The organism is Campylobacter sp. CFSAN093229, assembly GCF_011068225.1.
GTDB classification, from domain to species: Bacteria; Campylobacterota; Campylobacteria; order Campylobacterales; family Campylobacteraceae; genus Campylobacter_D; species Campylobacter_D jejuni.
This window is the reverse complement of sequence record NZ_JAAMXB010000002.1, coordinates 1-56,284: the sequence shown is the minus strand read 5'-3', so window position 1 is coordinate 56,284 and position 56,284 is coordinate 1. Positions and strand designations below refer to the sequence as shown.

Annotated in this window: 64 protein-coding genes (1 of these 64 cut by a window edge); 31 read left to right on the top strand and 33 right to left on the bottom strand. The window is 30.9% G+C overall.

What is annotated here, in order from left to right; all coding sequences use genetic code 11:
- Positions 1-449, top strand: partial view of a flagellar motor protein MotB gene (gene motB / locus FBE93_RS00630; protein ID WP_002934031.1) — the 3' portion only. 295 nt of this gene lie to the left of the window's left edge; 449 of the gene's 744 nt are visible here — the last part of the coding sequence; the start codon falls outside the window, past its left edge; the stop codon is at positions 447-449.
- Between the two features lie 5 nt (positions 450-454).
- Here the strand turns inward: motB and flhB are convergent, their stop codons facing one another.
- Positions 455-1,543, bottom strand: a complete 1,089-nt coding sequence (gene flhB / locus FBE93_RS00625) for a flagellar biosynthesis protein FlhB (protein WP_165434076.1) — start codon at positions 1,541-1,543, stop codon at positions 455-457.
- 118 nt (positions 1,544-1,661) lie between these two features.
- Positions 1,662-2,258 (bottom strand): peroxiredoxin, encoded by a 597-nt coding sequence (locus FBE93_RS00620; RefSeq protein ID WP_002854219.1) that lies wholly within the window; start codon positions 2,256-2,258, stop codon positions 1,662-1,664.
- A gap of 206 nt (positions 2,259-2,464) precedes the next feature.
- On the opposite strand from FBE93_RS00620, the gene FBE93_RS00615 reads away from it, so the two are divergent.
- The 6 genes from FBE93_RS00615 to FBE93_RS00590 all read left to right on the top strand — a co-directional run bounded on the left by FBE93_RS00615 (position 2,465) and on the right by FBE93_RS00590 (position 5,758).
- Positions 2,465-2,749 carry a 4Fe-4S dicluster domain-containing protein gene (locus FBE93_RS00615; protein WP_002854354.1) on the top strand — a complete coding sequence of 95 codons (285 nt, stop codon included), beginning with the start codon at positions 2,465-2,467 and terminating at the stop codon, positions 2,747-2,749.
- 112 nt (positions 2,750-2,861) lie between these two features.
- On the top strand, positions 2,862-3,275 hold the full coding sequence (gene ndk, locus FBE93_RS00610; protein WP_002854376.1) for a nucleoside-diphosphate kinase: 414 nt from the start codon (positions 2,862-2,864) through the stop codon (positions 3,273-3,275).
- The gene (locus tag FBE93_RS00605; RefSeq protein WP_002857618.1) at positions 3,276-3,629 is read left to right on the top strand and encodes a hypothetical protein; all 354 of its coding nucleotides are present in this window, start codon (positions 3,276-3,278) and stop codon (positions 3,627-3,629) included.
- A 23-nt stretch (positions 3,630-3,652) separates the two neighbouring features.
- On the top strand, positions 3,653-3,799 hold the full coding sequence (rpmF, locus tag FBE93_RS00600; RefSeq protein ID WP_002858674.1) for a 50S ribosomal protein L32: 147 nt from the start codon (positions 3,653-3,655) through the stop codon (positions 3,797-3,799).
- A gap of 5 nt (positions 3,800-3,804) precedes the next feature.
- Positions 3,805-4,791 (top strand): phosphate acyltransferase PlsX, encoded by a 987-nt coding sequence (gene plsX, locus FBE93_RS00595; protein ID WP_002934035.1) that lies wholly within the window; start codon positions 3,805-3,807, stop codon positions 4,789-4,791.
- Complete coding sequence (locus FBE93_RS00590) at positions 4,784-5,758, top strand: beta-ketoacyl-ACP synthase III (protein WP_002934036.1); 975 nt, start codon at positions 4,784-4,786, stop codon at positions 5,756-5,758. The genes plsX and FBE93_RS00590 overlap by 8 nt, the downstream gene beginning before the upstream one ends.
- On the opposite strand, the gene FBE93_RS00585 is transcribed toward FBE93_RS00590, so the two are convergent.
- From FBE93_RS00585 to FBE93_RS00505, 17 genes are all read right to left on the bottom strand, one after another.
- Positions 5,755-6,105 (bottom strand): RidA family protein, encoded by a 351-nt coding sequence (locus FBE93_RS00585; RefSeq protein ID WP_002854323.1) that lies wholly within the window; start codon positions 6,103-6,105, stop codon positions 5,755-5,757. The genes FBE93_RS00590 and FBE93_RS00585 overlap by 4 nt on opposite strands.
- Positions 6,102-7,178, bottom strand: coding sequence for a phosphoserine transaminase (serC, locus tag FBE93_RS00580; protein WP_059110891.1), 1,077 nt, complete (start codon positions 7,176-7,178; stop codon positions 6,102-6,104). Before serC ends, FBE93_RS00585 begins: the two co-directional genes overlap by 4 nt.
- Before the next feature lie 9 nt (positions 7,179-7,187).
- A complete protein-coding gene (xseA, locus tag FBE93_RS00575) occupies positions 7,188-8,351 on the bottom strand; it encodes an exodeoxyribonuclease VII large subunit (protein WP_002934039.1) in 1,164 nt (387 codons plus the stop codon).
- Positions 8,348-9,055, bottom strand: coding sequence for a bifunctional demethylmenaquinone methyltransferase/2-methoxy-6-polyprenyl-1,4-benzoquinol methylase UbiE (ubiE, locus tag FBE93_RS00570; protein ID WP_002934041.1), 708 nt, complete (start codon positions 9,053-9,055; stop codon positions 8,348-8,350). Before ubiE ends, xseA begins: the two co-directional genes overlap by 4 nt.
- A gap of 2 nt (positions 9,056-9,057) precedes the next feature.
- Entirely contained in the window at positions 9,058-10,254 is a 1,197-nt protein-coding gene (locus FBE93_RS00565) for a hypothetical protein (protein WP_165434075.1), read from the bottom strand.
- Positions 10,255-10,299: 45 nt separating this feature from the next.
- Entirely contained in the window at positions 10,300-10,710 is a 411-nt protein-coding gene (gene perR / locus FBE93_RS00560) for a peroxide-responsive transcriptional repressor PerR (RefSeq protein ID WP_002861102.1), read from the bottom strand.
- Positions 10,711-10,795: 85 nt separating this feature from the next.
- On the bottom strand, positions 10,796-12,643 hold the full coding sequence (dxs, locus tag FBE93_RS00555; protein ID WP_002934043.1) for a 1-deoxy-D-xylulose-5-phosphate synthase: 1,848 nt from the start codon (positions 12,641-12,643) through the stop codon (positions 10,796-10,798).
- A complete protein-coding gene (gene fliH, locus FBE93_RS00550) occupies positions 12,636-13,466 on the bottom strand; it encodes a flagellar assembly protein FliH (RefSeq protein WP_165434074.1) in 831 nt (276 codons plus the stop codon). Before fliH ends, dxs begins: the two co-directional genes overlap by 8 nt.
- 7 nt (positions 13,467-13,473) lie before the next feature.
- The gene (gene fliG, locus FBE93_RS00545; RefSeq protein WP_002854670.1) at positions 13,474-14,502 is read right to left on the bottom strand and encodes a flagellar motor switch protein FliG; all 1,029 of its coding nucleotides are present in this window, start codon (positions 14,500-14,502) and stop codon (positions 13,474-13,476) included.
- Positions 14,502-16,184, bottom strand: a complete 1,683-nt coding sequence (fliF, locus tag FBE93_RS00540) for a flagellar basal-body MS-ring/collar protein FliF (RefSeq protein ID WP_002857356.1) — start codon at positions 16,182-16,184, stop codon at positions 14,502-14,504. The genes fliG and fliF overlap by 1 nt, the downstream gene beginning before the upstream one ends.
- Positions 16,185-16,235: 51 nt before the next feature.
- Positions 16,236-17,330, bottom strand: coding sequence for a histidinol-phosphate transaminase (hisC, locus tag FBE93_RS00535; RefSeq protein WP_002934047.1), 1,095 nt, complete (start codon positions 17,328-17,330; stop codon positions 16,236-16,238).
- Positions 17,320-18,393: a prephenate dehydratase gene (pheA, locus tag FBE93_RS00530; RefSeq protein ID WP_002867749.1), complete on the bottom strand. Its 1,074-nt coding sequence runs from the start codon at positions 18,391-18,393 to the stop codon at positions 17,320-17,322. Before pheA ends, hisC begins: the two co-directional genes overlap by 11 nt.
- The gene (locus tag FBE93_RS00525; RefSeq protein WP_002867748.1) at positions 18,381-19,148 is read right to left on the bottom strand and encodes an HAD-IIA family hydrolase; all 768 of its coding nucleotides are present in this window, start codon (positions 19,146-19,148) and stop codon (positions 18,381-18,383) included. The genes pheA and FBE93_RS00525 overlap by 13 nt, the downstream gene beginning before the upstream one ends.
- A gap of 1 nt (position 19,149) precedes the next feature.
- On the bottom strand, positions 19,150-20,358 hold the full coding sequence (gene lysA / locus FBE93_RS00520) for a diaminopimelate decarboxylase (protein WP_165434073.1): 1,209 nt from the start codon (positions 20,356-20,358) through the stop codon (positions 19,150-19,152).
- Between the two features lie 43 nt (positions 20,359-20,401).
- Positions 20,402-21,460, bottom strand: a complete 1,059-nt coding sequence (locus FBE93_RS00515) for an LptF/LptG family permease (RefSeq protein WP_059110890.1) — start codon at positions 21,458-21,460, stop codon at positions 20,402-20,404.
- A 1-nt stretch (position 21,461) separates the two neighbouring features.
- Positions 21,462-22,007, bottom strand: a complete 546-nt coding sequence (gene pth / locus FBE93_RS00510) for an aminoacyl-tRNA hydrolase (protein WP_002857525.1) — start codon at positions 22,005-22,007, stop codon at positions 21,462-21,464.
- Positions 22,004-22,540 carry a 50S ribosomal protein L25/general stress protein Ctc gene (locus FBE93_RS00505; protein WP_002791314.1) on the bottom strand — a complete coding sequence of 179 codons (537 nt, stop codon included), beginning with the start codon at positions 22,538-22,540 and terminating at the stop codon, positions 22,004-22,006. The genes pth and FBE93_RS00505 overlap by 4 nt, the downstream gene beginning before the upstream one ends.
- Before the next feature lie 131 nt (positions 22,541-22,671).
- Here FBE93_RS00505 and FBE93_RS00500 point away from each other — a divergent pair, with 131 nt between their 5' ends.
- Genes FBE93_RS00500 through bioD form a run of 3 tightly spaced genes read left to right on the top strand, consistent with a single transcriptional unit; the run spans position 22,672 to position 23,942 of the window.
- Positions 22,672-23,010, top strand: coding sequence for a multidrug efflux SMR transporter (locus FBE93_RS00500; protein WP_002806996.1), 339 nt, complete (start codon positions 22,672-22,674; stop codon positions 23,008-23,010).
- A gap of 2 nt (positions 23,011-23,012) precedes the next feature.
- Positions 23,013-23,327, top strand: coding sequence for a multidrug efflux SMR transporter (locus FBE93_RS00495; protein ID WP_002934064.1), 315 nt, complete (start codon positions 23,013-23,015; stop codon positions 23,325-23,327).
- A 9-nt stretch (positions 23,328-23,336) separates the two neighbouring features.
- A complete protein-coding gene (bioD, locus tag FBE93_RS00490) occupies positions 23,337-23,942 on the top strand; it encodes an ATP-dependent dethiobiotin synthetase BioD (protein WP_002934069.1) in 606 nt (201 codons plus the stop codon).
- Here the strand turns inward: bioD and FBE93_RS00485 are convergent.
- Complete coding sequence (locus FBE93_RS00485; protein ID WP_002934070.1) at positions 23,929-25,212, bottom strand: adenosylmethionine--8-amino-7-oxononanoate transaminase; 1,284 nt, start codon at positions 25,210-25,212, stop codon at positions 23,929-23,931. The genes bioD and FBE93_RS00485 overlap by 14 nt on opposite strands.
- Before the next feature lie 67 nt (positions 25,213-25,279).
- On the opposite strand from FBE93_RS00485, the gene FBE93_RS00480 reads away from it, so the two are divergent.
- The 7 genes from FBE93_RS00480 to FBE93_RS00450 are packed head-to-tail and all read left to right on the top strand — an operon-like array spanning position 25,280 to position 30,456.
- A complete protein-coding gene (locus tag FBE93_RS00480) occupies positions 25,280-26,422 on the top strand; it encodes a pyridoxal phosphate-dependent aminotransferase family protein (protein ID WP_002934072.1) in 1,143 nt (380 codons plus the stop codon).
- Positions 26,419-27,030, top strand: coding sequence for a pimeloyl-ACP methyl esterase BioG family protein (locus FBE93_RS00475; protein WP_165434072.1), 612 nt, complete (start codon positions 26,419-26,421; stop codon positions 27,028-27,030). The genes FBE93_RS00480 and FBE93_RS00475 overlap by 4 nt, the downstream gene beginning before the upstream one ends.
- Positions 27,027-27,713: a malonyl-ACP O-methyltransferase BioC gene (gene bioC / locus FBE93_RS00470; protein ID WP_002934076.1), complete on the top strand. Its 687-nt coding sequence runs from the start codon at positions 27,027-27,029 to the stop codon at positions 27,711-27,713. Before FBE93_RS00475 ends, bioC begins: the two co-directional genes overlap by 4 nt.
- 50 nt (positions 27,714-27,763) lie before the next feature.
- Positions 27,764-28,513 (top strand): molybdate ABC transporter substrate-binding protein, encoded by a 750-nt coding sequence (gene modA / locus FBE93_RS00465; protein WP_002934077.1) that lies wholly within the window; start codon positions 27,764-27,766, stop codon positions 28,511-28,513.
- Positions 28,510-28,911, top strand: coding sequence for a molybdenum-pterin-binding protein (locus tag FBE93_RS00460; RefSeq protein WP_165434071.1), 402 nt, complete (start codon positions 28,510-28,512; stop codon positions 28,909-28,911). The genes modA and FBE93_RS00460 overlap by 4 nt, the downstream gene beginning before the upstream one ends.
- Positions 28,904-29,578, top strand: coding sequence for a molybdate ABC transporter permease subunit (gene modB, locus FBE93_RS00455; protein WP_002934079.1), 675 nt, complete (start codon positions 28,904-28,906; stop codon positions 29,576-29,578). Before FBE93_RS00460 ends, modB begins: the two co-directional genes overlap by 8 nt.
- Positions 29,575-30,456, top strand: coding sequence for a sulfate/molybdate ABC transporter ATP-binding protein (locus tag FBE93_RS00450; protein WP_002934080.1), 882 nt, complete (start codon positions 29,575-29,577; stop codon positions 30,454-30,456). Before modB ends, FBE93_RS00450 begins: the two co-directional genes overlap by 4 nt.
- Here the strand turns inward: FBE93_RS00450 and FBE93_RS00445 are convergent.
- Genes FBE93_RS00445 through surE form a run of 3 tightly spaced genes read right to left on the bottom strand, consistent with a single transcriptional unit; the run spans position 30,412 to position 32,613 of the window.
- A complete protein-coding gene (locus tag FBE93_RS00445; RefSeq protein WP_002934081.1) occupies positions 30,412-31,185 on the bottom strand; it encodes an OXA-184 family class D beta-lactamase OXA-447 in 774 nt (257 codons plus the stop codon). The two genes, FBE93_RS00450 and FBE93_RS00445, sit on opposite strands and share 45 nt — an antisense overlap.
- On the bottom strand, positions 31,182-31,847 hold the full coding sequence (locus FBE93_RS00440; RefSeq protein ID WP_072225853.1) for a ThiF family adenylyltransferase: 666 nt from the start codon (positions 31,845-31,847) through the stop codon (positions 31,182-31,184). Before FBE93_RS00440 ends, FBE93_RS00445 begins: the two co-directional genes overlap by 4 nt.
- Positions 31,837-32,613: a 5'/3'-nucleotidase SurE gene (gene surE, locus FBE93_RS00435; protein ID WP_002934083.1), complete on the bottom strand. Its 777-nt coding sequence runs from the start codon at positions 32,611-32,613 to the stop codon at positions 31,837-31,839. Before surE ends, FBE93_RS00440 begins: the two co-directional genes overlap by 11 nt.
- Before the next feature lie 178 nt (positions 32,614-32,791).
- Between surE and FBE93_RS00430 the strand changes: the two genes are divergently transcribed.
- From FBE93_RS00430 to FBE93_RS00385, 10 genes are all read left to right on the top strand, one after another.
- The gene (locus tag FBE93_RS00430; protein WP_002934084.1) at positions 32,792-34,162 is read left to right on the top strand and encodes an MFS transporter; all 1,371 of its coding nucleotides are present in this window, start codon (positions 32,792-32,794) and stop codon (positions 34,160-34,162) included.
- 141 nt (positions 34,163-34,303) lie between these two features.
- Complete coding sequence (gene peb3 / locus FBE93_RS00425) at positions 34,304-35,056, top strand: AcfC family glycoprotein adhesin PEB3 (protein ID WP_002934085.1); 753 nt, start codon at positions 34,304-34,306, stop codon at positions 35,054-35,056.
- Between the two features lie 96 nt (positions 35,057-35,152).
- Positions 35,153-36,247 carry a lipid-A-disaccharide synthase gene (gene lpxB / locus FBE93_RS00420; RefSeq protein WP_002934088.1) on the top strand — a complete coding sequence of 365 codons (1,095 nt, stop codon included), beginning with the start codon at positions 35,153-35,155 and terminating at the stop codon, positions 36,245-36,247.
- 11 nt (positions 36,248-36,258) lie between these two features.
- Positions 36,259-36,744 carry a transcription elongation factor GreA gene (greA, locus tag FBE93_RS00415; RefSeq protein WP_002868737.1) on the top strand — a complete coding sequence of 162 codons (486 nt, stop codon included), beginning with the start codon at positions 36,259-36,261 and terminating at the stop codon, positions 36,742-36,744.
- Between the two features lie 9 nt (positions 36,745-36,753).
- A complete protein-coding gene (locus FBE93_RS00410) occupies positions 36,754-37,512 on the top strand; it encodes a UDP-2,3-diacylglucosamine diphosphatase (protein ID WP_332933476.1) in 759 nt (252 codons plus the stop codon).
- Entirely contained in the window at positions 37,505-38,461 is a 957-nt protein-coding gene (locus tag FBE93_RS00405; RefSeq protein ID WP_002934096.1) for a chemotaxis protein, read from the top strand. The genes FBE93_RS00410 and FBE93_RS00405 overlap by 8 nt, the downstream gene beginning before the upstream one ends.
- A gap of 3 nt (positions 38,462-38,464) precedes the next feature.
- A complete protein-coding gene (locus FBE93_RS00400) occupies positions 38,465-40,774 on the top strand; it encodes a chemotaxis protein CheW (protein WP_002857311.1) in 2,310 nt (769 codons plus the stop codon).
- A 4-nt stretch (positions 40,775-40,778) separates the two neighbouring features.
- The gene (locus FBE93_RS00395; RefSeq protein ID WP_002826355.1) at positions 40,779-41,300 is read left to right on the top strand and encodes a chemotaxis protein CheW; all 522 of its coding nucleotides are present in this window, start codon (positions 40,779-40,781) and stop codon (positions 41,298-41,300) included.
- Complete coding sequence (gene serB, locus FBE93_RS00390) at positions 41,300-41,923, top strand: phosphoserine phosphatase SerB (protein WP_002880526.1); 624 nt, start codon at positions 41,300-41,302, stop codon at positions 41,921-41,923. Before FBE93_RS00395 ends, serB begins: the two co-directional genes overlap by 1 nt.
- Positions 41,923-42,900, top strand: coding sequence for a transaldolase (locus FBE93_RS00385; RefSeq protein ID WP_002934097.1), 978 nt, complete (start codon positions 41,923-41,925; stop codon positions 42,898-42,900). The genes serB and FBE93_RS00385 overlap by 1 nt, the downstream gene beginning before the upstream one ends.
- Here the strand turns inward: FBE93_RS00385 and FBE93_RS00380 are convergent, their stop codons facing one another.
- The 10 genes from FBE93_RS00380 to FBE93_RS00335 all read right to left on the bottom strand — a co-directional run bounded on the left by FBE93_RS00380 (position 42,901) and on the right by FBE93_RS00335 (position 52,932).
- Positions 42,901-43,323 carry a hypothetical protein gene (locus FBE93_RS00380; protein ID WP_002851686.1) on the bottom strand — a complete coding sequence of 141 codons (423 nt, stop codon included), beginning with the start codon at positions 43,321-43,323 and terminating at the stop codon, positions 42,901-42,903. It lies immediately after the preceding gene.
- Positions 43,320-46,589: a carbamoyl-phosphate synthase large subunit gene (gene carB, locus FBE93_RS00375; RefSeq protein WP_002934098.1), complete on the bottom strand. Its 3,270-nt coding sequence runs from the start codon at positions 46,587-46,589 to the stop codon at positions 43,320-43,322. Before carB ends, FBE93_RS00380 begins: the two co-directional genes overlap by 4 nt.
- A gap of 260 nt (positions 46,590-46,849) precedes the next feature.
- Complete coding sequence (gene mreC / locus FBE93_RS00370) at positions 46,850-47,599, bottom strand: rod shape-determining protein MreC (RefSeq protein WP_002877813.1); 750 nt, start codon at positions 47,597-47,599, stop codon at positions 46,850-46,852.
- Positions 47,589-48,629 (bottom strand): rod shape-determining protein, encoded by a 1,041-nt coding sequence (locus FBE93_RS00365; RefSeq protein ID WP_002851700.1) that lies wholly within the window; start codon positions 48,627-48,629, stop codon positions 47,589-47,591. Before FBE93_RS00365 ends, mreC begins: the two co-directional genes overlap by 11 nt.
- An 11-nt stretch (positions 48,630-48,640) precedes the next feature.
- Complete coding sequence (clpX, locus tag FBE93_RS00360) at positions 48,641-49,864, bottom strand: ATP-dependent Clp protease ATP-binding subunit ClpX (protein ID WP_165434070.1); 1,224 nt, start codon at positions 49,862-49,864, stop codon at positions 48,641-48,643.
- A complete protein-coding gene (gene lpxA / locus FBE93_RS00355; protein ID WP_002934100.1) occupies positions 49,857-50,648 on the bottom strand; it encodes an acyl-ACP--UDP-N-acetylglucosamine O-acyltransferase in 792 nt (263 codons plus the stop codon). Before lpxA ends, clpX begins: the two co-directional genes overlap by 8 nt.
- Positions 50,648-51,088: a 3-hydroxyacyl-ACP dehydratase FabZ gene (gene fabZ, locus FBE93_RS00350; protein ID WP_002851782.1), complete on the bottom strand. Its 441-nt coding sequence runs from the start codon at positions 51,086-51,088 to the stop codon at positions 50,648-50,650. The genes lpxA and fabZ overlap by 1 nt, the downstream gene beginning before the upstream one ends.
- Positions 51,089-51,182: 94 nt before the next feature.
- Positions 51,183-52,274, bottom strand: a complete 1,092-nt coding sequence (locus FBE93_RS00345) for an epoxyqueuosine reductase QueH (protein ID WP_002934102.1) — start codon at positions 52,272-52,274, stop codon at positions 51,183-51,185.
- Positions 52,274-52,729, bottom strand: coding sequence for a thioredoxin-dependent thiol peroxidase (bcp, locus tag FBE93_RS00340; RefSeq protein WP_165434069.1), 456 nt, complete (start codon positions 52,727-52,729; stop codon positions 52,274-52,276). The genes FBE93_RS00345 and bcp overlap by 1 nt, the downstream gene beginning before the upstream one ends.
- Entirely contained in the window at positions 52,726-52,932 is a 207-nt protein-coding gene (locus tag FBE93_RS00335; protein ID WP_002934111.1) for a 4-oxalocrotonate tautomerase family protein, read from the bottom strand. Before FBE93_RS00335 ends, bcp begins: the two co-directional genes overlap by 4 nt.
- A gap of 176 nt (positions 52,933-53,108) precedes the next feature.
- Between FBE93_RS00335 and ilvE the strand changes: the two genes are divergently transcribed.
- Genes ilvE through FBE93_RS00315 form a run of 4 tightly spaced genes read left to right on the top strand, consistent with a single transcriptional unit; the run spans position 53,109 to position 56,176 of the window.
- Positions 53,109-54,023, top strand: coding sequence for a branched-chain-amino-acid transaminase (gene ilvE, locus FBE93_RS00330; protein WP_002934112.1), 915 nt, complete (start codon positions 53,109-53,111; stop codon positions 54,021-54,023).
- A gap of 12 nt (positions 54,024-54,035) precedes the next feature.
- The gene (locus FBE93_RS00325; protein WP_002861052.1) at positions 54,036-55,124 is read left to right on the top strand and encodes a prohibitin family protein; all 1,089 of its coding nucleotides are present in this window, start codon (positions 54,036-54,038) and stop codon (positions 55,122-55,124) included.
- 12 nt (positions 55,125-55,136) lie between these two features.
- Positions 55,137-55,667 (top strand): DUF2393 domain-containing protein, encoded by a 531-nt coding sequence (locus FBE93_RS00320; protein ID WP_002934113.1) that lies wholly within the window; start codon positions 55,137-55,139, stop codon positions 55,665-55,667.
- Entirely contained in the window at positions 55,667-56,176 is a 510-nt protein-coding gene (locus FBE93_RS00315) for a DUF2393 family protein (protein WP_002934116.1), read from the top strand. The genes FBE93_RS00320 and FBE93_RS00315 overlap by 1 nt, the downstream gene beginning before the upstream one ends.
- Positions 56,177-56,284: the final 108 nt, after the last annotated feature.

The following is a 56,284-nucleotide window of genomic DNA, read 5'->3' as shown; positions in this document are numbered from 1 at the left end:
TCAAACGTCTTCAAGCGGCTCTAGATCAAAGCGACAATCAGGTTGCTCTTAACCTTCCATCCAAAGTTGAATTTGAAAGAGGTAGCGCTCAAATCGTTTCAGCTGATATACAAGATTATTTAAGACGTATGGCTGAACTAACAACATATTTGCCACCTCAAGCAAAAATAGAAATTAGAGGCTATACAGACAATAGCGACTCTATTATAAGAAGTTATGAACTCGCCTACCAAAGAGCAGAAAATGTATTAAAATATTTTATAGAAGGTGGAGCAAATTTGAAAAATATTAGCATTAAAAGCTACGGGCTTAATAATCCTATCAATGGAAATCCACAAGCCCTAGAAAATAATAGAGTAGAAATATATTTTAAAGTCGATACGGCAGATACAAGTACTCAAAAATCAGTTCTTGAACTTATCAATAAAATAGGAACTAAAGCACCTTAAAAGTTTTAGTTTCCTTGTTTTACTTGACCAGCTAAACGACTCTTATTATTTGTATTATAAACAAATCCTAGCACCTCAGCTACAGCTTTAAACATTTCCCTAGGAATAAGATCATTAACATCACAAGCTTTATAAAGCTCTCTTGCTAAAGGAGGATTTTCATAAACTACAACATTATTTTCATAGGCTACTTGTTTTATGCGAAGAGCGAGAAAATCCACTCCTTTGGCAACAACCCTAGGAGCTTGTTCTTTACTTGTATCATAACGAATAGCTACGGCATAATGCGTTGGGTTTGTGATCACCACATCCGCACCTGCAACATCTTGAACCATACGACGACGCGCAGCTTCCATTTGAAGTCTACGAATTCTACCTTTAACCTGAGGATCTCCTTCCATTTGTTTATACTCATCTTTTATTTCTTGTTTGCTCATACGCAAACCTTTAAAATACTGAAAACGCACCAAAAAAACATCTAAAACAGCAATAATTAAAAAAGCAACTATAACAATAGCTGCTAAAACAATAGCTCTGTCTCTTAGCCAAGTAAGCTGTGCAACCATAGTATAAAGCTCAACCCTTGGAAGCTCTTGCATAAATTTAAGTAAAACTATAAAAGCTATAGTAAAAACAATGCCCACTTTTAAAATAATTTTTATACTTTCAACAATTTTTTTCAATGAAAAAAGGTTTTTTAAACCTTTTAGAGGATTGATTTTTCCTAAATTTGGCATAATAGGTTTAGTTGTAAAAATAAAACCAAATTGCATAATATTTCCTAAAACCCCAGCAATCATAATACTTAAAACAATAGGTGCAAGAATAATTAAAACTTCAAAAATGCTTTTAATCATAATGGCTTGAATAATACGCAAATCAAATTCAACACCAATAAAACTTTGATAGTATCTATATAAATTTACAATTCTCTCGCCCATAAAACTCATCATAAATAAAGTTATAGTTACTCCAATTATCAAAGTTACAATAGCTGCCGCATCTTGAGACTTTGGAACATTACCTTCTTTACGCGCATCTTCTATCTTTTTGGACGTGGGTTCTTCTGTTTTTTCTTGATCTTCGCCTGCCATATTTTAGCCTAAGTAAAAATTTTAATATGTGTGTAAAATTATAGTAGAAAATTTATGAATTTCAATTAAAGAATAAAAATGAAGAAAAAGCCTCGTAAAGAGGCTTTATACTAAGAAATTAAAGTTTAGCTTCGTTTTTGCCAAGATATTCAGCCACGCCTTTAGGGTTAGCTTTCATACCTTCATCGCCCTTATTCCATCCTGCAGGACAAACTTCACCATGCTCATTTGTAAAAAGCATAGTATCAACCATTCTTAACATTTCATCTATATTTCTACCTAGTGGTAAATCATTAACCACAGCATGGCGAACTGTTCCATCAGCATCAAGCAAGAACGAACCACGAAGGGCAACTGCTTCTGCATAAAGTACATCAAAATTTCTAGCAATCTGCTTAGTTAAGTCAGCAACAAGCGGAAATTTAACCTGACCAATACCACCTTGATTTACTGGAGTATTTTTCCAAGCAAAATGTGAGAATTCATTATCTCCTGAAATTCCAATTACTTCAATGCCACGATTTTTAAATTCTTGATATCTTTTATCAAAAGCTATAATTTCTGAAGGACAAACAAAAGTAAAATCTTTTGGATAAAAGAATACTACCGCTCCTTTTGGACCTATGTTTTTATAAAGATTAAAATCTTGAACAATTTCATTGTTTCCCAATACTGCTGGAGCAGTAAAATCTAAAGCTTTTTTAGTAACTATCATATTTTCTCCTAAATAATAAATTTTATTGATAACGAAATTATATCGTTTAAATCTTTATTTTTTTTTAAATATCTAAAATAATATTAAAAATTTAAGAAAGTTATAATTATTATCAAATAATGTAAATTTTTGATTATCAAAATTTACCTTATTTAAGAATTTTATGCTAAAATCTTTTAAATCTTAAATATTAAAAAGGAGAAAAAATGGCTGTAAAAATTACAGATATATGTATTGCTTGTGGTTCTTGTATTGATGAGTGTCCAGTGAGTGCTATCGTTGATGATGCTAACAATCCAGAAGGTGAAGATAGATATTATGTTTATGCAAACAAATGCGTTGAATGCGTAGGACATAATGATCAACCCGCTTGTGCCAGTGCTTGCCCAACAGATGGATGTATAGTTTGGAGTGCTGTAGAATCAGGACAACCAAGTCGTGATAATATTGGCGCTGATATGAGAAGTGGGGACACTCCAGTTTTTGCATAATTTTAAAAAATTAAAAAGCTAGAGATTCCTAGCTTTTTCTTTTAATTTAACTTTCTTTAAACAAATTCAAGTATAATTTTAAGCTTTATTAAAATAAGGAGTTATTACAAAGATGGAAAAAACTTTATCTATAATTAAACCTGATGCTGTTAAAAAAGGTGTTATAGGAAAAATTTTAGATCGTTTTGAAAGCAATGGATTAAGAATCGCTGCAATGAAAAAAGTTCAACTTAGTAAAGAACAAGCTGAAAATTTTTATGCTGTTCATAAAGAAAGACCTTTTTTTAAAGACTTGGTTGAATTTATGATTAGCGGTCCTGTTGTTGTTTCTGTACTAGAAGGAGAAGGTGCTGTATTAAAAAATAGAGATTTAATGGGAGCGACAAATCCTAAAGAAGCTAAAGCAGGAACAATTAGAGCCGATTTTGCTGAGAGTATTGATGCTAATGCTGTTCATGGAAGTGACAGCTTGGAAAATGCAAAAATAGAAATTGATTTTTTCTTTAAACCAAATGAAATTTGCTAAATGAAAATCCCTTTTTCTAAGATTAATACAAAGGAATATCCTTTTAAACTTAATCTTGAAAATATGATTTTTGAGGGAAATTTAGTAAAAATAAATCCTAAGCTTGTTAAAATAAATGCTATTATGCAAGGTTTTATCTATAGACCTTGTGATAGTTGTGGAACTGAGTTAGAACTTGAAATTAAAGAAAATTTAGAACTTTTTGCAAGTGATGGTATTTTTAAAGATGAAGCAAACGAATTGAGCAATACTATAGAATTTTTCGATGGACATATTGATTTAATAGAAGTTGCTATCAGCGAGCTTGAAGCTTATTTAAGTGATTATTTTTATTGCATAAATTGCAATAATTAATTAAATTTTATAAAGGAGAAAAAATGGCAGTACCAAAGAGAAGAGTGAGCAAAACTCGCGCAGCTAAACGCAGAACTCACTATAAAGTTAGTCTTCCTATGCCTATAAAAGACAAAGATGGAAGCTACAAAATGCCTCACCGTGCGAATCCAACAACTAAGGAATATTAAAATCAATGATTAACATTGCCATTGATGCAATGGGTGGTGATTTTGGAGAAAAACCCATTATAGAAGGCGTTTTAAAGGCGCTAGAAGCAAAACCTTTTAACGCTATCTTAGTGGGAAATTCTAAAATTCTGAAACCTTTAATACCAAAAAAATTAGAACAATATATACAATACGAAGAAGCTAGTGAAATTTTTTCGATGAATGAAAATGCCACAGATGCTTTAAAAAATAAAGAAACAACCATATACAAAGCTATTAATTTATTAAAAGAAAAAAAAGTAGATGCTGTAGTTTCAGCGGGTCATAGTGGAGCAAGTATGTCTTTGGCTACCTTAAGGCTTGGAAGACTTAAAGGCATTTCAAGACCTGCTATTGCCACTTTAATGCCAAATATCGTTAACAAAACTTTACTTTTGGATGTTGGAGCTAATACAGATTGTAAAGCTGAAAATTTATTTCAATTTGCCATAATGGGTGAAGTTTATGCTAGAGCAATCATGCAAATTCAAAAACCACGCCTTGCTTTACTTTCTAATGGTGAAGAAGAATGTAAAGGTAATGAACTTACCAAAGAAAGTCATCAGCTTATGAAAAAAATTCCAAATTTTATAGGTAATGCTGAAGGTAGAGATATTTTCAATGGTGAAATAGATGTTTTAGTCTGCGATGGTTTTAATGGAAATGCTATCTTAAAGGCTTGCGAAGGTGTAGCAACAGCTATTTTTCAGCTTCTAAAAAACGAAGTAAAACAATCTTTTATTTCTAAAATAGGTGCTTTACTTATGAAACCATCTTTTAAAAAATTAAAAAAACACACGGATTGGCAAGAATATGGCGGAGCACCTCTTCTTGGAGTTAATGGTTGTGTGATTATAAGTCATGGAAAAAGCGATTCTAGGGCTATTAAAAATGCAATTTTTCAAGCTATAAATTTTAGCCAATCTCATATTAATGAACTTATAGAAAATGAACTTGGAAAATACAATGCTTAAAGCCAGTCTTAAAAGTATAGCTTCTTATATTCCAGAAAAAATTTTAAGCAATGCTGATCTTGAAAAGATGGTAGATACCACCGATGAATGGATCACTAGACGCACAGGTATTAAAGAAAGACGCATTGCCAATGAAAATGAAAATACCAGCGATTTGGGCACAAAAGCTGCATTAAAAGCCATAGAAAGAGCAAATTTAAAACCTGAAGATATTGATGCTATTCTCGTAGCCACTTTAAGTCCTGATTATTTTACTATGCCTTCAACAGCTTGTAAAATTGCTTCAAATTTAGGACTCGTAAATATTAGTGCTTTTGATATTTCAGCAGCTTGTTCTGGTTTTATCTATTTACTTGAACAAGCTAAAGCTTTGGTAGAAAGTGGTTTGAAAAAAAATGTTTTAATCATAGGAGCTGAAAAAACAAGTTCCATTATGGATTACAATGACAGAAGTATTTGCATACTCTTTGGAGACGGTGCGGGTGCTGGAGTTGTAAGCTTGGATAATAAAAATCACATCCTTGATGTACATACTGCAAGCAATGGTAATTATGGAGATCTTTTAATGACTCAAAGATCGCAAAAATCAAACCTATGTCAAACACTTTCTATGCAAATGAAAGGCAATGAAGTTTTTAAAATAGCAGTAAACACACTTAGCAATGATGTTGTAGAAATTTTAACCAAAAATAACATTTTAGCACAAGAAATTGATCTTTTTATTCCTCATCAAGCTAATCTACGCATCATTAAAGCCGTCCAAGAAAAACTCAATCTAAATGATGAAAAATGTGTGATCACTGTACAAAAATATGGCAATACTTCAGCTGCTTCTATACCTATGGCAATGAATGATGCCTATGAAGAAGGTCGGCTTAAAAAAGGAAATCTGATCTTACTAGATGCTTTTGGCGGTGGTTTTACTTGGGGATCTGCGCTTTTAAAATTTGGAGGAGAGAATTTTTAATTCTCTCTTAGCTTTCCAAAAGCTTGAATTTCTACCAAATAACCCTCTGCTAAAGCACTTCCTACACAAGCTCTAACAGGTTTAGGATAATTTTTAATCCAAGCATCATAAATTTCATTCATTGCATCAAAATCTTGCATATTAGCTAACCAGATTTGAATTTGAATCAAATCTCCTTTGTTTGCGCCTATTTTTTCAAACAAAGCATCAAGTTCTGCAAGCGCTTCTTTAGTTTGTTTTTTAATATCTCCGCTAGGTTCAAAAGCCACTTGTCCTGCAGTCTTAAAATATTTATCAAAAACAATAATTTGCGACATTCTATCGCACTCATCAAAACGCTTTATCATGCATATTTTCCTTCAAATTCTTTCATAAATTCACACAAGGTTTTTACCTGATCCAAATTAAGCGCATTATAAATACTTGCACGAATTCCTCCTAAAATTCTATGTCCTTTAAGTCCTATCATTCCAGCTTCTTCGGCTTCCTTTACAAAAAGAGGCTCTAAATCTTTATTTTTAGCAATATTAAAACTCACATTCATTAAAGATCTATCCTTTTTATCTGCATGTCCTTTATAAAATCCATTACTTAAATCAATACACTCATAAAGCATAGCAGCTTTTTGAGAATTTTTCTCATGTACTTTATCAAGTCCGCCTTGATTTAAAAGCCAATCCATTTCAAGATTAAACATATAAATAGCAAAGGTTGGAGGCGTATTAAACAAGGACTGATTCTCAGCATGAGTCAAATAATTTAACATGCTAGGAATTTGTTTATTTTTAGATCTTTCTAACATATCTTTACGGATAAAAATACAACTTAAACCCGAAATTCCAGCATTTTTTTGCACTCCGCCATAAAAAAGAGCAATATTTGAAAAATCTACTTTTCTAGAAAAAAAATCACTCGATGCATCCACAATCAAAGGAGTTTTAGTTTTAGGATAATTTTGATATTGAGTGCCGTAAATAGTATTGTTAGAACAAATATAAGCATAATCAGCATTATCACTAAATTCCACTCTAGGAATATGATTAAAATTACTTTCCTCGCTACTTGCTACGGTTTTAACATTGACACCTAAAATTTGCGCTTCTTTAATTGCTTTTTTTGTCCAAACTCCTGTATTTGCATATTCACAAACTCCATTTAAAGCCAAATTCATAGGAATCATAGCAAATTGCAAACTTGCTCCACCTTGTAAAAATAATACTTCATAATCATCATTTAACCCGTAAAGTTTTTTAGCTTTCTCTTGTGCTCCAAAATGCACTTCTTCAAATACTTTTGTGCGGTGGGAAATTTCCATTATAGAATAACCCCTACCCTGATAATCACAGAGTTCTTTTTGAGCTTGCTCTAAAATTTCTAAAGGTAAAGTCGATGGCCCTGCACTGAAATTGATTTTTCTCATAATCTATCCTTATAAAATTTTTGCTTCTTTTTGAGAAGTTTGAGAACTTAAAATAACGATATCATCACTCTTAAGATCTTCTAAATTTGCTATTTTACCATTTTTTCTGATACAAATAAACTTTTTGCTTTTATTAAAAAAATTCTCATGTTGCAAATAAGCATTTTGCAATTTATCTAATTTTAATTCATTATAACGCATTTGATTTGCCAGTAGATGATTTAATTGCTTTTCTATATTATGGCTTTGTTTTATTTTTTCATCTATTATTTTTGGCAAAGAATTAAATTTGAAAAATTTGCTTAAATTTAAAAGCAAATTTTCATAATTTTGTATTTTATGATTCCAAAGTTGCATTAATTTTTCTTCCATTAAATCCAAACTTTGCTCTATATCCAACTTAGAATAAAACAAAGTATCTATAGCAGCTGAGGGCGTTGGAGCTCTAAAATCTGCAACAAAATCACTAATAACATAATCAATCTCATGTCCTATGGCTGAAATGATAGGAGTTTTTGCTTTAAAAATCTCTCTTGCTAAATTTTCATCATTAAAACAAAAAAGATCTTCCCTGCTTCCTCCACCACGTGCTATAATAAGAACATCTAAATCCATATCATCGGCTTTTTTTAAAGCTTGTATAAGAGAAAAAGGAGCATTATTTCCTTGAGTTAAAGCATCAAAAATATAAATTTTTGCCAAAAAATATTCTTTTTGATGAATAAGTTTTAACATATCTTGCAAAGCAGCAGAAGTTTTTGAAGTGATAATACCTACTTTTTTAGGAAATTTTGGCAAAGATTTTTTAAAGCGTGGATCAAAAAGTCCTTCTTTTTGCAAACGCTCTTTTAAAGCCAAAAACTGTGCTTCCAAATCCCCAAAACCTGCTTTTTTCATACTAGTAGCGATAAATTGATAACGACCACTTTCAGGATATAAACTCACACTTCCACAAAGCTCTAAAAAATCCCCCACCACTGGTTTAAATCCGACTTTTAAATTAGCTCCTTTAAACATAGCACAAGCAATGCTTGATCTTTCATCTTTTAAATCAAAATACCAATGCCCTGAACCATGCAAAGTGATTTTTGAAATTTCTCCACTTAAAACTATATCCTCAAAATGTGTTTCTAATAAAGCCTTTGCTTTAAGATTTAATTCTGTTGGTGTCATAGTTTTTTTGCTATAAACATTGAACTCACGCCAAAGCTAAAACTTTTATAATCAAGCATTTCAAAACCAGCATTTTTAAGTTCTAAGATGAACTCTTCCTTACTTAAAAATCCTTCAATAGAGTTTGGCAAATACTCATAAGCACTTTTATTTTTACTGATTATCCCACCTATACTTGGTAAAATATTTTTAAGATAAAAATCTCTACAAGCTGCTATAAATCCACCCTTTTCTCTTTTTGTAAATTCCAAAACTACCAAAATACCACCTTTTTGAAGTACTCTAGCAAATTCGCTTAAGGCTTTTTGTCTTTCTACAACATTGCGAATGCCATAACTAATGCTTAAAATATCTAAACTTTGACTTTCTAAAGGCAAATTTTGCGCCCCTGCTTCTATAAATTCGACATTCGGAAATTTTTCTTTTGCAACATTTAGCATACCACTACTTGGATCAATACCTTTAATATTTAAAATGTTTTTTTCCATTTTTAAAGCACTCTCTTGCCAAATCTCTATCATATCCCCTGTGCCACAGGCAATATCAGCGATTTTTAAATCTTTTTTTAAATATAAACTCATCACTCTTTGACAAGCTTTTTTGCGCCACACTATATCAGCTCCAAAGCTTAAAATTCTATTCGCCTTATCATAAGTAGGTGCAATTTGATTAAACATTTCTATAATTTTTTCTTGTTTTTGCATTTTTATCCTTTGTAAATTTTCAAATTTTTACTTGATTTTTTAAGCAATTTGCAAAATTTATTTTTATTATTGATTATTTTCGAAAAAATATTTTTATCTCTATCTTTGCAATATTTTTCATAAAGTTTGTTTAAATTTTTTATCTCTAAAAAACGATAAAAATATTCTAAAAATATTGCCAATTCAAAAAAACTATTTTCAAAAAGCTCTAAATCAAAATTTTTTAGTATATTTTTTCTAAATAAAATAATTTTTTTTCTAAGTTCTAACGCAACAAGTTGTTTAAAAAACCTATCTTTGCAATCGCCTTCATAAAAAGAATTTTCCTTTATGAAAAAATCAAAATCATTAAACAAATCTTGGATTTTTTCATCGCTTAAAAATAGCAATAAATCTTGATTTGAATTTTCACTTGCTAAAATACCTTGAGTTTTTTTCGTTATATCTTTAAACTTTAAAGCCAAAATATTACTCAAATTTTTATCTAAAATAGTATTCATGCTTGATAAAACTATATACAAACTTCTTGAATAAAATAAAAATTCACATAAACTTTGCTTATCTTTTCTCTCTAAAGATAAAGTCCAATAAAATTTTAATTTTTTAAATAAATAAAATAAAAAAATCCTAAATCCATCATAAGCATTAATATAATTTGGAAAATCCAAGCTAAAATTCTGATTTTTTTCTATAATTTTAAAACATTTCTCTATATCAAACTTTTGATATTCAAAACCATATAAAACGATATGTTTAGAATTTAAATCATGATGTAATTCTTTTTGAATTTTAAAATCTTTAGGAATTTTAAATTCATTGGAACTATCCAATGTTGGAAAAAATATTTTTAAAATACAAATTTTAGGCTCTTCATAAATATCAATATAACTTTTTAAAGAACACAATTTAAATTCGAAGCGTTCTTTTTTAATGCTCTTTCCTATAATCTTTTTTCGAGCTTTTTCAAATTTTTTTTTAGAAATTTTCTCTTCTTGATTCTGTTCTAAAATTGAATTATTAAATTTTGTAATTTTATAAAATTCATTGTAAAAACTTTGAAATTTAACACTATGATTTGAAGTTATTTGAGTATAAAAAGTTTCAAATTTAGAATTTCGAAAAGGTATATTATCTTTTTTTAAATTCTCTAAAAGAGTACAATCAGATAGTAAAAAGTTTTTTTGAATTTCATAAACCATTAAAATAACCCTTAAAATATATGGGCTATTTTAACCTTATTTTGCTTAATGACACTTTTTGCAACTATCAACATAAGCACAAACAGACAGATGATTGACGAGATTGCCTATCTTTTTTTCTAAATGCTCTTGATATTCATAAAGCTTAGCATCTTTAAAACTTAAATCCTCTATACCACCACATTTGGCGCAAACTACATGAATATGTTCTTCTTCATAAATATCGTAACAAGTTTTTTGATTTAAAACATTGATTTCAACAACTAAACCTTGTTCTTGCAAAGTATTAAGATTTTTATAAACCGTCGCTAAAGAGATTGAAGGGTATTCTTTTTTAATTTCTGCATATAATTCATCAATATTAGGATGCTCATGTCTTTTTAAAATTTTTAAAACACATAGTCTTTGCGGAGTAGCTTTTAACTCATGTTTTTTAAGCATTTGTAGTAATTCCATTGTATTTATTCCTTGCTTTTTTAAGTGGAAATAATAATAAAATTTTTATTAAAAGAAGTTTATATTAAATAATATTTTTTATTATTTAATGATAAAATTTTAAAACTTTCGTCAATAAACTATTGACATCTTTTTCTAGATTTTTTTCCACCTCACTTGTTTTTCCATGTTCAATAAATTTGTCTTCATATTCAAAGCTAATAACTTTTACATGCAAATCATATTTTTGTAAAAAATTATTAATTAAACTTTCTATACCACCAATTTTAACATTTTCACTAAAAATAAACCAAATTTTACTTTTTTTAGCAAGCTCACGCAAAAGCTCTTCATCTAAAGGTTTAGCAAAAATTAAATCGATCAAATTAGCATTATTATTCATTTCTTGCAAGGCTCTTAAAACTTGCCACGCTTTTGCCACACCTTGTCCATAACCTAAAAAAGCAATTTCGCTACTATTTTTTACAAGCCATTGTGCCTTACCAAGTTTTATCTCACAAGGATTAAATTCTTTATCCAAAATAAAACTCCCTCTAGGATAACGAAAAGCAATAGGTCCTTGATGTAAATAAGCGTACTCCATTATATTTTGCATCATTTGCTCATCTCTTGGGGCTAAAAGAGTGAAATTTGGCAAAGGAGCTAAAAAACTAAGATCAAAAACACCTTGATGTGTCTCCCCATCTTCGCCTACTATCCCTGCTCTATCCATAGCAAAAACCACATTTAAATTCATAATTGCACAATCATGGATCACTTGATCATAAGCACGCTGTAAAAAGGTGCTATATATTGCAATAAAAGGTTTAAATCCTTCTTTTGCCATAGCAGCCATAGAAGTTACTGCATGCTGTTCTGCAATAGCCACATCCCAAAAACGATTTGGATATTTTTCTATAAGCTTATCAAGACCTGTTCCACTTGGCATAGCCGCCGTAACCCCAACAATATTTTCATATTTTGAGGCTAAATCAAGCAAATTCTTAGAAAAAATTTCAGTAGCAGATTTTTTAGTATCACTTTTTTTAACACTCTCTCCACTATCTATATCAAAAGCTCCTACCCCGTGCCATTTAGCATGTTTTCCTTCAGCTAAAGCATAGCCTTTACCCTTTATGGTTTGAGCATGTATCACACAAGGTTTTTGCATAGCTTTTGCTTGTTTTAATGCAGAAATAATTTCACCTAAATTATGTCCATCAATAGGCCCTATATATTCAAGCCCTAATTCTTCAAACAAAAGCCCAGGAGTAATAAGTTTAAAACTCTCTTCAAAACGCTTAGCCATATAAGTAGCACTATCAGGTAATATATCCAACATTTTAACAATACGCTTTTTAAAACTTTGATAAAACTGTGTTGCCATAGCCTGAGAAAGATACTTTGAAATTGCTCCAATTGGTTTTGAAATACTCATTTCATTATCATTCAAAAGTATTACACAAGGAAATTTAGAATCACCCAATTCATTTAAAGCCTCATAAGCCATACCCGCACTTAAAGCACCATCTCCAATCAAAGCAACAGGAATACGCTTTTCACCCTTTAAAGCAATAGCCTTACAAGCACCTACTGCCAAAGAAATAGAGGTGCTAGAATGCCCTGCTACAAAATAATCTCCCTCGCTAGGTTTTGTATAACCACTCAAACCATTGATTTGTCTTAAAGTATCAAATATTTCTTCTTTTCCGCTTAAAAGCTTGTGTGTATAAGATTGATGTGACACATCAAAAATAAAAGGATCTTTTTTTACATCAAAAACCAAATGCATTGCTATACTAAGTTCTACAGCACCCAAATTTGAACTTAAATGTCCACCATTTTTACTCACAACTTGTATGATTTTTTCACGCATAGATGCTGCTAAATTTTCTAATTCTTTTAAACTTAGCTTTTCTAACTCTTCTTGAGTATGGGCAAATTTTTTACTCATTATTCACCATTTTTTTAATTTTAGTTAGACGAGAGTTAAGATTGGACTCTATATTGCCTGCGTCACTTATAATAACAACACTTCCTTTGCTAATTGCATCATCAAGACTTATTTTAATATGAGCATTCTGATCAAATTGCTCTTTTAAATACTCATAATCCTCTGCATTAACCTTAAGCTCAATTGCACTAGCACCCTTAAGCTCGCCGATTAAATCTTTGGCCAAAGCATAAGCTATCTTACTTGAATTTAGTTCAAGTTCTTTTAAGATTACTTCTTTAGCGATATCTATAGCAGTATCTGCTAATTCTTTCTCGTTTTTTTCTATAAAATTTTCAAGATTTTCACAAGCATTATCGAGCTTGGCTATACTTTTTAAATACTTATCTTTAAAATCACTCAATTCCTTTTGAAATTCTTCTTTTGCTTTCTCATAACCTTCTTTGGCAAATTTTTCTTTAGCATTTTCAAGTTCTGAATTTAAGCGGTTATTAAATTCATTCTCTTGGCTTTCTATTTGCATTTGAAGTTTAATAATATTGCTTGACATTTCATCTGTTTTTTTAAGCAAATCTTCAACAAAGCTTGGTTGAAATGTTGGAATTTGAGTTTCCATAACAGCTTGCGTAGGGGCAATGGCTTGATTTTCTTCGACTGGTTTTTCATCATTTAAAGATATATTAGCATTTTCTTCATCTGGAGTTTGAGTATGTTTTTTTTCACCTATATGATTATCAAATTCTGAAATAACTTTAAAACGATATCCTTCAACAACATGCTGATCAGAAGCCCCACCAGAAATTACATTGCTACGATTAACCATCTCTCACCTACTCTATCATTTCATCCGCATCGCCTGTTTGAACAAGACCTTGTTCTGCAAGTTTTTGCACCACTTCAACAACCTTTCTTTGCGCATCTTCAACATCTTTAACACGCACAGCACCCAAAAAACCCATTTCTTCAAGAAAAGCTTCGCTTGCACGCGTAGACATATTGGCTAAGAATTTTTGCTTTAACTCTTCACTTGCACCTTTTAAACCTATCATTAAATCACGCTTATCGGCTACTTTTAAAATTTCTCTTATAGCTTGAGTGCTAAGTTTTTGTATATCATCGAAAGTAAACATAAGCTCTTTAATAGTCTCTGCTAAGCGTTCATCACTTTGTTCAATATAAGTAATGGTTGATTTGCTTGCTTTTTGACCCAAACGATTAAGCACTTCTGCTACCGCTCTTGGGCCGCCCACTTCAACCTTATAAGAGGTAAGACTTTCAAGCTTGCTTTCTAACACTGCAGAAACTCTTTTAATAATACTTGGAGAAATATCGCCAAGATTTGCCATTCTTATAACCACCTCAGCCCTTAATTCATCACTAAAATACTCTAAAGTTTCTGCCGCATGAATAGAATCCATGTGTGCCAAAATAAGAGCGATGGTTTGTGGGTGCTCTTTGGTAATAAAGTCTGCAAGTTGCTGTGGTTTAATTTGCGCCAAATAAGCAAAATTTTGATTATTCTCCATACTTTTAGTAAGTTTTTCAAGAATTTTATTTGCAATCTCTGGCCCAAAAGTACGAAAAAGTATTTCTTTAGCATATTCCAAACCACCACTTTTAATATATTGATTTGATTGAAGCAGAGTGTAAAATTCTTCTAAAACCGCAGTAGCTACGGATCTATCAACATTTTTAGCCATAGCAATATAACGTGAAATTTCTGTAATTACATCAATTTCCATATGTGAAAACACAGAAGTTGTTGCATCTTCGCCAAGTTGTATAAGAAATATCGCTACCTTCTCAGGCATCGATAAATCATCATAGACCATTTTTTGTTCTTCACTTAGCTTTATCATCACATATCCTTTTCGCCAAATTCACTATCATTTTGAATTAAGTTTTGTAAAAGTGCTGCAATTTCCTCGCCTTTATCACTTACTAAACCACGCAATTTTTCAAGTAAAACCTCATATTGAATAGAATCTTCATTAAAATTATCCCCAAAACCAAGTTGTTCTTCAACTTTTTTCCTTGCTGCATTAAATTTCTCCAAAGCATCTTCAGCATCATCTAAAACAGCATTTGGACCTTGCTGCATTTCTTCTTGCGCTGCGACATCTTCAAGCATTTTTTGAGTAAATGGAGCAATGACTTTTTTGTAAAAAATAAAAAGTAAAATCGCTGCAATAAAATACTTAACTGGTGGAATAAATGGCTCAACAAAACGATTGTAAAAAGTTTTAACTTTACTCTCAACTCTAATCGACTCACGATGAAATGGTAAATTTTGCACTACAACACTATCACCTCTAGTAGCGCTAAAATTAATAGTATTTTTAACTATACTCTCAACACTTGCAAGCTCTTCTTTAGTCAATGGAACATATTCGCTTTTCACATCCCCATTTTCATCAACCACATCTTGATATTTTCCATCTATAGTGACAGCTGCTGAAGTGCGTAAAACTGTTGCAAATTGTTTTTTTGTATTTGTGATAGTTTTAGAAAGTTCATTGTTTGTAGTAACTTGATTTTTTTTATAAGTGTCAATTTGACCTTTATTGTCAAGTCCTTCAACAGGACCTATATTAGAAACAGCACCTGGAACACCTTGAATTTCTGGATCTTTTCTACCTGTTCTTTCCTCGTTTAAAGTTTGCTCACTACGCACTATAGGATTTGGATCATAAATTTCACTTTGAGATTCTTGCTTGGAAAAATCAAAATCTATATTTACACTCACTTTTACTTTATCCATACCACCTGCAAAAGGAGCTAAATTTTCTATAATCTTATCTTCTAAAGCTTTTTCTTGATCACTTTTAAATTTAATTTGCGCACGAACTAAGTCATCTTCATATGCTTCTTGCTCATCTAAAGGCACACCACTTTGATCACTAATCTTAACATTTTCTTTAGTAAGTTTTGGAACTGCCGCTGAAACAATATTTTTTATACCATCAATTTGTTTTCTAGTAAGCTTTAAGCCTTCGCGAACATTAACAACAACTGAAGCTGTAGGCGGAATTTGCCTTTCAGTAAAAACACTATCTTTAGGAAATGCTATGTGTACAACAGCGCTACGAATAGGTTCTAAAGTCTCAATAGTTCTTGCAAGTTCGCCTTCTATGGCTCTTTGGTATTTTACCTTTTGCTCTTCATTTGTAGCTCCAAAAGCTTGAGTATCAAAAGCTTCAAAACCCACGCGACTATCTTTTATAAGACCTTCGCTTGCAATAAACATTCTTTGACGATAAACCTGATCTTGTGGAACTAAAATTTTATTTTCACTTTCTAATTTATAGGGAATATTATTTTGTTCAAGTTTAGCTACAATTGCAGCAGAAGAACTTGGGCTTACATTTTCAACTAAAACTGCATATCCATTATTTGCATTACTACCACTTCCACGAAATAAAGCTAAAAAAACCAAAAACCCAACCACTACTACAATAGATGCAGCAATCACTATACGCTGCTTGCGAGTTAAATTTTGATAAAGTTGCCCAATTTGATGAAGCATATTTTTAAAATCCATTAATTCTCATCCCTTAGTTTAGCGAATTTTACATATTTTTATTTGATTTATCTATCTTAAAATCTTATCAAATTCTGTAAAAAATTTTTCATTTTCATAAGATGTTCCTATAGTAATGCGTATAGCATTTAAACCATAGCTTTTTAAATTTCTTATTATTATACCCTTTTTAAGCAATTTTTCAGACAAATCTGTACTATTTTTTTCATCAAAAAAATAAGTGATGAAATTTGTATAACTATCAATGATTTTAATATTATGTTTTTTAGCAAATTCTTTATAAAGCTCCATTTGAGAAAAATTATTCTCTAAAGTTTTTTTAGTAAATTCATCATCATCTATTGCTGCAACTGCTGCTTTTAAAGCAAGATTGCTCACATTAAAAGGAGCACGAAGCTTGTAAAATGCATTAATAATATTAGCATTAGCTATACCATAACCAATGCGTAAGCCTCCTAATCCATAAAGTTTAGAAAAAGTTCCCAAATAAAGTACATTGTCAAATTCTTTAATCAATTCACAAGGTTCTAAATGTTTTTTGCTATCTTTAAAACTTGCAAATTCATTATAAGCTGCATCAATCACAACTAAACAATCCTCATCCACACCTTTAATAAACTTGGTCACTTCACTTGCATCCAAACACTCGCCTAAAGGATTGTTTGGCAAGCATAAGAAAATAAGTTTAATCTCATCTTTATGTATTTCATAAAGTTTTTTAAATTCATCTAAATTATGAGTAATGCTTTGAGTTTTATAACACTTTGCACCGCATTGTTTGGCATAAATTTCATACATAGCAAAGGTAACTCCAGCTTGTAAAAAAGCATTTTTAGAATTTAACTTAGAATGTATAGCAAATTCAATCACTTGATCACTACCTGCACCAATGATAATATTTTCATTTTGAACTTTGTATTTTTGAGCCAATGTGCTTTTAAGTTCTATCATACTATCATCAGGGTAAAGATGAGCTTTGTTTGCATTTTGTCTTAAGCATTCTATGGCTTTTGGTGGCGTACCAAAAGGATTTTCATTACTTGCTAATTTTATCACTTCTTTAACGCCATATTCTTTTGCAATAACTTCTATATCTTTTCCGGGTTCATAATTGCTTAAATGATTTAAAAATTCATTAAATTTCATCTTTTTCTCCTGATAAATAAGATCCAAGCCAAACAATCTCTTGTATGTCTTTTAAGGCTTTTTTTACATTTTCATCATCAATATGCCCTTCAAAATCTATATAAAAACTATGTAAAAATTCTTTTGATTTTACAGGACGAGATTCAAGCTTGGTAAGATTTATATTTTCTTTTTTAAACTGCTCTAATAAAAAGCTAAGCCCCCCAGGTTTATGTGCTGTGTGTGCTAAAATAGAAGTTTTACAATTTGGCATTTTAGGATTTTTAATATCGCTTAAAATTAAAAATCTTGTTTTATTGGCTGCATTATCTTCTATTTTATCAAAAAGCACAGGCACATTATAAAGCTTAGCAGCTATTTTAGAGCAAATTGCTGCTGCATATTTATCTTGCGAAGCTAAGTAAGCCGCATTAGCCGTAGATTTTGAAGGAACAAATTCTATAGCACTAAGTTCATGACTTTCTAAAAATTTACGACATTGATTATAGCCTTGCGGATGCGAATAAATGCGTTTGATTTCTTTTAAATTTTCATTAATCCCCACAAAAGAATGATGAATATCCATATAAATTTCACCAAAAATTTTAAGCTCATTATACTTACCTAGACAATCTAAAGTAATACCTACTGCACCTTCGGTATTATTTTCTATAGGCACAACACCGTATTTTGCTTCTTTGTTGCTTAACTCTTTAAAAACATCTTCGATATTAGCCAAGGCTATATAACGACTCATCGCACCAAAACGACTTCTTGCTGCTTGATGAGTATAAGTTCCCTCAGGCCCTAAATAAGCTATAGTTTGAGGCATTTCTAAATTTCTTGAAACTGCAAAAATTTCTTGATAAATTGCCTCTATGGCATTTTGATCTAAAAGTCCTAAATTTGCATTTTTTAAACGATTGATAATGGCTCTTTCACGCTCAGGACGATAAATAGCTCCCCCACTGCTTTGTTTAAGCTCGCCTATACTTTTAACATAAGTCATTCTTTCATTTAAAAGTTCTAAAATTTTATCATCAACCGCATCGATTTTATTTCTAAATTCTTCTAAATTTGGCATTTTAGCTCCTTTAAAAACTCAAAAACACTAGGATAAACTCCATCAAGCAAATCCGTATCAAGCCCTTTTGTGTCGCTTATCTTTCCGCTTAAAACCAGCAAGGTTTTCATGCCAAGTTCTTTTGCCTTAAGCAAGTCTCCTCTAAAATCATCACTAATGATTTTAATATCTTCAAAATCGATTTTTGAATTTTGTTTTCTTATCAAATTTAAAGCTTCTTTATAAAAAGCAATGCTAGGCTTACCCACAACCTCGTATTCAAAATCAATAGCATTTTTAAGCATAGCCATAATGCTACCTACACCAGGATAAGGCCTACCATCTTTTTTATAAATGCTAGTTTCGTGCATAGCTATAAACCTAACTTCTCTTCTAGCTAATTCTATCATACTAGCAAAATCTACAAATTTAAAATCATCATAACTAGCTACAAGCACAGCACTAGGATTTACAAAATCAAGTTCAAAACCAAGATTTTCAAGACTTTTTACAAACTCATCTGCACCAAAAGCCGCAACTTTACAAGGTTTTAAAAGATGTTTTAAAACGCTAAAAGGATCAATATAAGCATTTTCTTTTATAGCCAATCCTTTTTGCTGTAATTTTTCTAAAAAATCAAGTTTTTTTGTATTGTTAGTAATAATAACATAAGGAAGATTTTTTGCATTTAAAAAATCGATCAATTCTTTAGCACCATGGATTAAACTCTTATCATGATCAGAAATTAAAGTCCCTTGAACATCTAAAAAAAACATTTTAAGCCTTTAAAAATTTCTCTTCTAAAGCGATTTGATTTTCAAAATTTTCTCTTTGACGGATCAATCTTACCTGTCCTTCTTCAAGGGCTAATTCGCAAACTTTATTACGAGTATTGTAGTTACTACTCATGCTAAAACCATAAGCTCCAGTATTTTTAATAACCATTATATCGCCGCTTTGAGTGCTAGGTAAAGACCTTGCTTTAGCAAAAAAGTCTCCACTCTCACAAATTCCACCTACAACATCACATAAACTCTCTTGAGCTTGATTATAAGGTAAGATTATTTCATGATAAGCCTCGTATAAACTTGGGCGTATAAGATCATTCATCGCTCCATCTACTACAACAAAACGCTTGGTTTTATTTTGTTTTTCATAAAGTACTGAACAAACAAATTCTCCACTTTTAGCAACTAAATACCTTCCAGGCTCCATTCCTATGGTTAAATCAAGCCCATGAAGTTGTGCTAATATACCTTGTGCATAATTATAAAGATCAAGTTCACACTCATCTTTTTCATAAGCTACACCCAAACCACCGCCTATATCAAAAAATTTAAGGTCGATTTGCAAGGCTTTTAACTCTCTTACAAGTTTTGCAACAATGCCTGCTGCTTCATGAATGGGAGAAATATCTAAAAGTTGCGAACCTATATGAAAATGCACTCCAACGGGCTCTAAAAAAGATGAATTTTTTGCATAAAGATACATTTTTCTTGCTATGTCAATTTCAACACCAAATTTATTTTCATTTAATCCTGTAGAAATATAAGGATGAGTTTTTGCATCAACATTTGGATTAACACGAATACTGATTCTTGCTTTTAGATTAAGTTCTTTAGCCACACTTTCTAAAAGCATCATTTCAGCTTCGCTTTCAAGGTTAATATATAAAATATCATATTCTAAAGCTTGTCTTAACTCTTCTTTGGTTTTTCCTACTCCACTAAAAATAATCTTATAAGCTTTTGCTCCTGCTTTTAAAGCACGCTTTACCTCGCCTATACTCACACAATCAAATCCACTATCTAAATTTGCAAGCATTTGCAACAAACTTAAATTTGAATTGGCTTTTACAGCGTAAAAAATTTGAGATTTTCTAGCCTTAAAAGCCTCTTTGAGATTTAAAAAACGCTCTTTTATGAAATCAAAATTGTAAATATAAAAAGGAGTATTAAATTCTTGCTTTAATTGTTTATAATCCATATTTAACCTTTAATTTTTATAATTTTACTACACAAAGCTTAATTTATCGATGCTTATAATACATATAAGCACTTAAACAACCCAAAATTATAATAGGCACTACAATGCCAATTTCACTTGCAATCACACTATTTTCGCTTAATCTAGTAAGCAAAAACAAGACTCCCCAAATCATCAAAGTCACTACAAAAGCTATAAAAGTTACAAAAGCAAGATTAAAAAATCTTGCTATTACAGGAAAAAAATAATACATAATAAGCATTAAAAATGGTGCAAAAAAAGGAGTAAAAACAAATTTATAAAGATTGATTTTAAGAGCATCTGTATTGACATTTTGCGCCTTAAAAAGCTCAAAACTTTCAAGTGCGTCAGATATTGAATAATCACTATTACTAGCAACCCCTTCTATAATCTTTGGTTTAAAACCCTCAAGTGATTTAAGCTCGAAGAAATCTTGTATCTTTAAACCATCATTAGCAAGTTCATAATTTTTAGGTAATAATGTAATATTACCATCTCGCAAAATCCAACTTTCACCTTCAAAATGGGCATTTTTAGCACTTACAAAAGAGTTTAAATTTAAATCATTGATATTAAAAATTTTTATATTTTGAGCACTATTTTGTCCATTGTTTATCTTTGAAATATAAACAAAATTATTGTTAAATTTCAAAAACACTTCTCCACTTTGATTCATAATAGTGCCATTTTTTAAAATATTTCTCTTATAATCATTTGCATAAGCAAAAGAAGTAAAATTCAATCCTATATAAATACAACAAAAAAATAAAGCCCATAAAAAAGGAAATAAAATAACATAATTTCTGCTCAGTCCTAACGCATAAAGACTTACAAATTCATTTGCTCTGATCATAGAAATCAAAGAAACTACCAAAGCAAAAATCAAAGAAATGGGTAATACATAAGGCACTGCCGAGAAAGATAAAAACATAACATAAAGCAAATCAAGATTTGCGGCTTTTGGTAGATCTTTAAAATTTAAGAGCAAATCAATACCGCAATAAAAACCAAGCAAAGAAAAAAATATAATAAAAAAATTTTTTAAATAAATCCCTGAAATAAAACGAAAAAATATCCACATCTTAAGCCTTTAGGCTGTATTTGGATGATATAGCAGACAAATCATCATTTTCAATAAGCTCAAGCAAAGCTTTTTTTGTATGCTCTAAAACTTTGCTTAAAGTTATTTCTTCTTCGGATTTAAATTTACCTAAAACATGGGAAATCACATTTTCACCCTTTCCCACTCCTATACGCACTCTTTCATAATCATTTCCACATAAAGTATCTATGCTTTTAAGCCCATTATGTCCACCACTTGAACCGCCTTTTTTAAAGCGCAAGGCTCCTAAATTTATATCTATATCATCATGGATAACTATCATTCTTTCGCATTTATAAAAATCATTCACTGCTTTTACACTAAGTCCTGAATTATTCATATAAGTGCTAGGTTTAAGAAGAAGTAAAGAAGAACCTATTTTAAAAAGTTCTCCTTTAAATTTAGAGTTTGTAAGATTTGTAAAATTGCTTTCTTTTAAAAGCAAGTCAATTAGCATAAAACCGACATTATGACGGGTATTTTCATACTCTACACCTATATTGCCAAGCCCTACGACTAAAATCATCTAGCTTTTTCTACACCTACAACCGCTACTCTATCAGCATCAATCATAGTTACTCCCGCAGGAACTACAATATCACGAACAAGTAAAGCATCACCCACATCAAGTTTACTTACATCAAGTTCGAAAAAATTTGGTAAATTTTCAGCTGCACATTTTACTTTTAATCTTCTTTTTGATTGGATTAAAACACCTTTATTTTTAAGACCTATAGCTGTTCCTGTGATTTTAACTGGAACCATGTATTTAGAAATCACACCTTTTTGTGCAACTTTTAAATCCACATGTTTAAGTTCTGCAGTTACAGGATCTTTTTGATAATCCACAACTACAACGCTTAAAGTTTGAGAACCTACTTTTACATCAAAAATTAAAGTAGTTTTTTTACGAACTTCCTTAATAAACTCATTTACTTTAAAAGCGGCATTGATGTTTTCTAATCCTTTTCCATAGATGTTTGCGATTAGATAACCATCTCTTTTTAAAGCTTTAGCAGCTTTTCTACCGATACTCTCTCTAACGATACCTTCTAACATCTTTTGTCCTTTCTTAAAAAATGAGCTTTGATTTTATCTAATTTTGGCTTATGGAAAAGTAAATTTATAGCTTCTTTTAATTTCTTTAAGATATAATTTGTTTTATAAATTATGTTAATTTAAGGCTTCATGTGAATGAAAAATTCAATATCAATATAGCTTGGTTTTTAATAATCTTAGGCGGGATTATAGAATGTTTTTGGGTAAGTGGACTTAAGTATTCTACAGAAATTTGGCACTATATTTTAACAGCCATTGGGGTTTGTATTTCTTTTACTTGTTTTTTAAAAGCTTGTGAAAGACTTGAAGTAAGCATTACTTATAGTGTTTTTGTAGGCATTGGCACTATAGGAGTGGTTTTAAATGAAATGTTTATTTTTAATGAGGCTGTTTCTATAGTTAAACTTGTGCTTATAGCGATTTTACTTTTAAGCATTATAGCCCTTAAATGGGTAAGCAAGGAAGCTTAGTTATGGAATGGTTTTATTTGTTTTTAGCTACTACTTGTGAAATTTTTGGCGTGGCGATCATGAAAGAACTTGTAAATACTAAAAATAAGCTTTATCTTTTGGCTTTGATAGTGTGCTTTGGGTTTTCTTTTACTTTTTTAAGCTTAAGTATGCAAAATATCGCTATGAGTGTTGCTTATGCTATATGGACAGGAGCTGGAACCGCTGGTGGGGTAATGATAGGAGTGCTTTTTTATAAAGAAAGTAAAAGTTTTTTAAAACTTTTTTTAATCGCTGTGATTATTGCTTGTACAGTGGGTTTAAAATTTCTTTCTTGAGGATTTTTTGTGCAAATTTATGTAAGTGGAATACATACTGATGTAGGAAAAACACATTTTAGCGCAGCTTTTTGTGCGAATTTTAACTATGATTATTTTAAACTCATTCAAGCAGGAACTCCAACAGATAGCGAGTTTATTGCAAAATTTAGCCCAAAAACAAAGATTTTTAAAGAAGGTATTTTTTTGCAAACTCCAGCTTCCCCTCATCTTGGAAAAATCAAAGAAAAGCTTGATTATAAAGCCTTAGATATCATTTTACCAAAAAGTGAGAACCTACTTATTGAGCTTGCGGGTGGGCTTTTTTCTCCTATGGATGAAAATTACACTATGATTGATTTTGTGAATATTTTTAAACACCCTACGATTTTAGTAGCAAAATACTATCTTGGAAGTATTAATCATATTTTGCTTAGTATTGAAGCTTTAAAGCAAAGAAATATCAATATTTTAGCCCTTGTGATGATGGGCAAAAAAGATACCTTTCAAGATGATTTTATAAAAAATTATGCAAAAATTCCCATAATTAATCTTGATTTTTTTGATGAAAATAGCATTTTAAATAAAGATTTTAAAGAGCAAATGCAAGAAATTTTGCAACTTAAAATTCCTTAAAAATTTGTTCTAAACTCTCTACTACATAAACGATTTGTTCTTTTGTGATGATGTAAGGAGGCATAAAATAAATCGTATTTGCTAAAGGTCTTAAAAGCAAACCTTTTTCTAAGGCTTTTTGAAATACAAAAAGTCCCACACGTTCGTATTTAGAGCTTAAAATATCAAAAGCACTGATCATTCCACAAGTTCTAAAATTTCCTAAAAAATCAAATTTTTTAAGTTTTGAAAATTCTTGCTGAATAAAGGTGCTTAAAATTTGATTTTTTTCTAAAATATTTTCATTTTCAAAGATATCTAAAACCGCATTAGCTGCTGCACAAGCTAGAGTGTTTCCTGTGTAGCTATGAGAGTGTAAAAAGGCTTTTTGCTCACTATAGGGTGCATAAAAGGCATTGTAAATTTCATCCTTTGTAAGCACTACAGAAAGAGGCATAAATCCTCCTGTAATTCCCTTTGAAAGACAGATAAAATCGGGACTTTGTTTGCATTGATGTAAGGCAAACAAAGTTCCTGTGCGTCCAAAACCCACTGCAATTTCATCAAAAATCACTTGCACATTAAAATCATGGCAAAGCTTGATCGCTTCATCGATAAAACCAGCTTCATACATGTGCATATTTCCCGCACATTGCACCAAAGGTTCAAGTATAAAAGCGCAAATTTCACTCGAGTGTTTTTCTAAAATATCTTTTAAAATTTCAAGCTCTTTAGTATAGTCTTTACCTTGTGGCACAGGAGTGCTTAAACACTCTAAAAGTAAGGCTTTGTAAGTATCTTTATAAAGCGCAACATCGCCCACACTTAAAGCCCCTAAGGTTTCGCCATGATAGGAATTGCTTAGGGATAAAAATTTATTTTTTTTCAAACCTTTATTTAAATGATAATGAAAACTCATCTTAAGTGCTACTTCAATGGCGCTTGAGCCATTATCTGCATAAAAACATTTATTAAAATCACGCCCCACTTTTTTACAAAGTCTAGCTGAAAGTTTGATGATAGGTTCATGTGTAAAACCTGCTAAAATCACATGCTCAAGCTCATCAACTTGTTTTTTGATGGCATTTGCGATTTTTTCATTGCAATGACCAAAAAGATTTACCCACCAAGAACTTACACAATCCATATAAGCCTTATCATCAAAATCATAAAGCCATACGCCTTTTGCTTTTTTTATAGGGATTAAAGGTAGGGTTTCGTGATCTTTCATTTGTGTGCAAGGGTGCCAAATGTGTTTTAAATCGAGATTTTTTAAGATTTGATTTTGCATTATAACTTCTTTTTTAAAAATATTTTGGCAAAATAATACTTTAAATTTTTAAATTTACAGGAAAAAAATGAAGCTTGAAAAAATTTTGCAAGATCTAGAGCAAAATCACAATCTAAGAACTCTAACACCTTTAAAACATGAAAATAAATTTGTTTATAAGCAAGATCACAAACTTTTAAATTTAGCAGGAAATGATTATCTTTATTTGGCGTCTTCTAAAGAGTTAAAAGCTGAGTTTTTAAACACCCTAAAAGAGCAAGATTTGTTTTTTTCAAGTTCGAGTTCAAGAAGTTTGAGTGGAAATTTTGAAATTTATGAAGAATTAGAAAGTTTTTTAAAGACTAAATTTAAAGATAAGCAAATTTTGCATTTTAATAGTGGCTATCATTTAAATATCTCTTGTATAGCAACACTTTCTAGCGTTTATAAGACGCTTTTTTTAGCCGATAAATTTATTCATGCGAGTATGATTGATGGCTTAAAACTTGGTGGGGCTGATTTTTTTCGTTTTCATCATAAAGATATGAATCATTTAGAGGGTTTAATCCAAAAATATTATGAAAATTATGAAAATATCATCGTTTTAAGCGAAGCTTTGTTTAGTATGGATGGGGATTTTAGCGATTTTAAAACTCTGTGTGAGCTTAAAAAGCGTTATAATAAAATCAAGCTTTATATAGATGAAGCACACAGCGTGGGTTGTTTTGATGAGGAGGGTTTGGGGCTTGTTAAAAAATTAGCCTTAGAAAATGAAGTGGATTTTTTGGTTTTTACCTTTGGTAAAGCCCTTGCTTCTATAGGTGCTTGTATGATATGCGAGGAAAAATATAAGAAATTTTTCATCAACAAAGCTAGAGCTTTTATTTATTCTACAGCCTTGCCACCTATTAATATAGCTTGGACGCAATTTATTTTTAAAAAAATGCCTTATTTTAAGAAAGAAAGAGAAAAATTAGAGCTTTTAAGCACTTTTTTTAAAAGTAAATTGCAAGAAAAAAATCACACTGTTTTAGGCGATGCTTATATCATTTGCTTGCTTTTAGGTGAAAATAAAAAAGCCTTAGAAATTTCACAAAAACTTCAAAAAGCTGGATTTTTTGCTCCTGCGATTAAAGAACCTACTGTGCCAAAAAATACAGCTAGAATTCGTTTTTCTTTGCACGCAGGACTTAACACAGAAGAACTTGAAAGGATAATAGAGCTTTTATGAAATATGAATTTTTATGCAAAAATCCTGATTCAAAAAAACTTATAGTGGTATTTGGAGGATTTGCTTCACATCCTAGTCATTTTTCGCATTTAAAAAGCGATAAAAATGTGATTTTATTTTATGATTATGAAAATTTTGATTTAAATTTTAATTTCAAAGCTTTTGATGAGCTTTTTTTAATCGCTTTTTCTATGGGGGTTTGTGTGGCAAATAGACTTTTAAAAGAGCTTAATTTTAAACAAAAAATAGCCATAAATGGCACAAATTTAGGTATAGATAAATCAAAAGGAATTCATCCTACAATTTTCAAAAAAACCCTGCAAAATTTTAAATTAGAACATTTTAAAAAGGCTTTATTTAAAGAACTCAAAAGCTTAGCCAAAGATTTTATTTTTAAAGATGAAAAAGCTTTGAAAATAGAACTTGAAAAACTTTTTGACTTTGCTTTAATAAAACAAGAGGAAAATTTTCTTTGGGATAAGGTTTATTCAAGTAAAGAAGATGAAATTTTTCCGCCAAATACCTTGAAAAATAGTTTTAAAAATTTGATTTTTTTAGATGAACCGCATTTTGCTTTTTTTCATTTTAAAACTTGGGATGAAATTTGAATTTTTTAAAAGCAAAAGATTATGAAAAACATGCAAAAGTGCAAGATTTCATGGGTTTAAAACTTTGTGAAATTTTAAAAGATTTAAAAATTTCACATTTTGAAAAAGTGTTTGAATTTGGTTGTGGCAGGGGTGAATTGAGCAAAAAACTTCAAAATTTCATTACTTTTGATGAGTATTTAAAAAACGATATTTTAGATTTTAAAGAAAATTCTAATATTTTAATTTTTGATATGAATGAAATTGCAAAACAGGATTTAAGTAAAGAGAAATTTGATCTTATCGTTTCAAATGCAACTTTGCAATGGCTTGATTTAAAACGCATTTTACCAAGTCTTAGGGATATGCTAAATCAAAATGGGATTTTACTTCTTTCTACTTTTGCAGAACAAAATTTAAAAGAAATCAAACAAAGCACGGGTTTTGGTTTAAATTATTTTAGCTTAAATGAATTAGAGCAAAATTTTAAAGTCTATTTTAATGAAGTAAAAATCACTCAAGAACTCGTAGAATTAAGCTTTGATAATGCTTTAGATGTTTTTAGACATTTAAAATTAAGCGGGGTAAATTCTTTAGGATTTTATCCTTTAAATAAAGGTTTTTTAAAAGAATTTGAAGAAAAATTTCAAAACAAACTCACTTATCATCCTGTATTTATTTTATGCAAAAATGATATAAAATGAATTTTTTGTGTTATAATCCAAAAATTAAATTTTTACACAAGGAAAACTAAATGAAAAAGTTTATAGTATTTTTTGGGATTTTGTTTTTTGTTTCGTGTTTAAATGCGCAAAATTTAAGCATTTTCGTAGCTTCTTCAGCTTCAAAAGCAATGAGTGAAGTTAAAGATGAGTTTTTGAAAACACATCCAGAAGATAAAATAGAATTGGTTTTTGGTGCTTCTGGAAAATATTATGAGCTTTTAAAACAAGGAAGAGAATTTGATCTTTTTTTTTCAGCGGATACTAAATATGCTAAGGCTATTTATGATGATAAAAATGCCTTAATAAAGCCAAAAGTTTATGTTTTAGGGGTTTTGGCTTTGTATAGTTTGGATGAAAATTTACTCCAAGGAGGCGTTGAAAATTTAAAAGAAAAGGCAGGTAAAATCACGCATCTAAGCATAGCCAATCCTAAAGTAGCTCCTTATGGAGTAGCGGCTAAAGAAGTGCTTGAAAATTTGGATTTAAATAAGCTTTTTAAGGATAAAATCGTTTTAGGCGAAAATATCTCAGTGCCTGTTTTACATGTAGATAGTAAAAATGCAGATATGGCTATAGTGGCTTATTCTTTGGTTTCTCCTATCAATCATCCTAAAGGTAACACAAGTATTATCAATCCAAAGTATTTTAGCCCTTTAGAGCAAAGTTATGTCATCACAAAATATGCTAAGGATAAAAAATTAGCCTTTGAATTTAGCGAATTTATTGGCTCTTCAAAAGCAAAAGAAATTTTTAAAAAATACGGATTTAGCACACCATGAACCTTATAAAAGGGCAAATTTGTGAACTTTTAAATCAAGAGGATATAGTTATTGTTAAAATACTTTCTAAAGAAGTGATTTTTAATGTTTTAATGCTTGAATTAAAATCTTTAGAAAATTTAAAAATTGGTGCGAGTGTAGAACTTCTTTTTAAAGAGCATGAGCTTTGTTTTAGCACAAGCAAAACTCTTTTAAGTGTTGAAAATTCTTTTTTAGCTAAAATTACAAAAATTAAAAAAGGCGAACTTTTGTATCAGGTATTTTTTGATTTTAAGGGTAATGAGCTTTCTAGTATCATCACCAAAGAAAAAGCCTTAGAACTTGAACTTTGTGAAAATCAAAAATGGCTTTGTTTTGTAAAAGCAAATGATATTGTATTAAGGAGTCATAATGCTTGATCCAGCTTTTTTACAAACCCTTTATCTTACCTTTAAACTTGCTTTTATCACGACTTTTATTCTTTTTTTTATCGGTGTATTTTTAGCTTATTTGTTAAGTTTTATGTGTTTTCCTTTTAAAACAATCCTTCAAAGCTTTATTTCTTTACCTTTGATTTTACCTCCTAGTGTTTTGGGATTTTATTTGCTTGTAACTTTTTCGGCTAATAGTTTTTTAGGGCAAGTTTTAAAAGAATATTTTAATCTTTCTTTGGTTTTTAGTTTTGAAGGTCTTGTTTTTGCTTCTTTGATTTTTTCTTTGCCTTTTATGGTAAATCCTTTGCAAAGTGCCTTTTCATCGATCAATTCAAATTTACTCGATGCTTCTTATAGTTTAGGTAAAAGTAAAATTTATACTCTTTTTAGAGTAATTTTACCTAATTCTAAAGCAGGAATTTTTAGTGCTTGTGCAATGAGTTTTGCCCATACTGTGGGTGAATTTGGAGTCGTGATGATGATAGGAGGACATAAACAAGGTGAAACTTTAGTAGCTAGTATAGCTATTTATGATGAACTTGAAATCTTAAACTATAGCTTGGCACATCAATATGCTTTTATATTGTTTATGTTTTCTTTTTTAGTGCTTTTTAGTCTTTATTTTGTCAATAAAAAAATGAGTTTTCAATGATAAAAATTGATATCAATCATCCTATAAATACTGCTAAAGGAAGACTGGATTTAAATTTTAAAAAAGATATAGAATCAGGAAAAATTACTGCACTTTTTGGCGAAAGTGGAGCAGGAAAAACCACTCTTTTAAAAATCATAGCAGGGCTTATAAAGCCTAAATTGGGGCGTATAGAAGTAGATAATGAACTTTGGTTTGATTCTTCAAAAAATTTTAGTTTAGCTTTGCAAAAAAGAAAAATTGGTTTTGTTTTTCAAGATTATGCGCTTTTTCCAAATATGAATGTAAAAGAAAATATCGCCTATGCCACTAGTTCTAAGGCAAAGGTTAGCGAGCTTTTAGCCTTAATGGGTCTTGAAAATTTGGCTAAAATTTATCCTAAACATTTAAGTGGAGGACAAGCGCAAAGAGTAGCCTTAGCAAGAGCTTTAGCAAGGGAACCAAAAATTTTGCTTTTAGATGAGCCTTTGAGTGCTTTGGATTTTAAAATGCGTGCCAATTTACAAGATGAATTGGTTAAAATTTTAGAGTATTTTAAGATAAGTACTTTATTGGTAAGTCATGATTTGGCTGAAATTTATAAGTTAAGTCATAGGATCTTAGAACTTAAAAATGGAAAAATCATTAAGGATTTTCCTAAAAATGAATTTTTTACTCATTCAAGTATTAGTGCAAAATTGCGTTTGAGTGCAACTTTGCTAGAAATTAAAAAAAGTGATATTTTAGTGGTCTTAACCTTGCTTTTAAATCAAGATATTATTAAAATCACTCTTAGCGAAGAGGAATTTTTAAAAGCTTATCAAGATATAAAAATAGGCGATACTCTCATACTTTCAGTAAAAGCTTTTAATCCTATTATTGTTGAAAAAATTAGCTAAATACTTATTTAATAATTCTTCCCTTATTTTAATATTTTTAATGTCCTTTATATCAACATTTAAAGCAAAAGATAAAATTTTGTTTTCAGTCTTTACAAATCCAACAATCCAAGCTAAATTGATATTATCATTAAAACCTGTTTTAGCATAAATTTTTTGGATTTTATCTTCCTTAAAAAGAATAATTTCTTTAACTTCTTCTTGAATTTTTTTAGAAAAAGGTAAAGAATTTTGCGAAAGTTTAAAAAGTAAATCAGCTTGATTTTTTGCAGAAATTTGTAAAGAATTATCGAGCCAAAAGGTATCGATTTTTGAAATTTTTGCATTTCCATAAGAAAGTTTATTTAAGCTTTCTTGCATGGTTTTAAGTCCTATTTTTCTTGCCAATTCTTTAAAAGCAGGCACTTGAGAGCGTTTTATAGCTGAGCTTAAACTAGCATCTTGTTTCCAAGAGGGCAAAAATACTTTTTCGCCCTTATAATGATAAAAAATTTCCTTTGTATCTCTAACTACACCATTATCAAGTGCAATTAAAGCATTAAAAATTTTAAAAGTTGAAGCAGGAGAAAAGGCTTGTTTAGCTCTTTTAAAATCATTACTTGCATAATTTTTTCCATCAAAGACTATAAAAGTCCCACTTGTATTACAATCTTTAAAAAAATTACCAAGTATTTTATCCTCTCCAATGGCTATATTCAAAAACAATATAAATACAATAAAATTTCTCATTGCTCTTTATATTTTGATAAGACTTTTCTCATTGCTAAACTTGCTAAAGCCAAACCAAAAGAAGCTGTCACACCCATAAAAGAACCTAAATCTTTACAATGTGCTTCTTCATCAGAAAATACCACATCAAAATTTCCCTTAAAGCCTGATTTTCTAAGTTCATAACGAAATTTTTTCGCTAAAGCATCACCGTGAGTTTTAAAAATACTTGTAGTTTTAATGCGTGTTGGATCAAGCTTTCTAGCTCCACCTGTTGAAGAGATAAAAATTTGTTTTTTAAAATCTATAAGATGAGCCAAAGCTACTTTTGCAGGGATATCATCAATGGCATCTATGATAAGATCAAACTCGCTTAAATCAAAATTTTCTAAAAAATCTTCATCGATTTTGCTGACTATACCTTTAGCCTTATAAATTCTTTCAAATACTTTAGCTTTTTCTTCGCCTATATTTTCGCTATGAATTTGGCGATTTTGATTGGTGATTTCAAATTTATCCGCATCGATTAAAGTAAGGTTTTTAAAACCGCTACGATAAAGTGCATCAACGCAAATTCCACCCACTCCACCAAGTCCGCAAACCAAAACTTTTGTTTGTGAAATTTTTTGAAATTTTTCTTCTCCAACTAGCCATTTTATACGTGTAAATCTATCATTCATCATTTGCCTTTAACCATTTTTTAACTTTTTTCATTTTTTCATAAGCTGTAAGATCCAGCATTATAGGGGTTATTGTAGCGTAGCCTTTTTTAAGTAAGACAATATCGCTATTTTTCTCATCTTCAAAGTCTAAATTCGCTGCTGCAAGCCAATAATACTCAACTCCTCTTGGATTGACATTTGAGTGGGCTTCAAAATTATAAACCCTTTTGCCTGCTTTACAAATTTTAATGCCTTTGATTTTTGATTTTGCAGGAAAATTGATATTTAAAAATTCTTTTTTTTCCAAAGGAAAACCTTTATCAAAAATATTTTGAATGATTTTTTTGGTAATTTTTAAAGCATTTTTATAGTCTAGTTCTTTTTCGCTTTTTTTATAAAATTGAGAAAGAGCGATAGCAGGAATTCCTTGTAAAACCGCCTCCATAGCTCCTGCACAAGTTCCTGAGTAGGTAATATCTTCACCTACGTTTGCTCCTTTGTTAATCCCACTGATTACAAGATCAGGCAAGCGTGTTTTATAAAGTGCGTGAAGTGCAAGATAAATACAATCTGCTGGAGTGCCATCATCAAGTTTGTAAAATCTTTTTCCTACTTTAACAAAGCGTAAGGGTTTAGTTAGAGTTATGGAATGTGAACAAGCTGATTTTTCAGTAGCAGGAGCTACTATGGTGATCTTGGCTTTAAATTCTTTTTTTAACATCTTAATGAGTTTTTTAAGTCCTTCGCTTTCATAGCCATCGTCATTAGTGATAAGAATTTCTTTCATTGTCTTCCTTGCAAAAGATAAAATTTGGATTTTAGCATATTTTTTTAAAGCTTCATAGTATAAAAATTTTAATTTTAAATTATATAAATCTCGTATTATTTTTAATTATTTTTTTATTTTATATCGATTAATATTATTTAAACTATAAAAATATAAAGTTAGTAAGGAGGGTTTAAATATGTTTGATTTTTTCAAACCTAAGGCAAAAGCTATTAAATTTCCTAAAAAGGAAATTTTACCTAGATATTACAAAATGAGAACTTGGAGTTTAAGTGGGGTTTTTATAGGATATATGGGATATTATCTTGTGCGAAATAATATCACTCTTTCAACTCCATTTATACAAAATCAACTTGATCTCAGTAAATCGGACATCGGAACAATCACAGGCTCAATGCTTATAGCTTACGGGATTAGCAAGGGTGCAATGAGCGTTATAAGCGATAAAGCTGATCCTAAAAAATACATGGCTTTAGGTCTTATTTTATGTGCTCTTGTAAATGTTTTACTTGGTTTTTCAAATTCTTTTTACGCTTATGTAGGTTTTGTTATCGCGCTTGGGGTTTTTCAAGGTATGGGGGTAGGTCCTTCTTTTATCACTCTTGCAAACTGGTATCCTAAAAAAGAGCGGGGAATTTACACGGCCGTTTGGAATATCTCACATAATATAGGAGGCGGGATAGTTGCTCCTATAGTTTCGCTTTCAGGTTTTGCTTTGGCAGCGTTATTGGGTGTGAGTATGGCGGATTTTAATGAAACATATTGGCACATGAATCATTTTTATGTTCCTGCTGCTTGTGCAGTTATCATTAGTCTTTATGTGCTTTATGCAGTTAAAGGAAGTCCTAAAAATGAAGGTTTGGTTGATATTACTGAAATCAATGAAATGCGAGGGATTAAAACAGAAGAAATCAAAGCTGTAGAAAGTCCAAATTTAAGCAGTTTTGAAATTTTTTATCGTTATGTGCTTAAAAATAAAAATGCTTGGTATGTGGCTTGGATGGATACTTTTGTTTATATGGTGCGTTTTGGGCTTATTTCTTGGCTTCCTATTTACTTGCTAGAAACAAAAGGCTTTAATAAAGAACAAATGGGTATTGCCTTTTGGCTTTTTGAATGGGCTGCTATACCTTCTACTTTACTTGCAGGATATATTTCAGATAAAATTTTTAAAGGCTATAGAATGCCTCCTGCTATAGGCGCTATGGTGATTATTTTCTTTATGATTATTGGATATTTTACTTCAAATAATCTTTATATGGTTATTTTCTTTGCAGCTATGGCGGGGTGTTTGGTCTATATACCACAATTTTTAGCAAGTGTGCAAACTATGGAAGTCGTTCCTGCTTTTGCAGTAGGATCTTGTGTAGGACTTCGTGGCTTTATGAGCTATGTAGTCGGTGCTTCACTTGGAACAAAAGCTATAGGTTGGGCTGTGGATTACTATGGTAGTTGGAATGCTGGTCTTATCATGCTCCTTAGCGCTTGTATTCTTTGCATACTTTGTTCTACTTTATGTCATTTTAGCGCTAAGAAGAAGTATCAATAACAATTTTAACTTTTGCTTGCAAAAATACCAAGCAAAAGTTAGATTTTAATAAGATTTTTGTTACATTATAACTATTTATTAACATATAATTTCTAAAATCTCACCTTCAATCAATAAAAATTTATCATAAAAGGAAATACTATGAAAAAAATTATTACTTTATTTGGTGCATGTACCTTAGCTTTTAGTATGGCAAATGCAGATGTAAATCTTTACGGACCAGGTGGCCCACACACAGCCTTAAAAGATATAGCAAGTAAATATAGCGAAAAAACAGGCGTTAAAGTAAATGTAAATTTTGGCCCTCAAGCGACTTGGTTTGAAAAGGCTAAAAAAGATGCAGATATTTTATTTGGCGCTTCAGATCAATCAGCTTTAGCTATAGCGAGTGATTTTGGAAAAGATTTTAATGTGAGTAAAATCAAGCCTTTGTATTTTAGAGAAGCCATCATACTTACTCAAAAAGGCAATCCTTTAAAAATCGAAGGTTTAAAAGATTTGGCTAATAAAAAAGTAAGAATTGTTGTACCTGAAGGTGCTGGAAAGAGCAATACTTCTGGAACTGGAGTTTGGGAAGATATGATAGGTAGAACTCAAGATATAAAAACCATACAAAATTTTAGAAACAATATCGTAGCTTTTGTTCCAAATAGTGGAAGTGCAAGAAACCTTTTCGCACAAGATCAAGCCGATGCTTGGATCACTTGGATTGACTGGTCAAAAAGCAATCCTGACATAGGAACTGCCGTAGCTATAGAAAAAGACTTGGTTGTTTATAGAACTTTTAATGTGGTAGCCAAAGAAGATGCGGGCAAAGAAACACAAGATTTTATTGCTTATTTAAGTTCTAAGGAAGCTAAAGAAATTTTTAAAAAATACGGCTGGAGAGAATAAATCTTCATACACGCTTTTTAGCGTGTATTCTTGCATAACTTCTTTTAATTAAGCCAAAATAAGATAAAATGTTTAAAATATTGATAAGGAAATTTTTTGAAAACCTTTTTAGTTTGTGCCTTAGAGCCTTCAGCAAATTTGCATTTAAAAGAAGTTTTAAAAGCTTATAAAAAAGATTTTGGTGAATTTGAACTTCATGGGATTTATGATGAGGGTTTATGCAAAGAATTTGATTTAATTTCTAAACCACTTTATAGCTCACATGAATTTAGTGCTATGGGTTTTATAGAAGTTTTACCTTTGATTTTCAAAGCAAAAAAAGCTATAAAAGAACTTGTAAATTTAAGCTTTACTCAAAAAATAAATGGGATTTTATGTATAGATTCGCCCGCTTTTAACATACCTTTTGCTAAGGCTTTAAAAAAAGCAGGCAGTAAAATTCCACGCATTTATTATATCTTGCCTCAAGTTTGGGCGTGGAAAAAAGGTCGCATACCTATCATAGAAAATCATTTTGATATTTTAGCTTCTATTTTGCCCTTTGATAATCAGTTTTTTAACAAAAGCACTTATGTAGGCCATCCGCTTTTAGATGAGATAAAAGAATTTAAAAATAAAGAAGACATTAATCTTGCATTTTCAAAAAAAGATGATGAAAAAACTATAGCCTTTTTACCAGGTTCAAGGCGTAGTGAAATTAGGCGTTTAATGCCTATTTTTAAGGAACTCTCGCAAAAATTTAAGGGTGAAAAAATTCTTTGCGTTCCCCCATTTAATCTTGAAAAATTAGAAATTTATGGTGATATTAGCGAATTTAAAATAGAAAGTAATACTCCAAAAGTACTTAAAAAAGCTGATTTTTCCTTTATTTGTAGCGGAACGGCTACTTTAGAAGCAGCTTTGGTGGGAACTCCTTTTATCCTTACTTACAAAGCAAAAGCGATTGATATTTTTATCGCAAAACTTTTTGTAAAATTAAAACACATAGGACTTGCAAATATTTTTTGTGATTTTGCTGGAAAAGAAGCTTTAAATCCCGAATTTTTACAAGATGAAGTCAATGTTTTAAATTTATATGAAGCTTATAATAAATATGATTATAAGGCATTTTTTGCTAAAGTTGATTTTTTAAAAGAGTATTTAAATTTTGGAAGTGCTAAAAATTTAGCAAAAATCCTAAGCGAAATATAAAAGGATAAATCATGCAAAAAGAACCAATGAGTCAATTTGGCTATGATAAGTTAGCCGCAGAATTAAAAGATTTAAAAGACAATCAACGTCCTGCCGTTGTAATAGAAATCGATACAGCAAGGAGTCATGGGGATTTGAAAGAAAATGCGGAATACCATGCTGCAAGAGAAAAACAAGCTTTGATAGAAAGTCGTATTGCAGAGCTTAGTGACTTGCTAGCAAGAGCTCAAGTGATCGATCCTTCAAGCTATGAACATGATAGTGTGAAATTTGGTTCAAGTGTTGTGATCATGGATTTGGATACAGAAAAAGAAAATAAATATACTTTAGTAGGAATTTGCGAAGGAGATTTAGATAAGGGTTATATTTCCATCGCATCTCCAATAGCAAAAGCTATGCTTGGGAAAAAAGAAGGAGATGATTTTAAAGTGCGTTTGCCAAAAGGTGAGAGTGAATTTGAAATCCTTTCTATAAATTATGAGCCTTTGAAATTTTAAGGATAAAAAATTTTACTACAAAATGGAGCGATTTTAATCGCGGATGCTCATGAAAATGAACAAAGAAAGGGATTTTGGGAATTTTTACAAGCCTTAAAGAAAGGTAAAATTTCCACCCCTCAACTCATACTTATGGGTGATATTTTCGATTTGCTTATAGGCGAAATCTCTGCTACACATGAATTTGCTAAACCTTACATAGAACTTTTAGAAGAATTGGCCTTAAAGATTGAAATTATCTACTTAGAAGGCAATCATGATTTTAATCTTTCTTGTTTTTTTAAAAGGGTAAAAATTTTTAACTTACAAGAGCAGCCCATAAAGCTTAATTTGCATACAAGTAAAGGTAATAATCTTGTTTTAAATAATGCTTTTATAAAATTAGCCCACGGAGATATTTTTTTACCACCTCTTTTACAGTTTACTCTTAAAACATTAAGAAATCATTATTTGCTTATATTTTTGAATTTTTTAAATATTATTACTCGTAATTTTATTTCAAATAAAATTCTTCAAAATCAAAACAAAAAAAACCTTTTTTATCAAATAAAAGATTTTGAAAATTTAGCAAAAAAAAGATATGAAAGATATGAAAATTTAGGATTTTGGGTATGTGAAGGACACTATCATCAAAATCATCAAATCAACAAAGAAAACATTAAATATCTTAACTTAGCTAGTTTTGCATATGAGAGAAGTTTTTTTGTAGTAGAATATCAACAAGAAATCAAATTTCGAGAACAGAAATTGAGGGGTCAAAATGTTTGATGAAAATATCGTGAAAACGGGTTCAAATGAAATGGAGCTTGTCGATTTCCGTATCTTTAAGCAAGGACACGATAAAGTCTATGAAGGAATTTATGGTGTAAATGTTTCTAAGGTAAGGGAGATTATAAAAATCCCAAGCCTTACAGAACTTCCAGGTGTACCTGATTACATCGAAGGTATCTTTGATCTTCGTGGAGTGGTTATACCTGTAGTCAATCTTGCCAAATGGATGCAAATCACTGAGCCAGAAAGCGCTATGCTAAAACCTAGAGTTATTATCACTGAATTTAGCAATATTCTTATTGGTTTTATAGTTCACGAAGCAAAAAGAATTCGTAGAATTAACTGGAAGGATATAGAACCAGCAACTTTTTCTACAGGATCAGGTGCTTTAGATAAAGGTAAAATCACAGGTGTAACACGCATTGAAAATGATGAAGTGTTGCTAATTTTAGATCTTGAAAGTGTTGTTGAAGATTTAGGAATTTACGCTCCAAAAACAGATATAGATTTTGGAAAAATAGAAAAATTTACTGGAACAGCACTTATACTTGATGACAGCATGACTGCTAGAAAACGCGTCAAAGAAATGATGCAACAGATGGGCTTTCAAGTTGTTGAAGCTAAAGACGGCGTAGAGGGCATAAACAAATTAGAAGAATTAAGCCAAGTTTATGGTGAAAGTTTAAATGATACTTTAAAAATTATAGTAAGCGATGTCGAAATGCCACAAATGGATGGTTTCCACTTTGCTGCACGCATTAAAGAAGATCCAAGATTTAAAGATATTCCTATAGTCTTTAACTCGTCTTTATCAAATGAATTTATGAATGAGAAAGGTGTTCAAGAAGCTGGTGGAGAAGGCTATCTTGTCAAATTTAACGCTAGCGATTTCTTCAATGAAATTGCAAAGGTTATTAAAAAACATCAATCTCAAGAACAGGGGTAAAATATGGAAGATATGCAAGAAATACTTGAAGACTTTTTGGTTGAAGCTTTTGAGCTTGTTGAGCAAATCGACCATGATTTAGTAGAGCTTGAATCAAATCCAGAAGATTTAGAATTATTAAATAGAATTTTCCGTGTTGCACATACGGTTAAAGGATCATCAAGTTTCTTAAATTTTGATGTTTTAACAAAGTTAACTCACCACATGGAAGATGTTTTAAACAAAGCAAGACATGGCGAGTTAAAAATAACTCCAGATATCATGGATGTAGTTTTAGAGTCTATTGATAGAATGAAAACTTTGCTTAATTCCATTCGTGATAACGGCAACGATACTGCTATTGGTATGGATATAGAACCAATTTGCGCAAGATTAACAGCTATTTCAGAAGGAGAGTCTCCTGTTGCGGCAACAGATTCAAATGAAAAATCTACTCCACAAGCAGAACCAGAAGCACCAAAACAAGAAACAACTACTCCTGAACCTGAAGTAGATGTTAATCAATTAAGTGATTCTGAAGTTGAAGCTGAAATAGAAAGACTTTTAAAAGTTAGAAAAGCTGAAGATCAAGCTCGTCGCGCACAAAAGAAACAAACAACAAATGCGGCACCTAAACCGACTAACAATACAGCAAATAAACCTGCGGAAAGTGGAGAGAAAAAAGTTCCTGCTTCAGGTAGTAATGCTAGCAGTATGGATCAAACCATACGCGTGGAGGTAAAAAGATTAGATCACTTAATGAATCTAATTGGGGAGCTTGTTTTAGGCAAAAACCGTTTGCTTAAAATTTACGATGATGTTGAAGAGCGTTATGAAGGAGAAAAATTCCTTGAAGAACTTAATCAGGTTGTAAGTCAATTAAGTATTATTACAACTGATGTTCAGCTTGCTGTAATGAAAACAAGAATGCAACCTATAGCAAAAGTTTTCAATAAATTCCCAAGAGTTGTTCGTGATTTGAGTCGTGAATTAGGAAAGCAAATAGAACTTGAAATTACAGGTGAAGAAACTGAACTTGATAAATCTATTGTAGAGGAAATTGGCGATCCTATCATGCATATGATTAGAAATTCATGTGACCATGGTGTTGAGGATCCAGCAACTCGTGCAGCGAATGGAAAACCTGAAAAAGGTATAGTCCAACTTAAAGCTTATAATGAAGGCAATCACATCGTTGTAGAAATTACAGATGACGGTAAAGGACTTGATCCAAATGGCTTAAAAGCAAAAGCTATAGAGAAAAATTTGATTACCGAAAGAGAAGCAGATCAAATGACAGACAAAGAAGCTTTTGCTTTGATTTTCAAACCTGGTTTTTCAACTGCAGCTAAAGTAACAAATGTTTCAGGTCGTGGTGTAGGAATGGATGTTGTTAAAACCAACATCGAAAAACTTAATGGGGTAATTGAAATTGATAGTGAGTTAGGTAAAGGAAGTTCATTTAAACTTAAAATTCCTCTTACCTTGGCAATCATTCAATCTTTACTTGTAGGAACTCAAGAAGAATTCTATGCAATTCCACTTGCAAGCGTTCTTGAAACAGTTAGAGTGCCAATTGATGATATCTATACTATCGAAGGTAAAAATGTATTACGCTTAAGAGATGAAGTGCTTTCTCTTGTGAGACTTTCAGATGTATTTGGAGTTAAACAAGTCCTTGAAAGCGGTGATCAAACTTATGTCGTTGTTATAGGGGTAGCAGAAAGCAAGCTTGGTATTATAGTAGATACTCTTGTAGGACAAGAAGAAATAGTTATTAAATCCATGGGTGATTATTTACAAAATATCCAAGGTATAGCAGGAGCTACAATCCGTGGTGATGGTAGAGTGACATTAATCATTGATGTAGGTGCTATGATGGATATGGCCAAAGAAATTAAAGTTGATATTAAAGCGCAATTAGAATCAAGTGCGAAAAAACCTAAAGAACAACCAAGTGACTATAAAGTCTTAATTGTAGATGATTCTAAAATGGATAGAACTTTAATGCAAAAAGCTTTAGAACCACTAGGAGTTAGTTTAGTTGAAGCAACAAATGGTGTTGAAGCATTGAATATTATAAAATCTGGCGAACATGATATTGATGCAATGCTTATAGATATCGAAATGCCAAGAATGGATGGATATACCTTAGCTGGTGAAATTAGAAAGTATTCTAAATATCGTAACTTACCACTCATTGCAGTTACTTCAAGAACAAGTAAAACTGACCGCTTAAGAGGTGTTGAAGTGGGTATGACTGAATATATCACTAAACCTTATTCTCCAGAATACTTGGAAAATGTGGTTAGAAAAAATTTGAAACTAGGATAAGAATATGAGTAATGAAAAATTAGAGCAAATTTTGCAAAAACAGCAAACTCAGATGGCTGGTCCTGATGTCGATCAAAGAGAAGATGATATCATCCAACTTGTCGGCTTTGTAGTTGGAGATGAGGAATATGCGATTCCAATTCTTAATATACAAGAAATCATCAAACCTATAGAATATACTAGAGTTCCTAGTGTACCTGATTATGTTCTAGGGGTTTTTAATATGCGTGGTAATGTTATGCCACTCATTGATCTAGCTCAACGCTTTCATTTAGGAAGTTCTAAAATGACACCTCAAACAAGATATATTGTTTTAAGAGGTGAGACAAATGGAACTGGAGTTGGAGGAAATGCTGGTTTTGTTATAGATAGATTAACTGAAGCAATTAAAATTCACAGAAACAGAATCGATCCACCACCTGAAACTTTAGTTAAAGACAAAGGTATGATTTATGGTATAGGAAAAAGAGATGAAAATATCTTAACTATACTCAAAGTAGAAGCTTTACTTAAGCGCGAATTTTAATGATTAAACTTTGTGTTTTTGACTTTGACGCTACTTTAATGGATGGTGAAACCATCGATATTTTAGCTACAGCGCATGGCAAGGGTAATCAAACAAGCGAAATTACCCGCCATGCCATGGCTGGAGAGCTTGATTTTTTCGAAAGTCTTCAAAAACGAGTAAGCCTTTTAAAAGGTATGTCTTATAAAAAAGTTTTAGAATTAGGTAGCACACTTCCACTAATGCATGGAGCACATGAACTTATCCAATATTTAAAATCTAAAAATATACAAATTGTTATTTTTAGCGGTGGTTTTCATGAAGGCATAGATCCTGCTATGCAAAAACTTGGAATTAATCTCGGTTTTGCAAATTATCTGCATCATAAAAATGACATTTTAACAGGGCTAGTTGGTGGAGAAATGATGTTTTCAAATTCAAAAGGCTTAATGCTACAACGATTAAAAAGCTTTTTAAATTTGAAAACAGATGAAGTGATGTGCGTTGGCGATGGGGCAAATGATTTGGCAATGTTTAACGAAAGTGGATTAAAGATTGCATTTTGTGCTAAAGAAATTTTACGTTCTCAAGCTGATATTTGCATAGATATAAAAGACTTAAAAGAAATAATAAAGGTAATATAATGAAAAATTTTTCTCTTTGGTGTGATTTTATAGAAAATAGTTTTTTAGATAATGAATTTTTAAATTTATTATCACATGGAATTAATGGTGCTACTTCAAATCCCGCTATTTTTAAAAATGCTATTTTAAATTCTCCAATTTATAAAGATAAAATTCTTAAATTAAAAGGAAAAAAAACAAAAGATATTTATGAAGAATTAGCAATTTCTGATATTCAAAAAGCAGCTGATAAACTAGCTCCTCTTTTTTATCAAAAAAATGATGGATTTATAAGTATTGAAATAGATCCAAGACTTCATGATAACACGACTCTTAGTTTAGGCGAAGCTAAAAGACTTTATAGTGCTATTAGCAAAGAAAATGTAATGATTAAAATACCAGCTACAAAAGCTTCTTATGAAGTAATGTATGAACTTATGAAAAATGGTATTAGCGTCAATGCTACCTTAATTTTTTCTCTTGAACAAAGTCAAAAATGTTTTGAAGCTTTAAATGCAGGTTTAGTCGAATTTAGAAAAAACAATATAGCCTTAAAAGAACAAAATACTAGAACACCACAAGCTGTTATAAGTATTTTTGTAAGTCGTTTTGATAGACTTTTAAATCCTAAAGCCAAAGAGCAAAATCGTATTGGAATTTTAAATGCAAATTTAGCTTATAACAATATCTACTCAAAAAATGAACCTAATATTCGCGCTTTGTTTGCAAGCACTGGAGTTAAAGGAGATGATCTGCCAAAAGACTATTATATCAAAGAACTTCTTTTTGAGAATTCTGTTAATACTGCTCCTCTTGATGCAATAGAGGCATTTAAAGGAAAAATGGATTTTAAAAAACCTTTAATGAATTTTGAAATTTATACAGAACTTAATCAAATCATTTCTCAAAGTGAACGAGAAAAAGCTTGCAATGATTTGTTAAGTGATGGCCTAGAGCAATTTTGTATTGCTTTTGAAGATATTTTAAAAGCTCTTTAATTAACGTATTTTTATCATTTTATTCTTTGAAAGTTTTAATATTTTTGATGGGATATTTTCGAAAAATTTCTCATCAAGTATTATATCAGCAACACTTCTAGCCCATTCTTCATCAAATTCTTTTCCATGCTTGTTTGCCGAAGATGAATAAAAATAGCCATTTTTACTTAAAAAATTCGCATGTTTACACTCTTTCACAATACGAATGGCCTGATTATTTGGATAAATAAAAGTTGTTTTTTTAGAACGACGTACTAAATTTTTAAAAGATTTTGGAATTCTTGCCAAACTTTTTAACTCGCAAAATTTCGCAGAAGTGATTAAGCAAGGTTGATTTTTATCTCTACCTTTTAAAGCATTAATCTCTTCTAAATTTTTACTTAAAAATCCTACCGTAGTATCTGTTTGAGCTAAATAAATCAAGATTTAAGCCACTCTTGCAAACTCTTTACATCTAGGCAAGATTTACTCTGTATAGCTTTAATCGATTTTGCACCTGCTAAAGCTGATCGTAAATTTGTAAAATAAGGTATTTTAAAACGAATAATATTTTCACGAATTTTTTTCGTATCACCTTTAAAACTGTGATTATCACTTGTATTGATAACTAAGTGAATTTCTCCATTTTTCAATTTATCTTCAACATTGGGGCGTCCTTCTGAAATTTTATGTACAAGTTCGCACTCAAAACCACTTTCTAAAATTTCCTTACAAGTTCCCCCTGTTGCCATAAGCTTAAAGCCAAGCTTTACATATTCTGCAGCGATTTTTTTGGTATATTTTTTATCCTTATCTTTTAAGGAGATAAATACCACGCCTTGCTCTGGAAGATGATTAAACGATGCGATTTGACTTTTTGCGTAAGAATTTGCAAAATCCTTGCTTATACCCATAACTTCACCCGTTGAACGCATTTCAGGGCCTAATTCTAAATCACTTCCACTAAGTTTTGCAAATGGAAATACTGCTTCTTTTACACTCATATATTTTGGAGTTTTAGGGCGTAAAATTTTAGTATCAAAATTAACCACTTTGAAAGTATCATAAAATTTTAAAGCTTCTTTTAAATTTCCTTGCCACATCACACGCGTTGCCACTTTTGCTAAAGGAATACCCGTAGCTTTACTAACAAAAGGCACAGTACGACTAGCTCTAGGATTTACTTCTATCATATAAAGCTCATTATTATGTAAAGCAAATTGTATATTTAAAAGCCCTACAACTCCTAAATTTAAAGCAATATCTGCGGTTTTTTGTGCAATAAATTCTTGCATTTTTTCATCGATATTACAAGGTGGTAAAGAACAAGCACTATCGCCTGAATGAATTCCTGCTTCTTCTATATGCTCCATAATTCCTGCCACATAAACATCTTTGCCATCACAAATCGCATCAACATCAATTTCTGTAGCATTGTCTAAAAACTGATCGATCAAAACAGGACTTTTATCACTCACATCCACAGCTTCTTGCATATAGAGTCTAAGTTCAGCCTCATCATTTACCACACGCATCGCACGCCCACCTAAAACATAACTTGGTCTTACAAGCACAGGATATCCTATATCACTAGCCTTAAGCACCGCTTCTTCTACGCTTGTTGCAGTGGAATTTTTTGGCTGATTGATGCCTAATTTTGTAATAAATTCGGCAAATTTCTTTCTATCTTCTGCCATATCAATTACTCTTGCACTAGTACCTATAATTTTAGCTCCAAAAGCACTCAAACGCTTAGCAAATTTCAAAGGAGTTTGTCCACCAAAATGCACAATCACTCCATCAGGTTTTTCACGCTCAATCACCGCTCTTAAATGTTCAAAATCAATAGGTTCAAAATACAAAATATCGCTTGTATCGTAATCAGTCGAAACGGTTTCAGGATTACAATTATACATAATGGTTTTAATACCCATATCTTTAAGCGCAAAAGAAGCATGTACGCAAGCATAGTCAAATTCTATACCTTGTCCTATGCGGTTTGGTCCCCCACCTATAATCATCACTTTTTTTTCTTTTTTATCCTTAGTATCGTTTTTACTTTGAGTGAGTTCGCTTACATTGATACTTGAATAAAGATAAGGAGTTAAAGCTTCAAATTCACCCGCGCAAGTATCCACTTCGCTAAATTCTGCAATGATTTTTTGCTTCATTCTTGCATAATAAATATCATTTTGGCTTAATTCTAAATTATCTTTCAAATTTACAAGCAAGGCTATCATTTTATCTGAAAAACCCATAGTTTTTGCTTTTCTCAAAAGAGCTTTATTGTTTAAAATATCCATATCAATTTGCTCTTCAAAATCTACAATTTCTTTAATCTGTGTTAAAAACCAAGGATCTATTTTGCAAAGCCCATAAAGTTCTTCTACACTAAAACCTTCCCTAAAAGCCTGAGCAACATAAAGTAAACGCTTTTCATTGGCATTGCGAATTTTAAAAACAAGATCATTTCTATCTTCAAATTTTACTCTATCAAAACCACTCAAAGAGCGCTCAAGAGAACAAAGTGCTTTTTGTATACTTTCTTTAAAAGTACGTCCTATAGCCATCACCTCACCCACACTTTTCATAGCTGTACCTAAAGTTGTGTTTGCCCCTGGAAATTTTTCAAAAGTAAAGCGAGGAATTTTTGTTACAATATAATCAATCACAGGCTCAAAAGATGCAGGAGTTCCTGTAATATCATTTTTAATCTCATCTAAACTAAAGCCTACTGCCAAAAGTGTCGCAACCTTTGCTATAGGATAGCCTGTTGCCTTAGAAGCTAAAGCACTTGATCTTGAAACTCTTGGATTCATTTCTATAACTATCATTCTTCCATTTTTTGGGTTGATAGCAAACTGCACATTACTTCCGCCTGTATCTACGCCAATTTCACGCAAAATAGCAAAAGAAGCATTACGCATAACTTGATATTCTTTATCCGTCAAAGTTAATGCTGGAGCTATTGTAATACTATCTCCTGTATGAACTCCCATAGGATCGATATTTTCTATACTACAAACTATGATACAATTATCCGCTCTATCGCGTATAACTTCCATTTCATATTCTTTCCAACCCAACAAACTTTCTTCAATCAAAATTTCATGGATAGGCGATAAAGCTAAAGCAGTATTGGCAAGTTCTTTAAATTCGTCCATATTATAAACCACACCACTTCCAGCGCCTCCTAAAGTATAAGAAGCACGGATCATCAAAGGAAAACCGATCTCATCTACAGCTTTTAAAGCTTCATCATAATTATACGCATACATCGATTTTGGTAAATCCATGCCGATTTTTTTCATACATTCTTTAAAGACCTGACGATCTTCACCTTTTTTAATCGCCTCAGGGTTTGCACCTAAAAATTTCACATCTCCTAAAAGTCCACTTTCATAAACTTCCATAGCAACATTTAACGCTACTTGTCCACCCATGGTTGGTAAAATTGCATCAATTTTTTCTTTTTTAATAATACTTAAAATACTTTCTTTTGTTGTGGGTTCTATATAAGTCGCATCTGCAAATTCGGGATCTGTCATGATGGTTGCAGGATTTGAGTTGATTAATACTACACGATATCCTAATTCTTTTAAAGTCTTTGCGGCTTGAGTTCCAGAATAATCAAATTCACAAGCTTGTCCTATCACAATAGGACCACTTCCTATAAGTAAAATGCTTTTAATATCTGTTCGTTTTGGCATAAATTTTCCTAAGAGCATAAATTTGGGCTGATTATAACAAAAATTAGTTTTATAAACTTTGAAATTATCGATATAATTTTAAAAAATAAACACTCTGCTTTTAATCTAGGAAATAACACATAAAGAAATTTAAGATTTTTTATAAAATTCTCATTCGATTATAAAAATTTATTTGATAATTTAACAAAATTTTTAGCATTAAACAAAGTTATAATAATTAGCAAAAATATAGAAAATTTTTAAAAAGTCTAATCCTTGACTTATAAATTATCTACTACATATAAATAAGCAGGAATACTAATCTTAACATAAGGCTTTACTTCTACACTTTGATACATATCTTCATCATCAATTCTATTCACAATCCCAACAGGTATATCTGAAAAGAAAATATTATCAAGTCCACTTGTTAAAATTTCATCTCCGATATTAATTTTTGCCCATTTTGGAATAAATTTAACCACAATCCTGCCATCTTCACCTTGGATTAAACCCGGAGCTTTGGATTTTCCTATATAAACAGAAAAAACACACTGATCATCACCTTGTAAAAGAGCCATTGCTCTACCATTTTTATTAATAGCTATACCTGCAGTATATCCTTGATATATCAAACCACGATTTTTACCAACGGGAATTTTGCTCCAATCTAACCATAATTTTTTATAATCATTCAATTGAACATAAGAAATAACTCTAGTTAAAGAAACTTGAGGTAAATATTTTGTAGAATTTTGATCCTCTAAAATACGATTTAATTGATTTGCAAAACTAGTTACCTTTACAGCAATATCTTCTAATTCTTTATTTCTAGCTTTTAGTTGCTGAATTTGATTTGCTTGATTAAAGTGTTCTGAAATTTTTTCTCCTAAATAATCTTTAATATTATAAAAATTACCTATAACAAAATCATTAACACGGAGAACATTTTGCTTAATAAGTCCTCCATAATAAAAAGATATAAAAACCAAAAAGGCTAAGACAAGAACATAAAAAATCTTATTCTTCATTGGTTAATTGTTGCAATAATGAAATTTCCTCTAAAGCTTTACCTGTTCCTTTTGCTACAGCTAAAAGCGGTTCATCTGCGATATAAACTGGCAAACGTACAATTTCACTTAAGTATTTATCAAGACCACGAATCAATGCTCCGCCACCTGTTAAAACTACACCATTTTCTACTATATCACTTGCTAAATCAGGCGGCATCATTTCAAGAACCATTTTTAAAGCATCAGCAATTTCTTTTAAATACTCACGCATCGCTTCTCTTACATCTTCGCTTGTAAGTTCAATACGACTTAAAAGTCCACTTACTTGATCGCGTCCTTTTACCACCATAGAAAGCTCTTTTGGAAGTTGTATTGCTGAACCTATAGTGATTTTGATCTCTTCGCCTGTTCTTTCACCTATGATAAGATTGTATTTTTCTTTTACATAATTAACTATACTCATATCAAGCTTATCTCCAGCCGTACGAATAGACTTTGAAATCACAAGTCCACCCAAAGAAATCACTCCAATTTCAGTAGTTCCACCCCCTATATCTACTACCAAATTTCCTTTAGGCTCTTGTATAGGTAAACTTGCACCAATAGCTGCTGCCATAGGCTCTTCGATCAAAAATACCTCTCTTGCACCTGCGCTTAAAGCACTCTCTCTTACCGCTTTTCTTTCTACTTGAGTTAAACCATAAGGAACAGAAATGATAATTCTAGGGCGTAAAAAACTTTTTCTACGGTGTGTTTTTTCTATAAAATAGCGGATCATTTTTTCAGTCATATCAAAATCTGCAATCACGCCATCTTTCATAGGACGAATAGCTTCGATATTGCCTGGAGTTTTTCCCACCATATCTTTAGCTTCTTTGCCTACGGCTAAAATTTTTGCTTTGGAACCATACCTTTCTCTTTCAACTGCCACAACAGAAGGCTCATTTATCACTATACCCTTATCTTTTACCAAAACTAGCGTATTAGCTGTTCCTAAATCAATCCCCATATCACTAGAAAAAAATCCTATAAGTTGATCTAATATCATTTCTATCCTTTTTAACTTATTTTTCTTTTTATTAATAATGCCTTTGCATTGTCTTTAACAACTTCTTTGGTTATTACAATATCATAGTCTTTATACTCTGGTAACTCAAACATTAAATCTACCATCATTTCTTCTATAATACTTCTAAGCCCCCTAGCCCCTGTTTTTCTCTCCAATGCAAGTTGTGCAATAGCTTTTAGAGCATCTTCTTCAAATTTTAAATTTACCCCATCAATAGCAAAAAGCTTTTGATATTGCTTAATAATGGCATTTTTAGGCTCAGTTAAAATTCTTACCATATCTTCTTCATTAAGCTCATTTAAAGATGCAATCACATGCAAACGACCTATAAGCTCAGGAATCAAACCAAAATGCACCAAATCATCAGGTTCAATTTTCTCAAGTAAAGCTTTATTTTCTTCTTTTGCATCATCAAAAAAGCCCACAACTTTATCGCCAAGTTTTCTTTTTAAGATAGTTTCCAAACCATCAAAAGCTCCACCACAAACAAATAAAATATTTGAAGTGTCAATTTGTATAAACTCTTGATTTGGATGTTTTCTTCCCCCTTTTGGTGGAATATTTACCAAACTTCCTTCGATAATCTTAAGTAAAGCTTGTTGCACACCCTCTCCACTTACATCACGAGTAATAGAACGATTTTCACTCATTCTAGCAATTTTATCAATCTCATCAATAAAAACTATACCTTTTTGAGCTCTTTGCACATCTCCATCTGCAGCTTGCAAAAGACGTGTTAAAATATTTTCCACATCCTCACCTACATATCCTGCTTCAGTTAAAGAAGTTGCATCACAAATTGCTATAGGTACATCTAAAAATTTAGCTAAAGTTTGTGCCAATAAAGTTTTTCCACTTCCTGTTGGCCCAACAAGTAAAATATTTGACTTAAAAAGCTCTGTATCATCATCTTGAAGTTCGACTTTAAAAAGTCTTTTATAATGATTGTATACTCCAACACTAAAAACTTTTTTAGCTCTATCTTGTCCTATGACATAACGATCTAGATAAGCTTTTAATTCTTTTGGAGTGATATCTTTAAATTCTGTATTATGGCTTTGTTTAGGTTCTTTAAATTCTTTTTCTTCTCCATAAATAATACTATAAGCACCTTCAACGCAATATTCACAAATAAAAGCATCATCATTTTCATTTGCTAAAATTCTTCTTTGTGGATTCTCCACTTCATTGCAAAAACTACATTTTCTAGGCATTATTTTTACCCCTATAGACAGGAATTCCGCGCTTTGTTTCTAATATAAAATGGCACATTTTTTTAACATTTTCACTTTCTTGATTTTCAAGCAAATTTTTAGCATTTTCTTTTAAATCTCCTTGTCTAAATAAAGTTTTAAAAGCTCTACTAAGTCTATCTACTTCATCTTTATCAAAACGACGACGAATACCTACTAAATTTAAACTTCTAATACTTGCACGATTTCCTTCTGCTAAACAAAACGGTACTATATCCTGAGAAAGTGCACTTGCTCCTGCTATCATACAACCCTCACCTACTTTGACAAATTGATGAATAGGTGTAAGCCCGCCTACAACCGTAAAATCTCCAAGCTCTACATGTCCTGCTAAAGTTGCATTATTAGCTAAAATAATATTATTACCTAAAAGACAATCATGAGCAATATGACAATAAGCCATAATAAAAGCATTATCGCCTATACGAGTAAAACCATCTCCTTTAGCTGTACCTGAATTTATCGTTGCAAATTCTCTAATAGTTACATTTTTTCCTATAACAACACCGCTTTTTTGCTCTTCTTTATAAGATATGTCCTGAGGAATATCGCCTACTATAGCATAAGAAAATACACGAGAATGATCACCTATAGTTGTATCTGAAAGAATTCGAGCACCTTGTTTGATGACAACATCATTACCTATTTTAGTATCTTTACCTACATAAGCATAAGCTTCTATTACAACATCGTCACCAAGTTGTGCACCCTCTTCAATCACTGCACTTGGATGAATTTTTTTCATTATTTATCCACTATCATAGCTTTAAGTTCGGCCTCTGCAACTAAATTTCCATCTACAAAAGCTTGCCCTTTAAAAATCCACATATTACCACGATTTTTAACCACGCTCATTTCATAATCAAGCCTATCTCCAGGACGCACAGGATTTCTAAATTTTGCTCCATCTATACCTGTGAAATAAACTACTTTACTTTTTGGATCCACTTTATCTTCCATACTTTCAAAAGCTAAAACTCCACCTGTTTGAGCCATACCTTCTAAAATCAAAACTCCAGGATAAATAGGATGCCCTGGAAAATGTCCCATAAAAACATGATCACTTATACTGATGTTTTTATATCCTCGCACCACTTCTTTAACTTTTAATTCTGTAATTTTATCTACTAGTAAAAAAGGATAACGGTGTGGTAAGATTTCTTGAATTTGCATTACATCTATCATTATTAAATTAACCTTGAAAACAATTAAAAATTTTATTATATAAAAAAATCATTAAAAATTATATTAACAAAAAAAGTTTTTCTTAATAAATTTCTTAAATTTCTACAAGTACCTCTTGATTATCATGATAAATTTCACTTTTTGCTATCACTTCATATCTTGAAGGTAAAATATTTTCAAGGATGACAATAGGGCTAAGATTATAAGTTCCAAACAATTTATTACGCCATTTAATTTCTGCTTGAACACTTAAAGGTTTTTTTAAAAAATCTTCAAAATTTTTCCATTTGTTTTTAAAAAATGCATTAAAACGCCAAAATTCCACAAAAACCATTTCATCTTTAGTGCTTCTATAAAAGCCTTCTTTTAAATTTTGTTTTAAATTTTCCTCATCTAAAGAAAATCTTGTATAAGCGTTTTTAAAATGCGAATAAAATAAAATATGAGATTTAACAGGCTTTTTATCTAATTTTATCAAAGCACTTAAAAGACGATAATTTAAAAATTTCTCTCTTAAAATTGCAAATTTTATACCCTTTTTTTCCCATAAAACTACTTTTTTATAAAGAGCTATTCTTGCTTCTATACTTGCAGGTAAAATTTGCTTATTTACAGGAGACATTAATTCATCAATGAAATTCTTATCTTGTTTTTGTTTTTTAAGCCCATAAATACAACCACAATAGTTTTGATGATAAAGCATTTCTTTTTTTGCTAAAGCAAACTGCCTTTGAGTGCCGCCATTTTTACGAAAATCAGGAGCTAAAAACTCTACTCCATAAGGCTCACATTCTTTTTGTAAGGCATTTTTTAACTGTTCTAAATCTTTTTTAGGGCTGGTTAAAAGTGTAGTAGTAAGCTTTTTTTCTCCTATTTTAGCAGCAAATTTTACACTAGATTCCATTCTTACATCAAAACAAATTTCACACCTTGCACCCTTTTCAGGCTCATCTTCATAACCACGCACAGCATTAAGCCATTTTTCATACTCATACTCACCCTTATATAACTTAATACCGAGTTTATCACAAGATCTTTTTACATCTAAAAATCTTAGTTCATATTCGCTTAAAGGATGGATATTTGGATCATAAAAATACCCTATGATTTTTTCTTCAGGATAAGTCTTTCTAAGTTCTTCAACAAAATAATGACTATCGACACTACAACAAATATGCACTAGCATTAAAGACTTTCAAGCACTTTTAAAGCGTGATCTTTTACACGAACATTGCTATAAATTTGAGCAATCTTACCTGTTTCATCGATAACAAAAGTAGAACGAATAAGACCTTCGTATTCTTTTCCGTAATTTTTCTTAAGCCCCCAAGCTCCATAAGCTTTAGCAACTTCTTTTTCACTATCACTAAGTAAAATATGCTTTAAATCAAATTTAGAGATAAATTTTTCATGACTTGCCACGCTATCAGGACTAATGCCAATAATCACTGCATTTTTACTACCAAATTTATCATAATTTAAACTAAAATCACAAGCTTCTGTAGCACAACCTGGGGTATTATCTTTTGGATAAAAATACAAAATCACCTTTTTACCGATAAAATCTTTTAATGCTATTTTTGCCCCATCTTGATTTAAAAGCTCAAACTGAGGTGCTTTATCTCCTATATTTAAACTCATTTGTTTGCCTTTGCTTTGATAGCTTCTACACTTTCTCCGCCAAAGCCTATGTCATAATTTTCTACATCTTCTAAAACCACAACAACTCTTTCTTTGCTTTTATTATATTTCGTGCTTAAAAGTTTGGTAATATCAGCTATAAGATCCGCTTTTTGTTCCTTGCTTAAAGACGGCTTTGCTAATTTAATATTTACTAATGGCATAATTTCTCCTTTTTAACGATAATTTTTCATAATTATTTCAAAAAATACCTAATATTTTTTTTAACAAAAAACCTTAATTTAATAAAAGCTTATTGTTAGTATATTTTTGATAAAATCCTGATTTATTCTTAAAATAATATTTTTTTAAGAAATAAACAACTATAAAAGGTAAAAAAATGATCTCAGCAGATAAAATTTGGATGGATGGAAAATTAGTTGATTTTAAAGATGCAACTTTGCACTTTTTAACCCATTCTTTACATTATGGCAATGCTGTTTTTGAAGGAACTAGAGCCTATAAAACAGATAAAGGCTTAGCAATTTTCAGACTTGAAGATCACACCAAAAGACTTTTAGAGTCTGCAAAAATTACTCTTTTAAATTGTCCTTTTTCTCAAAAAGAGCTTGAAAATGCACAAATTGAACTCTTAAAAGCAAACAATTTTAAAAGCAATGTCTATATCCGTCCTTTGATTTTCTTAGGTGATGGAGTTATGGGACTTTATCATATAAAAGCTCCTGTAAGAGTTGGGATTGCAGCTTGGGAATGGGGTGCTTACCTTGGAGAAGAAGGTTTAGAAAAAGGCATAAAAGTAAAAATTTCGTCTTTTGCAAGAAATAGTGTTAAATCATGCATGGGAAAAGCTAAAGCAAGTGCGAATTATCTTAACTCTCAAATTGCAAAATTTGAAGCTATTGAAGCAGGCTATGAAGAAGCTTTGATGCTTGATGAAGAAGGTTTTATCGCAGAAGGAACAGGAGAATGTTTCTTTATTGTAAAAGATGGGGTTTTAATCACGCCTCCAAATGATTTTTCTTTAAAAAGCATTACTCAAGATACAGTGCTTAAAATCGCTCATGATCTTGGTGTCACTGTGCTTCGCCAAAGAATTTCAAGAGATGAAGTTTATACTGCCGATGAAGCATTTTTTACCGGAACAGCCGCTGAAATCACTCCTATTAACAATATTGATGCAAGAATAATAGGAAATAGTTTAAGAGGATCTGTAACTAAAAAACTCCAAGATGCTTATTTTGATGTAGTTTATGGACGCAATGAAAAATACGCATCTATGCTAACTTATATTTAAAAAAGGAAATAAATGCCAGCTGATTTGAATGATTATTTCAATAAAAAAAATGGAAATTCTAACAATAACGGAAACAACAACCGTCAAAATTTCAATTTCAAAGCACCAGAATTTAATTTTAAAGGTTTTGGAAAATTCTCTCCGTTTATTTATGGGGTGATTATTATTATTTTATTTTTAATCGTTGCAAAACCTTTTATGGTGATAAATTCTGGGGAAATGGGGATTAAATCAACAACAGGTAAATATGACCCAAATCCATTAGAACCAGGACTTCACTTTTTCTTACCTTTTGTACAAAAAATAACCATAATCGATACTAGAGTAAGACAAATCAACTATGCTTCTATAGAAGGAAGTAATGAAAATTTATCTTCAGGTTCAGGTGTTATTAATAAAAATAGTATTTCTGTACTTGACTCTCGTGGACTGCCTGTATCTATTGATGTTACAGTGCAATACCGTTTAAATCCTTTGCAAGTTCCTCAAACCATAGCTACTTGGAGCTTAAATTGGGAAAATAAAATTATCGATCCAGTTGTTCGTGATGTAGTGCGAAGTGTTGTAGGAAAATATACAGCCGAAGAACTTCCTACTAATCGTAATACAATAGCCGCTCAAATAGAAGAAGGTATAAGAAAAACTATAGAAGCTCAACCAAATGAGCCTGTAGAACTTCGTGCTGTACAACTTAGAGAAATTATTTTACCTTCAAAAGTAAAAGAGCAAATCGAACGCGTGCAAATTGCAAAACAAGAAGCTGAAAGAACCAAATATGAAGTAGAAAGAGCTAATCAAGAAGCCTTAAAAAAAGCTGCCTTAGCTGAAGGGGAAGCAAACGCAACCATAATCAGTGCCAAAGGTAAAGCTATGGCTGTTAAAATAGAAGCAGATGCACAAGCTTATTCTAATAAAGAAATTGCAAACAGCTTAAACACTCCTTTGCTAAATTTAAAGCAAATTGAAACTCAAAAAGAATTTAATGAAGCTTTAAAAGTCAATCAAGATGCTAAAATTTTCTTAACTCCAGGTGGAGCAGTGCCAAACATTTGGGTTGATACCAAAGATGCTAAAAAGCAAAGTTCTGCCAACATGAACTAAAAGGATACGCAAGTGGAAAAACTAAGAGAAATCGTGCTTTTTTACACTACTCATTTATATTTAGTAGATTATATGCTGATTTTATTAGTTTTTTTTCTCTTCACTTGTGTTTTACTTCTTTGTGTATTTTTACGCCATAGACCTATAGCAGCACTTTTTATTATTGCATTTGATATTATTATTTGTTTCTTAGTTTATATCTATGGGTATAAACTAATAGACAATGAAATAAGAACTCGAAAAACCGCTATTACAGATCAAAAAATAATACAAAGCTCAAATGATTTAATTGTTGATTTTAACATTACAAATAATTCAAAAAATAATTTTAAAGAATGCAAAATTACAGCTAAAATTTTTGCAGATAAAATACCTAATGATAATATCATAGAAGAATATAAAAAGAAATTTATCCCTTTTAGACAAAAAAGTAGAGAAATTAAAGATCTAAAGAAAAATGCAACCCAATTTCAAAGAATTGCTTTTGAAAATTTTAACTATGAAAATAACTATACCATACGCTTAGTTTCGGAGTGTTTTTAATGCATTTTACAATTTTTCATATTATAGCTTTTATTATTTTACTTATTTGCTTTGCCTTGATTTGTATTTTAATCTTTCTAAAAGTCGAACAGAAAGAAATGGCTTTGATTTCTTATACCATAGCTACTATTTTTATCGCACTTTTGATATATTCTATTTTTCTAACAATCAATCAATTCACCACTCAAGCCGATCTTAGCAAACTAACCTACACAAGAGATCTGAGACATGAAAGTGTTATCGTAAGCGGAAAGGTCCAAAATCTTACTAAATTTGAAATCAGAAAATGCTATTTGATACTTAGCATATTAAACCAAAAAAAAGCAGGGGGAGAAATTTTCAATGATAAAAATATCCGCAATGCCAAAATGCAAAATACAAGTGTTTCTTACACTATAGAAATTATAGACAAACTTCCAGGTAATGCTTATAAAGAATTTAGAGCGAGTGTTCCTTTTCCTCCAAGTTTTGATAACCCTGAATTTTATCACACTCTAAAATGTATTTGATTTAAAAAATATACTTAATATTAACAATTAGAATTTGTCTATATCACAATTTCATTAAATCTTAAAGAATTAAACATATATTATTTTATAGAGATAACTAGCTTTTTG

Excerpts from the sequence above, each read along its gene's own strand:
- flhB (WP_165434076.1), bottom strand. The coding sequence starts at position 1,543 with ATGGCAGGCGAAGATCAAGAAAAAACAGAAGAACCCACGTCCAAAAAG.
- FBE93_RS00620 (WP_002854219.1), bottom strand. The coding sequence starts at position 2,258 with ATGATAGTTACTAAAAAAGCTTTAGATTTTACTGCTCCAGCAGTATTG.
- FBE93_RS00615 (WP_002854354.1), top strand. The coding sequence starts at position 2,465 with ATGGCTGTAAAAATTACAGATATATGTATTGCTTGTGGTTCTTGTATT.
- ndk (WP_002854376.1), top strand. The coding sequence starts at position 2,862 with ATGGAAAAAACTTTATCTATAATTAAACCTGATGCTGTTAAAAAAGGT.
- FBE93_RS00605 (WP_002857618.1), top strand. The coding sequence starts at position 3,276 with ATGAAAATCCCTTTTTCTAAGATTAATACAAAGGAATATCCTTTTAAA.
- rpmF (WP_002858674.1), top strand. The coding sequence starts at position 3,653 with ATGGCAGTACCAAAGAGAAGAGTGAGCAAAACTCGCGCAGCTAAACGC.
- plsX (WP_002934035.1), top strand. The coding sequence starts at position 3,805 with ATGATTAACATTGCCATTGATGCAATGGGTGGTGATTTTGGAGAAAAA.
- FBE93_RS00590 (WP_002934036.1), top strand. The coding sequence starts at position 4,784 with ATGCTTAAAGCCAGTCTTAAAAGTATAGCTTCTTATATTCCAGAAAAA.
- FBE93_RS00585 (WP_002854323.1), bottom strand. The coding sequence starts at position 6,105 with ATGATAAAGCGTTTTGATGAGTGCGATAGAATGTCGCAAATTATTGTT.
- serC (WP_059110891.1), bottom strand. The coding sequence starts at position 7,178 with ATGAGAAAAATCAATTTCAGTGCAGGGCCATCGACTTTACCTTTAGAA.
- xseA (WP_002934039.1), bottom strand. The coding sequence starts at position 8,351 with ATGACACCAACAGAATTAAATCTTAAAGCAAAGGCTTTATTAGAAACA.
- ubiE (WP_002934041.1), bottom strand. The coding sequence starts at position 9,055 with ATGCAAAAACAAGAAAAAATTATAGAAATGTTTAATCAAATTGCACCT.
- FBE93_RS00565 (WP_165434075.1), bottom strand. The coding sequence starts at position 10,254 with ATGGTTTATGAAATTCAAAAAAACTTTTTACTATCTGATTGTACTCTT.
- perR (WP_002861102.1), bottom strand. The coding sequence starts at position 10,710 with ATGGAATTACTACAAATGCTTAAAAAACATGAGTTAAAAGCTACTCCG.
- dxs (WP_002934043.1), bottom strand. The coding sequence starts at position 12,643 with ATGAGTAAAAAATTTGCCCATACTCAAGAAGAGTTAGAAAAGCTAAGT.
- fliH (WP_165434074.1), bottom strand. The coding sequence starts at position 13,466 with ATGGTTAATCGTAGCAATGTAATTTCTGGTGGGGCTTCTGATCAGCAT.
- fliG (WP_002854670.1), bottom strand. The coding sequence starts at position 14,502 with ATGATAAAGCTAAGTGAAGAACAAAAAATGGTCTATGATGATTTATCG.
- fliF (WP_002857356.1), bottom strand. The coding sequence starts at position 16,184 with ATGGATTTTAAAAATATGCTTCATCAAATTGGGCAACTTTATCAAAAT.
- hisC (WP_002934047.1), bottom strand. The coding sequence starts at position 17,330 with ATGAAATTTAATGAATTTTTAAATCATTTAAGCAATTATGAACCCGGA.
- pheA (WP_002867749.1), bottom strand. The coding sequence starts at position 18,393 with ATGCCAAATTTAGAAGAATTTAGAAATAAAATCGATGCGGTTGATGAT.
- FBE93_RS00525 (WP_002867748.1), bottom strand. The coding sequence starts at position 19,148 with ATGTTTTTTTTAGATGTTCAAGGGACTTTAATTTCTGATCATGATAAG.
- lysA (WP_165434073.1), bottom strand. The coding sequence starts at position 20,358 with ATGGATTATAAACAATTAAAGCAAGAATTTAATACTCCTTTTTATATT.
- FBE93_RS00515 (WP_059110890.1), bottom strand. The coding sequence starts at position 21,460 with ATGTGGATATTTTTTCGTTTTATTTCAGGGATTTATTTAAAAAATTTT.
- pth (WP_002857525.1), bottom strand. The coding sequence starts at position 22,007 with ATGATTTTAGTCGTAGGGCTTGGCAATATAGGTGTAGAGTATGAAAAT.
- FBE93_RS00505 (WP_002791314.1), bottom strand. The coding sequence starts at position 22,540 with ATGTTAGAAGGTATCGTTAGAGAGAGTATCGGTAGAAAAGCTGCTAAA.
- FBE93_RS00495 (WP_002934064.1), top strand. The coding sequence starts at position 23,013 with ATGGAATGGTTTTATTTGTTTTTAGCTACTACTTGTGAAATTTTTGGC.
- FBE93_RS00485 (WP_002934070.1), bottom strand. The coding sequence starts at position 25,212 with ATGCAAAATCAAATCTTAAAAAATCTCGATTTAAAACACATTTGGCAC.
- FBE93_RS00480 (WP_002934072.1), top strand. The coding sequence starts at position 25,280 with ATGAAGCTTGAAAAAATTTTGCAAGATCTAGAGCAAAATCACAATCTA.
- FBE93_RS00475 (WP_165434072.1), top strand. The coding sequence starts at position 26,419 with ATGAAATATGAATTTTTATGCAAAAATCCTGATTCAAAAAAACTTATA.
- modA (WP_002934077.1), top strand. The coding sequence starts at position 27,764 with ATGAAAAAGTTTATAGTATTTTTTGGGATTTTGTTTTTTGTTTCGTGT.
- FBE93_RS00460 (WP_165434071.1), top strand. The coding sequence starts at position 28,510 with ATGAACCTTATAAAAGGGCAAATTTGTGAACTTTTAAATCAAGAGGAT.
- modB (WP_002934079.1), top strand. The coding sequence starts at position 28,904 with ATGCTTGATCCAGCTTTTTTACAAACCCTTTATCTTACCTTTAAACTT.
- FBE93_RS00450 (WP_002934080.1), top strand. The coding sequence starts at position 29,575 with ATGATAAAAATTGATATCAATCATCCTATAAATACTGCTAAAGGAAGA.
- FBE93_RS00445 (WP_002934081.1), bottom strand. The coding sequence starts at position 31,185 with ATGAGAAATTTTATTGTATTTATATTGTTTTTGAATATAGCCATTGGA.
- FBE93_RS00440 (WP_072225853.1), bottom strand. The coding sequence starts at position 31,847 with ATGATGAATGATAGATTTACACGTATAAAATGGCTAGTTGGAGAAGAA.
- surE (WP_002934083.1), bottom strand. The coding sequence starts at position 32,613 with ATGAAAGAAATTCTTATCACTAATGACGATGGCTATGAAAGCGAAGGA.
- FBE93_RS00430 (WP_002934084.1), top strand. The coding sequence starts at position 32,792 with ATGTTTGATTTTTTCAAACCTAAGGCAAAAGCTATTAAATTTCCTAAA.
- peb3 (WP_002934085.1), top strand. The coding sequence starts at position 34,304 with ATGAAAAAAATTATTACTTTATTTGGTGCATGTACCTTAGCTTTTAGT.
- greA (WP_002868737.1), top strand. The coding sequence starts at position 36,259 with ATGCAAAAAGAACCAATGAGTCAATTTGGCTATGATAAGTTAGCCGCA.
- FBE93_RS00405 (WP_002934096.1), top strand. The coding sequence starts at position 37,505 with ATGTTTGATGAAAATATCGTGAAAACGGGTTCAAATGAAATGGAGCTT.
- FBE93_RS00400 (WP_002857311.1), top strand. The coding sequence starts at position 38,465 with ATGGAAGATATGCAAGAAATACTTGAAGACTTTTTGGTTGAAGCTTTT.
- FBE93_RS00395 (WP_002826355.1), top strand. The coding sequence starts at position 40,779 with ATGAGTAATGAAAAATTAGAGCAAATTTTGCAAAAACAGCAAACTCAG.
- serB (WP_002880526.1), top strand. The coding sequence starts at position 41,300 with ATGATTAAACTTTGTGTTTTTGACTTTGACGCTACTTTAATGGATGGT.
- FBE93_RS00385 (WP_002934097.1), top strand. The coding sequence starts at position 41,923 with ATGAAAAATTTTTCTCTTTGGTGTGATTTTATAGAAAATAGTTTTTTA.
- carB (WP_002934098.1), bottom strand. The coding sequence starts at position 46,589 with ATGCCAAAACGAACAGATATTAAAAGCATTTTACTTATAGGAAGTGGT.
- mreC (WP_002877813.1), bottom strand. The coding sequence starts at position 47,599 with ATGAAGAATAAGATTTTTTATGTTCTTGTCTTAGCCTTTTTGGTTTTT.
- FBE93_RS00365 (WP_002851700.1), bottom strand. The coding sequence starts at position 48,629 with ATGATATTAGATCAACTTATAGGATTTTTTTCTAGTGATATGGGGATT.
- clpX (WP_165434070.1), bottom strand. The coding sequence starts at position 49,864 with ATGCCTAGAAAATGTAGTTTTTGCAATGAAGTGGAGAATCCACAAAGA.
- lpxA (WP_002934100.1), bottom strand. The coding sequence starts at position 50,648 with ATGAAAAAAATTCATCCAAGTGCAGTGATTGAAGAGGGTGCACAACTT.
- fabZ (WP_002851782.1), bottom strand. The coding sequence starts at position 51,088 with ATGATAGATGTAATGCAAATTCAAGAAATCTTACCACACCGTTATCCT.
- FBE93_RS00345 (WP_002934102.1), bottom strand. The coding sequence starts at position 52,274 with ATGCTAGTGCATATTTGTTGTAGTGTCGATAGTCATTATTTTGTTGAA.
- bcp (WP_165434069.1), bottom strand. The coding sequence starts at position 52,729 with ATGAGTTTAAATATAGGAGATAAAGCACCTCAGTTTGAGCTTTTAAAT.
- FBE93_RS00335 (WP_002934111.1), bottom strand. The coding sequence starts at position 52,932 with ATGCCATTAGTAAATATTAAATTAGCAAAGCCGTCTTTAAGCAAGGAA.
- ilvE (WP_002934112.1), top strand. The coding sequence starts at position 53,109 with ATGATCTCAGCAGATAAAATTTGGATGGATGGAAAATTAGTTGATTTT.
- FBE93_RS00325 (WP_002861052.1), top strand. The coding sequence starts at position 54,036 with ATGCCAGCTGATTTGAATGATTATTTCAATAAAAAAAATGGAAATTCT.
- FBE93_RS00315 (WP_002934116.1), top strand. The coding sequence starts at position 55,667 with ATGCATTTTACAATTTTTCATATTATAGCTTTTATTATTTTACTTATT.